The organism is Arthrobacter sp. A2-55, assembly GCF_025548615.1.
Classification (GTDB): domain Bacteria; phylum Actinomycetota; class Actinomycetes; order Actinomycetales; family Micrococcaceae; genus Specibacter; species Specibacter silviterrae.
On record NZ_JAJLOZ010000029.1, the window covers coordinates 1 to 50,990 of the forward strand.

Annotated in this window: 45 protein-coding genes and 1 tRNA gene; 17 read left to right on the top strand and 29 right to left on the bottom strand. The window is 65.7% G+C overall.

The window, feature by feature from the left end:
- Nucleotides 1–66: 66 nt before the first annotated feature.
- Nucleotides 67–1,353, top strand: coding sequence for an AI-2E family transporter (locus LPN03_RS09830; protein WP_410468576.1), 1,287 nt, complete (start codon nucleotides 67–69; stop codon nucleotides 1,351–1,353).
- Nucleotides 1,354–1,368: 15 nt separating this feature from the next.
- On the opposite strand, the gene LPN03_RS09835 is transcribed toward LPN03_RS09830, so the two are convergent.
- Nucleotides 1,369–2,160 (bottom strand): alpha/beta hydrolase, encoded by a 792-nt coding sequence (locus LPN03_RS09835; RefSeq protein ID WP_165180832.1) that lies wholly within the window; start codon nucleotides 2,158–2,160, stop codon nucleotides 1,369–1,371.
- Nucleotides 2,161–2,170: 10 nt separating this feature from the next.
- Complete coding sequence (locus LPN03_RS09840) at nucleotides 2,171–2,527, bottom strand: ATP/GTP-binding protein (RefSeq protein ID WP_262454120.1); 357 nt, start codon at nucleotides 2,525–2,527, stop codon at nucleotides 2,171–2,173.
- A 74-nt stretch (nucleotides 2,528–2,601) separates the two neighbouring features.
- Here LPN03_RS09840 and nucS point away from each other — a divergent pair, with 74 nt between their 5' ends.
- The 3 genes from nucS (at nucleotide 2,602) to LPN03_RS09855 (ending at nucleotide 4,897) form a co-directional block, all read left to right on the top strand.
- Nucleotides 2,602–3,297 (top strand): endonuclease NucS, encoded by a 696-nt coding sequence (gene nucS, locus LPN03_RS09845; RefSeq protein WP_262454121.1) that lies wholly within the window; start codon nucleotides 2,602–2,604, stop codon nucleotides 3,295–3,297.
- A gap of 35 nt (nucleotides 3,298–3,332) precedes the next feature.
- Nucleotides 3,333–4,577 (top strand): N-acetylglucosamine-6-phosphate deacetylase, encoded by a 1,245-nt coding sequence (locus LPN03_RS09850; protein ID WP_262454122.1) that lies wholly within the window; start codon nucleotides 3,333–3,335, stop codon nucleotides 4,575–4,577.
- Nucleotides 4,578–4,693: 116 nt separating this feature from the next.
- Nucleotides 4,694–4,897: a cold-shock protein gene (locus LPN03_RS09855; RefSeq protein ID WP_165180836.1), complete on the top strand. Its 204-nt coding sequence runs from the start codon at nucleotides 4,694–4,696 to the stop codon at nucleotides 4,895–4,897.
- Between the two features lie 92 nt (nucleotides 4,898–4,989).
- Here the strand turns inward: LPN03_RS09855 and LPN03_RS09860 are convergent, their stop codons facing one another.
- The 15 genes from LPN03_RS09860 to LPN03_RS09930 form a co-directional block, all read right to left on the bottom strand.
- The gene (locus LPN03_RS09860; RefSeq protein WP_262454123.1) at nucleotides 4,990–7,557 is read right to left on the bottom strand and encodes a DUF2156 domain-containing protein; all 2,568 of its coding nucleotides are present in this window, start codon (nucleotides 7,555–7,557) and stop codon (nucleotides 4,990–4,992) included.
- Nucleotides 7,554–8,933, bottom strand: a complete 1,380-nt coding sequence (locus LPN03_RS09865) for an alpha/beta hydrolase (RefSeq protein WP_262454124.1) — start codon at nucleotides 8,931–8,933, stop codon at nucleotides 7,554–7,556. Before LPN03_RS09865 ends, LPN03_RS09860 begins: the two co-directional genes overlap by 4 nt.
- Nucleotides 8,934–9,039: 106 nt before the next feature.
- Complete coding sequence (locus LPN03_RS09870; protein ID WP_165180839.1) at nucleotides 9,040–9,471, bottom strand: DUF2550 domain-containing protein; 432 nt, start codon at nucleotides 9,469–9,471, stop codon at nucleotides 9,040–9,042.
- 10 nt (nucleotides 9,472–9,481) lie between these two features.
- Nucleotides 9,482–9,772 carry a F0F1 ATP synthase subunit epsilon gene (locus LPN03_RS09875; protein WP_165180840.1) on the bottom strand — a complete coding sequence of 97 codons (291 nt, stop codon included), beginning with the start codon at nucleotides 9,770–9,772 and terminating at the stop codon, nucleotides 9,482–9,484.
- A gap of 2 nt (nucleotides 9,773–9,774) precedes the next feature.
- Nucleotides 9,775–11,229 carry a F0F1 ATP synthase subunit beta gene (gene atpD / locus LPN03_RS09880; RefSeq protein ID WP_165180841.1) on the bottom strand — a complete coding sequence of 485 codons (1,455 nt, stop codon included), beginning with the start codon at nucleotides 11,227–11,229 and terminating at the stop codon, nucleotides 9,775–9,777.
- A 94-nt stretch (nucleotides 11,230–11,323) separates the two neighbouring features.
- A complete protein-coding gene (locus tag LPN03_RS09885) occupies nucleotides 11,324–12,217 on the bottom strand; it encodes a F0F1 ATP synthase subunit gamma (RefSeq protein WP_165180842.1) in 894 nt (297 codons plus the stop codon).
- Nucleotides 12,218–12,288: 71 nt separating this feature from the next.
- Nucleotides 12,289–13,926 carry a F0F1 ATP synthase subunit alpha gene (gene atpA / locus LPN03_RS09890; RefSeq protein ID WP_165180843.1) on the bottom strand — a complete coding sequence of 546 codons (1,638 nt, stop codon included), beginning with the start codon at nucleotides 13,924–13,926 and terminating at the stop codon, nucleotides 12,289–12,291.
- Between the two features lie 117 nt (nucleotides 13,927–14,043).
- Nucleotides 14,044–14,886 (bottom strand): F0F1 ATP synthase subunit delta, encoded by an 843-nt coding sequence (locus LPN03_RS09895; protein ID WP_165180844.1) that lies wholly within the window; start codon nucleotides 14,884–14,886, stop codon nucleotides 14,044–14,046.
- Nucleotides 14,886–15,446, bottom strand: a complete 561-nt coding sequence (locus LPN03_RS09900; protein WP_165180845.1) for a F0F1 ATP synthase subunit B — start codon at nucleotides 15,444–15,446, stop codon at nucleotides 14,886–14,888. The genes LPN03_RS09895 and LPN03_RS09900 overlap by 1 nt, the downstream gene beginning before the upstream one ends.
- Nucleotides 15,447–15,494: 48 nt before the next feature.
- Nucleotides 15,495–15,713, bottom strand: coding sequence for an ATP synthase F0 subunit C (atpE, locus tag LPN03_RS09905; protein ID WP_113718645.1), 219 nt, complete (start codon nucleotides 15,711–15,713; stop codon nucleotides 15,495–15,497).
- Nucleotides 15,714–15,789: 76 nt separating this feature from the next.
- Nucleotides 15,790–16,584 (bottom strand): F0F1 ATP synthase subunit A, encoded by a 795-nt coding sequence (atpB, locus tag LPN03_RS09910; RefSeq protein ID WP_165180846.1) that lies wholly within the window; start codon nucleotides 16,582–16,584, stop codon nucleotides 15,790–15,792.
- 107 nt (nucleotides 16,585–16,691) lie between these two features.
- A complete protein-coding gene (locus tag LPN03_RS09915; RefSeq protein ID WP_240901683.1) occupies nucleotides 16,692–16,997 on the bottom strand; it encodes a hypothetical protein in 306 nt (101 codons plus the stop codon).
- On the bottom strand, nucleotides 16,994–17,491 hold the full coding sequence (locus LPN03_RS09920; protein WP_262454125.1) for a hypothetical protein: 498 nt from the start codon (nucleotides 17,489–17,491) through the stop codon (nucleotides 16,994–16,996). Before LPN03_RS09920 ends, LPN03_RS09915 begins: the two co-directional genes overlap by 4 nt.
- Before the next feature lie 122 nt (nucleotides 17,492–17,613).
- Nucleotides 17,614–18,687, bottom strand: a complete 1,074-nt coding sequence (locus tag LPN03_RS09925; RefSeq protein WP_262454126.1) for an MraY family glycosyltransferase — start codon at nucleotides 18,685–18,687, stop codon at nucleotides 17,614–17,616.
- A complete protein-coding gene (locus tag LPN03_RS09930; protein WP_165180847.1) occupies nucleotides 18,684–20,618 on the bottom strand; it encodes a polysaccharide biosynthesis protein in 1,935 nt (644 codons plus the stop codon). Before LPN03_RS09930 ends, LPN03_RS09925 begins: the two co-directional genes overlap by 4 nt.
- Nucleotides 20,619–20,765: 147 nt before the next feature.
- Between LPN03_RS09930 and LPN03_RS09935 the strand changes: the two genes are divergently transcribed.
- A complete protein-coding gene (locus LPN03_RS09935; protein ID WP_262454127.1) occupies nucleotides 20,766–21,665 on the top strand; it encodes a glycosyltransferase in 900 nt (299 codons plus the stop codon).
- Nucleotides 21,662–22,633 (top strand): glycosyltransferase, encoded by a 972-nt coding sequence (locus LPN03_RS09940; RefSeq protein WP_262454128.1) that lies wholly within the window; start codon nucleotides 21,662–21,664, stop codon nucleotides 22,631–22,633. The genes LPN03_RS09935 and LPN03_RS09940 overlap by 4 nt, the downstream gene beginning before the upstream one ends.
- A gap of 7 nt (nucleotides 22,634–22,640) precedes the next feature.
- On the opposite strand, the gene LPN03_RS09945 is transcribed toward LPN03_RS09940, so the two are convergent.
- The 10 genes from LPN03_RS09945 to LPN03_RS09990 all read right to left on the bottom strand — a co-directional run bounded on the left by LPN03_RS09945 (nucleotide 22,641) and on the right by LPN03_RS09990 (nucleotide 36,260).
- Nucleotides 22,641–23,522, bottom strand: coding sequence for an L-threonylcarbamoyladenylate synthase (locus tag LPN03_RS09945; RefSeq protein ID WP_262454129.1), 882 nt, complete (start codon nucleotides 23,520–23,522; stop codon nucleotides 22,641–22,643).
- Between the two features lie 56 nt (nucleotides 23,523–23,578).
- The gene (prmC, locus tag LPN03_RS09950; protein WP_165180851.1) at nucleotides 23,579–24,490 is read right to left on the bottom strand and encodes a peptide chain release factor N(5)-glutamine methyltransferase; all 912 of its coding nucleotides are present in this window, start codon (nucleotides 24,488–24,490) and stop codon (nucleotides 23,579–23,581) included.
- Entirely contained in the window at nucleotides 24,456–25,529 is a 1,074-nt protein-coding gene (prfA, locus tag LPN03_RS09955; protein ID WP_165180852.1) for a peptide chain release factor 1, read from the bottom strand. Before prfA ends, prmC begins: the two co-directional genes overlap by 35 nt.
- A gap of 125 nt (nucleotides 25,530–25,654) precedes the next feature.
- Nucleotides 25,655–27,889 carry a transcription termination factor Rho gene (gene rho / locus LPN03_RS09960; RefSeq protein WP_165180853.1) on the bottom strand — a complete coding sequence of 745 codons (2,235 nt, stop codon included), beginning with the start codon at nucleotides 27,887–27,889 and terminating at the stop codon, nucleotides 25,655–25,657.
- Between the two features lie 276 nt (nucleotides 27,890–28,165).
- A complete protein-coding gene (gene thrB / locus LPN03_RS09965; protein ID WP_262454132.1) occupies nucleotides 28,166–29,179 on the bottom strand; it encodes a homoserine kinase in 1,014 nt (337 codons plus the stop codon).
- 27 nt (nucleotides 29,180–29,206) lie between these two features.
- A complete protein-coding gene (gene thrC, locus LPN03_RS09970) occupies nucleotides 29,207–30,310 on the bottom strand; it encodes a threonine synthase (RefSeq protein ID WP_262454133.1) in 1,104 nt (367 codons plus the stop codon).
- The gene (locus tag LPN03_RS09975; RefSeq protein WP_165180856.1) at nucleotides 30,310–31,719 is read right to left on the bottom strand and encodes a homoserine dehydrogenase; all 1,410 of its coding nucleotides are present in this window, start codon (nucleotides 31,717–31,719) and stop codon (nucleotides 30,310–30,312) included. The genes thrC and LPN03_RS09975 overlap by 1 nt, the downstream gene beginning before the upstream one ends.
- Before the next feature lie 6 nt (nucleotides 31,720–31,725).
- Nucleotides 31,726–33,237, bottom strand: a complete 1,512-nt coding sequence (locus LPN03_RS09980) for a diaminopimelate decarboxylase family protein (RefSeq protein WP_262454134.1) — start codon at nucleotides 33,235–33,237, stop codon at nucleotides 31,726–31,728.
- Between the two features lie 3 nt (nucleotides 33,238–33,240).
- Nucleotides 33,241–34,893, bottom strand: a complete 1,653-nt coding sequence (gene argS, locus LPN03_RS09985) for an arginine--tRNA ligase (protein WP_165180858.1) — start codon at nucleotides 34,891–34,893, stop codon at nucleotides 33,241–33,243.
- A gap of 107 nt (nucleotides 34,894–35,000) precedes the next feature.
- Nucleotides 35,001–36,260: a CynX/NimT family MFS transporter gene (locus tag LPN03_RS09990; protein ID WP_262454135.1), complete on the bottom strand. Its 1,260-nt coding sequence runs from the start codon at nucleotides 36,258–36,260 to the stop codon at nucleotides 35,001–35,003.
- A 112-nt stretch (nucleotides 36,261–36,372) separates the two neighbouring features.
- On the opposite strand from LPN03_RS09990, the gene LPN03_RS09995 reads away from it, so the two are divergent.
- From LPN03_RS09995 to LPN03_RS10030, 8 genes are all read left to right on the top strand, one after another.
- Nucleotides 36,373–36,448 (top strand) — tRNA-Arg (locus tag LPN03_RS09995).
- Between the two features lie 191 nt (nucleotides 36,449–36,639).
- Complete coding sequence (locus tag LPN03_RS10000; protein WP_262454137.1) at nucleotides 36,640–38,013, top strand: GH1 family beta-glucosidase; 1,374 nt, start codon at nucleotides 36,640–36,642, stop codon at nucleotides 38,011–38,013.
- Nucleotides 38,014–38,120: 107 nt separating this feature from the next.
- Nucleotides 38,121–38,588, top strand: coding sequence for a carboxymuconolactone decarboxylase family protein (locus tag LPN03_RS10005; protein ID WP_262454138.1), 468 nt, complete (start codon nucleotides 38,121–38,123; stop codon nucleotides 38,586–38,588).
- On the top strand, nucleotides 38,585–39,349 hold the full coding sequence (locus tag LPN03_RS10010) for a class I SAM-dependent methyltransferase (protein ID WP_262454139.1): 765 nt from the start codon (nucleotides 38,585–38,587) through the stop codon (nucleotides 39,347–39,349). Before LPN03_RS10005 ends, LPN03_RS10010 begins: the two co-directional genes overlap by 4 nt.
- A complete protein-coding gene (locus tag LPN03_RS10015) occupies nucleotides 39,346–39,984 on the top strand; it encodes a class I SAM-dependent methyltransferase (RefSeq protein ID WP_262454140.1) in 639 nt (212 codons plus the stop codon). The genes LPN03_RS10010 and LPN03_RS10015 overlap by 4 nt, the downstream gene beginning before the upstream one ends.
- 89 nt (nucleotides 39,985–40,073) lie before the next feature.
- On the top strand, nucleotides 40,074–40,526 hold the full coding sequence (locus tag LPN03_RS10020; protein WP_262454141.1) for a MarR family winged helix-turn-helix transcriptional regulator: 453 nt from the start codon (nucleotides 40,074–40,076) through the stop codon (nucleotides 40,524–40,526).
- Between the two features lie 32 nt (nucleotides 40,527–40,558).
- Nucleotides 40,559–41,125, top strand: a complete 567-nt coding sequence (locus LPN03_RS10025; RefSeq protein WP_262454142.1) for an isochorismatase family protein — start codon at nucleotides 40,559–40,561, stop codon at nucleotides 41,123–41,125.
- Nucleotides 41,122–42,612 carry an MFS transporter gene (locus LPN03_RS10030; RefSeq protein ID WP_262454143.1) on the top strand — a complete coding sequence of 497 codons (1,491 nt, stop codon included), beginning with the start codon at nucleotides 41,122–41,124 and terminating at the stop codon, nucleotides 42,610–42,612. Before LPN03_RS10025 ends, LPN03_RS10030 begins: the two co-directional genes overlap by 4 nt.
- A 68-nt stretch (nucleotides 42,613–42,680) precedes the next feature.
- Here LPN03_RS10030 and LPN03_RS10035 read toward each other — a convergent pair whose 3' ends face one another.
- Together LPN03_RS10035 and LPN03_RS10040 are read right to left on the bottom strand one after the other, a co-directional pair.
- The gene (locus LPN03_RS10035) at nucleotides 42,681–44,519 is read right to left on the bottom strand and encodes an HNH endonuclease (RefSeq protein ID WP_262454144.1); all 1,839 of its coding nucleotides are present in this window, start codon (nucleotides 44,517–44,519) and stop codon (nucleotides 42,681–42,683) included.
- A gap of 459 nt (nucleotides 44,520–44,978) precedes the next feature.
- Nucleotides 44,979–45,482, bottom strand: a complete 504-nt coding sequence (locus LPN03_RS10040) for a GNAT family N-acetyltransferase (protein ID WP_165180868.1) — start codon at nucleotides 45,480–45,482, stop codon at nucleotides 44,979–44,981.
- A 110-nt stretch (nucleotides 45,483–45,592) separates the two neighbouring features.
- Here LPN03_RS10040 and LPN03_RS10045 point away from each other — a divergent pair, with 110 nt between their 5' ends.
- From LPN03_RS10045 to hrpA, 3 genes are all read left to right on the top strand, one after another.
- Nucleotides 45,593–46,579 (top strand): hypothetical protein, encoded by a 987-nt coding sequence (locus LPN03_RS10045; protein WP_262454145.1) that lies wholly within the window; start codon nucleotides 45,593–45,595, stop codon nucleotides 46,577–46,579.
- Entirely contained in the window at nucleotides 46,576–46,929 is a 354-nt protein-coding gene (locus tag LPN03_RS10050; RefSeq protein ID WP_165180870.1) for a GntR family transcriptional regulator, read from the top strand. The genes LPN03_RS10045 and LPN03_RS10050 overlap by 4 nt, the downstream gene beginning before the upstream one ends.
- A 63-nt stretch (nucleotides 46,930–46,992) precedes the next feature.
- Nucleotides 46,993–50,990, top strand: a 3,998-nt coding sequence (gene hrpA / locus LPN03_RS10055; RefSeq protein WP_262454146.1) for an ATP-dependent RNA helicase HrpA, incomplete at its 3' end; no start/stop codon positions are given.

The window sequence follows — 50,990 nt, forward strand, 5'->3', positions numbered from 1 at the left end:
GCGGGAAATAACGACGCCGGCCCCTCGGCCCAGGTGCCCCGGCCCGACGCAACTGGGGGGGAACCCGTGACGGCGGCCGCGGGCAGCGACAAGGCCGACAAGGCCGGCAAGGCACACGGTGCCGGCGCCCCAGGCGAAGCGGCCGCCGCACACCAGGCTGCGGGGGGCGTCCGCTCATGGGTGGTCAGGAAATTCACCCAGCCGCTCCCAGGCGCCCAGCCGCGCGTCCGCTTTGACCTGCCTTCCGAATCGGAGCCGCCGGCGCTTGGGGAAGCCGGCGCCCAGGAAGCGGCTGTGGGGGCGGCAAGCGCGGCAGGCATGTTCCGGCACCCCATTTACTTCGGCTTCATGGGCACCGTGGGCGTGGGCATTGCCTTGTTCCTCAACTACATCATGGCCAACACCTCCCAGCTCCTGCTGTGGATTGTCACTGCCATGTTCATCGCCCTGGGCCTTGACCCGGTGGTGCGCTGGCTGGAAAACCGCCGGGTGCCGCGGCCGCTGGGCATAGTGCTGGTGCTGGCGGCGCTGCTGGGCCTGGTGGCAATATTCTTCGCCACCCTCATTCCCACCATCGTGGAGCAGACCACCCAATTGGTGAACAAGGCCCCGGGGTGGATCACCGACTTCCTGAACTCGGATCTGTTCCGCACACTTGACGTCCAGTACCACGTCATCGACACCATCAACCAGCAGGTTGCCAAGTTCTTCCAGAACGCGCAGGCCGTGGGCGGAATCTTTGGCGGCGTGGTGGGCGTCGGCACCTCCATCGCCAACGGCCTGTTCGGCACCCTGATTGTGCTGGTCCTCAGCCTGTACTTCCTGGCGTCGCTGCCCTCCATGAAGAAGTGGGGCTACCGCCTGGCACCGCGCTCCAGGCGGGCCCGCGTGGAGGAACTGAGTGAGGAGATCACCCGGGGCGTGGGCAACTACGTGATCGGGCAGGTCTGCGTGGCAGTGCTCAACGCCACCTTCGCCTTCATTGTCATGAGCATCCTGCACGTCCCGTTCAGCGTCCTGCTGGCGTTTGTGGTGGCCCTGCTGGCGTTCATCCCGCTGGTGGGGGGCATGCTTGCCGCCGTGGTGGTCATTGCGGTCAGCCTGACGGGCGGCTGGCAGATGGCCCTCATTTACGCCATCTGCTACTTCGCCTACCTGCAGTTTGAGGCGTATTTCATCTCCCCGCGGATCATGGAAAAGGCCGTGGCCGTGCCGGGGGCCGTGGCCGTCATCTCCGTCATCGCCGGCGGCAGCCTCCTGGGCGTGTTGGGGGCCCTCATTGCCATTCCGACGGCGGCCGCCGTCATGCTGCTGGTCAAGGAAGTGTTCATCCTGCGCCAGGACAAGCACTGACACGTCCTGCGGGTGTCAGGCCGGGGGCGCCGCCACGGGGCCATTCCATTCCGTGGGCAGCTCCACCGGGCGCCCCAGCACAGTGGACGCAATCTCATTGAGGGCCCGTGCGGCATACTTCTCCCCCACCCACAAGTGCCGGGCGCCCTCCACGGGCACCAGGCGTGCCTGGGGAACCGCCATGAAGCGCTCGCGTGCCGCGTCCGGTCGCAGGTAGTCGTCCAGCTCCGGCACCAGCACGGCCAGCGGCTTCCCGGCAGCGGCCCACAAGGCGAGGTCCGCGTCGCCTGCGCGGTGCAGCGGCGGCGAAAGCAGCACGGCACCTTCCACCTGGCGGCCCACCGGGTCAAGTGCACCGTATTTCAGGGCCAGCTCCGTGCCAAAGGACCAGCCCACCAGCCATCGGTTCGGCAGCCCGCGGTCCACCGCAAACTGCACGGCGGCGGCCACATCGGCCCGCTCGCCCACGCCATCGCTGAAGGCGCCGTCACTCGTCCCCCGGGGGGAGGACGTGCCGCGTGTGTTGAAGCGCAGCACGGCAATCCCGGCGAGCGCAGGCAGCCGGTAGGAAGCCTTCTTGAACACATGGGAGTCCATGAATCCGCCGTGGGTGGGCAGGGGGTGCAGGGTGATCAGCGTCCCGCGGATGTCGCCGTCGGCCGGCAGTGCCAGCTCGCCGAGCAGGGTGAGGCCGTCCGCCGTCGTAAACTCAATGTTTTCCCTCACGGCCGGGAGAATGGTGGCCGCGCGGACGGGCACGGGGGCACCGGGGTCGGCAAAATCTAGCAGGGCTGGGTCAAAAACCATGGAGTCCAGCCTATCTGTACCAGTAGCTGCGCCCGCGCCAGCAGTTGCTGTGCCAGTGCCGGCGGTCTCGCAGCCCTGCCTCGGCACCGAACATATCGTCCTCCCGCCAGACCACCAGGTGGGGCGTGCCGGGCTGCACCGGGCGGTGGCAGCCCGGGCAGGTGTACACCTTTTGGGCGTTGCGGGCGGTAATGGTGCGCACGGCCCATTCCCCGTCCGGAGCCGATTCGCGCTGCGGAATGCCCAGGCGCGCGCGGTCCAGGTCCAGGTCTTCTTCGCCTGCTGCCCCGGGCCCGCCGGCCGCCTTCCCACCCGTCCTTCCGCCGTTGGCTGGCGTTCGGCGGCGGGGATGGTTTGAACGGGGCATGCAACCATTGTGCCGCAGGTGCCGGGCCCGGGGCCAAATCGGGGCGGACCGCCTCACCGGCTATTGTGGAAGGCGTGCGTTTAGTCATTGCCAAGTGCTCCGTCGACTATGTCGGCCGCCTCAAAGCCCATCTTCCCCTGGCCGTCCGGCTCCTGTTGGTCAAGGCGGACGGTTCCGTGCTGGTCCATTCCGACGGCGGCTCCTACAAGCCGCTGAACTGGATGAGCCCCCCGGCCACCCTGCGTACCGTGGCCGCCGCCGACAGCGAGCTGGAAGACGGCGTGCTGGAACAGTGGGTGGTCCAGTCCACCAAGCAGGATGACAAGCTGATCATCAACATCTATGAGCACATCCATGAGTCCACGCATGATCTGGGAACTGACCCCGGGCTTATCAAGGATGGAGTGGAAGCGGACCTGCAGCGCCTGCTGGCAGCCCAAATCGAACTGCTGGGCACCGGCTATACGCTGATCCGGCGCGAGTACTTCACGGCCATTGGCCCTGTGGACATCCTGGCCCGGGATGCCAAGGGCGCCACCGTGGCCATTGAGCTCAAGCGCCGCGGGGACATCGACGGGGTCGAGCAGCTGACGCGCTACCTGGAACTCCTCAACCGCGACCCCCTGCTCGCTCCCGTGCGGGGCGTCTTCGCCGCCCAGCAGATCAAGCCCCAGGCGAGGGTGCTTGCCGAGGACCGGGGGATTGAATGCAGGACCCTCGACTATGACGCAATGCGCGGAGTCGATGACAGCGCCTCGCGACTCTTCTAGGCCGCTGCCGCGCCGTCCTCGCTAGACTAAAGGGCATGACTTCCCCCCACGACGCGGCCGCTCCGGCTCCCGCCAAGAAACTCATCCACGGATCCATCGCGACGGATCGCGGCATCGTCCAGGACGGGCTGTTGGCCGTCTCCGGGGACAGAATTGTGTATGCCGGACGCGCCGACCACTTTGACGAACCGGGGTTCGAGGACGTTGACGCCGCCAACGTGATTTCCCTGCCTGCGGGCCACCATGTTCTCCCCGGGCTGGTGGATGTCCACAACCACGGCGGCAACGGCGGGGACTTCCCCAGTGGCGACGAATCCTCCGCCCGCAAGGCCATTGACTTCCTGCACCGTGCCGGCACCACCACCCTGCTGGCCAGCATGGTGACGGCGTCCCCGGAGGACCTGTTGGCCGGGATCGGCGTCCACGCCAAACTAACCGGCGAGGGACTGCTGGCCGGCATCCACCTGGAGGGGCCGTTCCTTTCCCATGCCCGCTGCGGGGCCCAAAACCCGGCCTTCCTGCTTGACCCCGACGTGGAACTCGCGGCTCGGCTGATCGAGGCGGGGCAGGGACACATCGCCACCATGACATATGCCCCGGAACTGCCGGGCGCCGACGAACTGGTGGATCTTCTCACCTCTCACGGCATCACCCCTTCCGTGGGCCACACCGCGTGCGACACCCGCACGGCCTGGGACTCCCTGGAACAGGCCCGAGAGGGCCTGGACTCCACCGGCTTCGACGGCACCTCGGGCCGCCCCACCGTCACCCACCTGTTCAACGGCATGCCACCCTTGCACCACCGCTCCCCGGGCCCCGTCGCGGCCTGCCTCCGGGCGGCGGCGGCAGGGCATGCCGCCGTCGAACTCGTCGCGGACAACACCCACCTGGACCCGGAGACCGTCAAAATGGTGTTTTCACTCGTGGGTGCCGGCAACATCCTGCTGGTCACCGACTCCATGGCCGCGGCGGGACTGGCCGACGGCCAGTACATGCTGGGGCCATCCCCCGTGACCGTCACGAAGGGCGTGGCCACGCTGGACGCCACGGGCTCCATTGCCGGAGGCACCGCCACCTTGCTGGACGTGGTGCGCCGCACCGTGCAGGCCGGGGTCAAGCTGCACGACGCCGTCCTGTCGGCCAGCGCCGTTCCAGCCGCCGTGCTGGGGCTCACCGACGAGGTGGGTGCCCTGCGCCGTGGGCTGCGGGCCGACGCCCTGGTGGTGGACTCCGAATTGGGGCTCAAGCGCGTGCTCCGGGCCGGATCCTGGCTGAACTAGCAGGCAGCTGTGCCCTTAATTATTGCGAAACGGCCGGTGCCTCGTTGACCTCCTTTGTGATGCATGCCATGCTGAGTGCTGTTCTTGCAAAGCAGCACGTTGATTGAGGAGAAACAATGGCACAGGGAACCGTCAAGTGGTTCAATGCTGAAAAGGGCTTCGGCTTCATCACCCCGGACAATGCCGACGGTGATGTGTTCGTCCACTACTCGGAAATCCAGGGCAACGGTTTCAAGTCCCTCGACGAAAACGCCCGGGTGGAATTTGAAATTGGCGAAGGAACCAAGGGCCCCCAGGCCACTGGCGTGACCACGCTCTAGATTCCCCTCTTCCGGCACAAAGAAGACCCCCGGCAGCGATGCCGGGGGTCTTCTTTGTGCCTTTGTCGTGGCGCCACTGCCCGGCAGGTGCCCTAGGCCTTTCGCAGCAGCCTGGCCAGCTGCCTGACGGAGACGTTGGGCATGTAGGCCTCCCCCACCGCACGGCCAATGGACGGCAGGGAAAGCGGGTCCTGGTACACCATGTAAAGGGTCCGGTGCCTGGGCTGGAAGCGCTTCTTGAAGTTCGCCAGCGACGCAAAGCCGTATACGGGTTCCAGGGTGCGGCCGACGAGGGCCAGGATGCGCGCCATCGAGGTGCCCTCCAGTGCGGCCAGGGGGTGCTGCGCAACAGCGGATGGGGAATGCCGCGAATCGGCGGGACCGGCAGGACCCGATTCCCCGCCCCGCGCCACCTGTTCCGAAACTTCGGCGTGTTCCGGTGCGGGTTCGGTGGACAGCGGCGTGCCCGACAGGGAAATGGTGGGCACCTGGCCCTTGAAGTGCAGCACGGCCTGGGCAATCAGGAATTCCATGACGCCGTTGAACGCATTAGTGTTGCGCCGCATGAAGTCCAGGGTCCACCCCTTCTCCACACCGCCTTCGTAAACCGGCAGCCAGCTGGTGATCCCGTGGATGCGGCCATCGCCGTCCACCGCCAGGCAGAGCTGGACGGCGTCGTCCTTGAGTTCCTCCACGCCACCGAGTGTGAAGCCCATTTCCGGCAGCGGCTTTTCCGAGACCCATTCCTCGGAAATTTCATGGATCTGGGTCCGCTGGCCGGTGCTCAGGGCCGAGTACCGGCTCCAGAGGGTGGTGATGCCCAGCTTGGCGGCCTTGTTCAGTGCAGTGCGGACGTTTTGCCATTCCTTGCCCTTGAATTCCATGCTGTCAACGTCCAGCAACGTTTCCGAGGCAACCTGTGCCCGCCTGAAGCCGCGCGCCTGAAGCACGTCCCACTGGCCGTCCGTGACGGAGTAAAAGCAGGGCACCAACGACTGCGCCGCACAGTAGTCCAGGAACTCCACGGCGGCGGAGTCAAACTCGCCGGGGTCCCCGAACGGCCCGCCCACCGTGACAGCCACACCGGCATGGGCCTGGTACGCGATGGCCGCCGTGCCCCGGGCGTTGAACCAGTAGTTGTTGCCGCGCCACTGCGACATCCAGGACAGCGAGTCCCCGCCGCGGCGCACCAGCTCCGCGGCCGCAGCCCTGTCCGCCGAGACGGCGCCGCGGGCCCGGCGGCTCAGGAACAGGCCAAACACACTGAGCACGCTCACCAGCCAAAACACGGCGCCGCCCATGCTGAACAGCAACGTTGAAAACAGGCCATGGGGGTACACGGAAGCACCATAGCCAAAGGGGAAAGGATACGGCAGCAGGATGCGCGGCAGCCCGGCCAGAAGCCCTACGAAGCCATACGGGCCGGATGCGTTCCCCTCCACGAACCACACGGCTGCGTACAGCACCACGAAGCCGCCAAGCAGCAGCGGCATCACCACAAATGTCCGTCGGCGCAGGACCGGGCTGGGGTCGATGTGGAAGTGACGCCGGAAAATGAGCAACAGCGCCGCAATCAGGAAGGGCACCAGCACCACGGGCAGCACTTCCCACAGAGTGGAGGAGATGCTCAGCACCCGGCGCCCGCGAAGCAGCGGCATGCCGAAGCCGGCAAAGAGCTGGAGGTAGATGGCGCTCATGACGCCAATGACCAGGTGCAGGTAGACGGCCACCCACAGCGCCATCCGGTTTCCGCGGCGCAGGCCTTCCGCACACGCCAGCAGCAACAGCATGGGCACCAGCGCCAGGAGGTGCCCTCCGGGTCCGAGGATCCCGGCACTGTGCATGATGTCGCTGCAGGCCTTGATGGCACTGCTGCAGCTGCCTTCAAGCTGCAGGGCCGACGGCACCGGGTTGACGATGATGTTCTGCAGCTTGGACAGCGGCCCCACAGGGACGTGTGCCAGGGCGGAAAAAAGCGGGCCCAGGGCGAAGACCGCCACCACGATGGCAAGGTTGGTGCGGACCTCTCGGCTGGTGGAGCGTGCCACCGGCATCGGGTGCCTTGCCGGAAGCACGGCCATGCCAATCACCAGGCCCACCAGGGCGCCCAGCAGCATGAACAGGTTCTGGGCGTGGCCCACATAGAGGAGCAGCATGAGCGCGGCCCCAAGGGTCAGCGCCCTGACCCGCCGCCGCCACAGCAGGCTGATCATCCGGCTGGCTGCCATCAGGGCGCCCACGCTGGCGGCGTAGGGTCCCAGGAGGGTCGCCGGGCGCATGTCGGCGAGCCATTCAAGGTCGAGCGCCGCACCCACCTCCACCACCAGGGTAAAGAGCACAACGGCGGCCAGTTGGGTTGCCCAGAAGATGACGACGGTACGCCAGGTCCCCAGCGTGATTTCGGCCAGGCCCAGCACGCCGACCAGTATGACGGCGGACAGCAGCAGTGCAACGGGGTGCACGGCAAGGAAGGCCGTGGTGGCGACGGTCCACCAGTCCCCGTGCCACACGTCACCGGCCTGGTAGCCGGTCCAGGCAATTTCCGCTGCCATTTGGTGGCGCCACATGGTCTCCGACGCCACAAGGACCACAATTGAACCTGCAAGCATTGCCAGCGCGAAGGGGGTGCGCCGGACCCAGCCCGCCAACGCTGCGATCACTGCAGGCCCAACTGGGTGCCCAGATAGGACAATGCGGAAGGCATGGCCTCGGTGACCATGATCCAGGAGTGCCCGCCGGGGAAGGTGGTGCGTTCCAGCTTCATCCCCGCCCTGGCACCCGCCCTTTCCAGCGCGACGGCGTAATTGGTGTAGCGGGCGTCCTGGGCACCGGTGGCCAGCCAGCCGTGGATTTCGGGGTAGCTGCGCTCGGACAACAAGGTCATGGGCACCACCGCGTTGAATGCTGCCGTGTTGCCGTGGAAGGCCCGCTCAACGGTGACAGCCCTGTTCGCTGTCAGGGCAGGTTCCAACTCGGATGAGATGGCGGCGAAGGTGGGGTAAACGAAGGGGTGGCGCGTCACCATCTGCATGGCACAGGTGCCGCCATAGGAAAAGCCTGCAATGGCCCAATGCTTGTGGTTGGTGTCAACGTTCAGCGTGGACGTGATCCAATTGGGCACGTCCACCGACATGTAGGTGTCCACCTTGCCGAGCGCCGAATTCATGCACATCGTGTTGGCTTCCTGCGCCCCGTTGGGATCGGGTATGACCACCACGGGCGCCAACCCCTTGTGGGCGCGGGCGAAGCTGTCGAGCGCCTGGCCCAGATGGCCGGCCTGCAGCCAGTCCCCCGGCGATCCCGGCTGTCCGGTCACCAGCACGAAGACGGGGAGAACGGGCGGGTTCTTCGTAAAGTAGGCCGGGGGGAGGTAGACGATCCCGTTGCGCGCGTAAAAACCGGACACCTTGCCGGGAATGGCCACAGAACGAAACTGGCCAGCGGTCACCATGGCCTTGGGCGGGATCCATGACTCCGCGGCTGGTTCCGTGCGATAGCGGACGATGTCCTTCTTTTGCAGGAAGTGCGGAATGCCCGTGGCCAACGCAGGCGAACCATGGACCAGGCTTCCAACGGTTGGAAACTCGCCAAAGTACGCATTGATCTCGACCGCGCTGGCAAACACGATCGCCAGCGTCGCCGCAACGGCGACCAGGCGGCGTGGCGTGGAGGTCGTGGACCCACGGGATGCGCCGCCGTCGTGCTGGCCAAGGCGCGCTCCACCATTCCCCCGAATCAGCCTTTGCAACCCGAGAAGCGCCGTGGCAAGCCCAAGCACCAGGCCCCACAACGCGAAGCCCACACAGATGATGACAGTGGCCGGCAGGTCCTCAGGCCACCAGTACCAGGCATAAATGACCGCCCAGCCCAGGGCCGTGGCTGCAGCCGCGCTCAACACGCCAGTGATGGCGCAGAACAGCCACCAGCGCCGTGAGCGGCGGATCAGCAGGAACGCGAGGGCAAGTACACCCAGCCCCAAGGCAACTGCGGGAATAACGCCGGTCGCCAGGCTCTGTGCGTAAATCCACTTCAACACGTCATCACTTGCCCTTATCAACAAATCCCGCAGTTTTCGACGGGCAACAACGCAATTTTATCCATGGCCGCTGAGAGGAAACTGAAAGAATGTTATGTGCAGGCCGTTAGCGCCACGTCCCAATCCCCACCACGGGCCCGGCTTCCAGCCAGGAGGAAAGCCCCGCATAGGCGCCAAACTTCATGGCGAGCAGCACCTGCTCGCCATGGTATTCCAAGGTCACAATCACCACATCGGGCGGCACCCGGGTGACCTCCGCCTCGGTGGGTTGGCGGCGTCCCACCAGGACAATGGAGCTGCGCGTCATCCGAAGGTGCGGGAGGGGGCTTAACGAAAGAAGCCGGAACCATTCAAGCTCCGACTCCTGATAACGGCAAACCCCCATCTGCCAGCGGTGTGATGCCGAGCAAATGGAGGCATCCACCGTGCCCAGGGCACGCCGCAGTTGAAAGCGGCGCACCCCGAGCAGGCACAGTGCAATGACGACCAGCAGGAATAAGGCTGCCAGGACGATGAACGGGATGCCGGGTTCGTTCATCAATTGCTAGCTAGCGGGTCCCTGCGTTTGACGCTGCGCCGTCTTGCAACTGCGCATTGTCGGCAACGATGACCACCCGGTCCTTGTCAACCGAGAAGAAGCCGCCGTCCACGGTGACTGCCATGCGGCTGCCGTTGACGGGCTCAATGGCCAGTTCGCCCTCGGCCAGGATCGCCAACAGGGGCGAGTGTCCCGGGAGGATGCCGATCTCGCCGTCGGAGGTGCGCGCCTTGACCATCTTCGCCGCACCGGCCCACACGTGGTGGTCCGCCGCTACGATTTCAACTTCCAGTTCCGCCATGGTTACTTGGTCGATTCCTGGATCTTGGCCCACTGGCGTTCGACGTCGGTCATGTCACCGACATTGAAGAACGCCTGCTCGGCGATGTGGTCGACGTCGCCGTCGCAGATCGCCGTGAAGCCTTCGATGGTGTCCTTGATGGAAACCGTGGAACCCTCGACGCCGGTGAACTGCTTGGCGGTGTAGGTGTTCTGCGAGAGGAACTGCTGGATGCGGCGGGCACGGGCCACAACGATCTTGTCCTCTTCGGAGAGCTCGTCGACACCAAGGATGGCGATGATGTCCTGGAGTTCCTTGTTCTTCTGCAGGATCTGCTTCACGCGCACTGCGGTGTCGTAATGCGCCTGGCCGATGTACTGCGGATCAAGGATGCGCGAGGTGGACGTCAGCGGATCAACGGCCGGGTACAGGCCACGTGAAGCAATCTCACGGGAGAGCTCGGTGGTGGCGTCCAGGTGGGCGAACGTCGTTGCCGGGGCCGGGTCGGTGTAGTCGTCAGCAGGGACATAAATGGCCTGCATGGACGTGATCGAGTGGCCCTTGGTCGAAGTGATGCGCTCCTGCAGGAGGCCCATTTCGTCGGCAAGGTTGGGCTGGTAGCCCACGGCGGAGGGCATGCGGCCCAGCAGCGTGGAAACTTCCGAACCGGCCTGCGTGAAGCGGAAGATGTTGTCGATGAAGAGCAGCACGTCCTGGTTCTGCACATCGCGGAAGTATTCCGCCATGGTCAGCGCGGAGAGCGCCACGCGAAGGCGCGTTCCCGGCGGCTCATCCATCTGGCCAAATACCAGTGCGGTGTCCTTGAGAACACCGGCCTCTTCCATTTCAACCCAGAGGTCGTTGCCCTCACGGGTGCGCTCGCCAACGCCGGCGAACACCGAGGTGCCACCGAAGTTGCGGGCAACACGGGTGATCATTTCCTGGATCAGCACGGTCTTGCCAACGCCGGCGCCGCCGAACAGGCCGATCTTTCCACCCTGGATGTAGGGGGTCAGGAGGTCTATGACCTTGATGCCGGTCTCGAGCATCTGCGTGGAGCCCTCGAGGGTGGCAAAGGCGGGGGCCTTGCGGTGGATGGGCCAGCGCTCGGTGGTGGTCAGCTCCGACTCCGCAATGTCCAGGGGCTTGCCCAGGACGTTGAAGATGTGGCCCTTGACGCCGTCGCCAACGGGGACCGAGATCGGGGCGCCGGTGTCCGTCACAGACGTGCCGCGGACAAGTCCGTCAGTGGCCTGCAGGGAGATGGCGCGAACCAGGTTGTCACCGAGGTGCAACGCGGTCTCGAACGTGATGGTGCGCGTCTCGCCGGCGAGCGTGAGCTCGGCTTCGAGTGCGTTGTAGATGCCGGGGATGGATCCCGCGGGGAATTCGACGTCAACGACGGGGCCAATGACGCGGGCAATGCGTCCAACGGCGCCAGCCTTGGCGGCTACCTGCTCTGTAGTAGTGGCAGTCATCTCTCTCACTTCAATCAGTAGATGGCGTGGTGATAAGTCTAACGGGGATCAGGAACCGTGCCGGCGGGGGGCCGGCACCGGAACGTGGCGTGGGCTAGGACGCGCTCAGCGCGTCTGCACCTGCCACAATCTCGGACAGTTCCTGGGTGATTTCGGCCTGGCGGGCCGTATTGCGCAGTCGTGTGTACTTCTTGATCAAGTCCGAAGCGTTGTCGCCTGCGGACTTCATGGCCCGCTGGCGTGCTGCAAGTTCACTTGCGGCAGCCTGGAGGAGCGCGTTGAAAATGCGGGATTCGATGTACCGCGGCAGCAGCGTGTCCAGCACCTGCGCCGGCTCGGGCTCGAATTCGTACAACGGAAGAAGGTCAGACTCACTTGTTGCCTGCTCCTCCACCACTTCAAGCGGCAGAAGGCGGACAACCTGCGGAACCTGCACGACCATCGACTGGAAGCGTGTAGACACGATGTGGATTTCATCCACGCCGCCCTTTTCGTATTCCGTGGCGAATGCTTCAAGGACTGCCTTGGCAATGTCCTTGGCGGTGCCAAACTCGGGGGCATCCGTGCCACCGGTCCAGACTCGCGCATAGCTGCGGTCACGGAAGTCGAAGTACGCCTGTGCCTTGCGGCCGACCAGGAAGTAGGAAACTTCCTTGCCTTCCGAGCCCAGGAGCTCGGCAAGCTGCTCGGCCTGCTTGAGGACACTGGCGGAATAGGAACCCGCAAGGCCTCGGTCGGAGGCAACAATGACCACGGCGGCCCGGCGGACCTGCTCCGGTGTTGTCACCAACGGGTGGTCGATGACACTCTGCGATGCCACAGCAGAAACGGCACGGGTAATGGCGTTCGAGTAGGGCAAGGATGCCGCCACACGGGTGCGCGCCTTACCGATGCGCGAGGTGGCGATCAGTTCCATCGCCTTGAAGATTTTGCGCATCGAGGTGGTCGATGCGATCTTCTGGCGGTAGACCCGGATCTGGGCTCCCATACTTTTCCTTTCCTAAATTCGACGATGGCCGGTCCTGCCGGGGCGTGCCCGGCAGGACCAACCGACGCAGGTCAGCGCTTCTGCTTGACGATCTTCTCTTGGTCGACGTCAGAGCCGGCCAGGGCGTCATGCTCTTCGTGCCCGGCATCCACCAGCTTGCTGCCGCCGACACCGAAGAAGCCTGCCTTGAAGCCCGTGATGGCGGTCTTGAGCGCATCAACGGTTTCATCGGCCATGACGTTGGTCTGGGCGAGAGTGGTCAGGATGGACGTGCCGTGGCGCAGGTGTTCCAGGAATTCCTTCTCAAAGCGCGAGACATCCTGGACCGGGACATCATCAAGGTAGCCGTTGGTGCCGGCCCAGATGGAGACAACCTGGTCTTCCACCGGGAACGGTGCGTACTGGCCCTGCTTGAGGAGTTCCATGAGGCGGGCACCGCGGGTCAGCTGCTGCTTGGAAGCGGCGTCCAGGTCCGAGGCAAACATGGCAAACGCCTGCATGTCGCGGTACTGGGCCAATTCCAGCTTCAACGTACCGGAAACCTTCTTCATCGACTTCACCTGCGCGGCACCGCCGACACGGGAGACGGAAACGCCGACGTCGACAGCGGGACGCTGGTTGGCGTTGAAGAGGTCCGACTGGAGGAAGATCTGGCCATCGGTAATGGAGATCACGTTCGTCGGAATGTAGGCGGAAACGTCGTTTGCCTTCGTTTCGATAATCGGCAGGCCGGTCATCGAGCCGGCACCGAGCTCATCGGAGAGCTTGGCACAACGCTCCAGCAGGCGGGAGTGCAGGTAGAACACGTCGCCCGGGTATGCCTCGCGGCCCGGCGGGCGGCGCAGCAGCAGGGACACTGCACGGTAGGCCTCGGCCTGCTTGGACAGGTCGTCGAAGACCACCAGGACGTGCTTGCCCTGGTACATCCAGTGCTGGCCAATGGCGGAACCGGCGTACGGTGCCAGGTACTTGAAGCCTGCGGGGTCGGAGGCCGGGGACGCCACGATGGTGGTGTACTCCAGCGCGCCGTGGTCTTCCAGGGTCTGGCGGACGGCGGCGATGGTGGACGCCTTCTGGCCGATGGCGACGTAGACGCAGCGGACCTGCTTGGTCTCGTCCTTGGAAGCCCAGTTGGCCTTCTGGTTGATGATCGTGTCAACAGCCAGTGCGGTCTTGCCCGTCTGGCGGTCACCAATGATCAGCTGGCGCTGGCCGCGGCCGATCGGGATCATGGCGTCGATGGCCTTCAGGCCAGTCTGCATGGGCTCGTGGACGCTCTTGCGCTCCGTCACGCCGGGCGCCTGAAGTTCCAGGGCACGGGTGGTCTCGGCAACAATGTCGCCCAGGTCGTCGATGGGGGCACCCAGCGGGTCCACCACGCGGCCCAGGAAGGCGTCGCCCACGGGGACGGACAGGATCTCACCGGTGCGGTGAACCTCCTGGCCTTCTTCAATGCCGGTGAAGTCACCAAGGATGATGACACCGATCTCGCGGACGTCAAGGTTCTGGGCCAGGCCCAGGGTGCCGTCTTCGAAGCGAAGCAGCTCATTGGCCATAACGGAGGGAAGTCCCTCCACACGGGCAATGCCATCGCCGGCAGTGGTAACCCGGCCAACCTCGACGCGTTCGGCGTTGCCCGGTTCGTAGGACGCCGCGAAGTCATTCAACGCACTACGGACGTCGTCGGCGTTGATGGTCAATTCGGCCATCTGCAGTCCCTGCTCTCCTATTTCGCGATCACCGCAAATTGGCGATGACCTAGCTTTCGCACCATTCCCGACCTGTGTGGGCGGGCGGTTTGGTTTCTTACTGATAATGCTTTGTGGCTATCCAGCCAGCTGGCGGCGCAATTCGCCCAGCCGGGCCATGACCGAGGCATCCACGACCTCGTCACCCACCCGGACACGTACTCCGCCGATGAGGGCGGGGTCAACGCGGACGTTGATGTTCAGTTCACGCCCATAAAGGGAGTTGAGCCCTCGCTGCAGCCGGGCAAGCTGTCCATCCTGCATCGGGCGGCTGACCGTGACTTCGGCAATCCAGCGCTGCTGGCGTGCCGCTGCCAAGTTGGCAAAACGCTCGATGAGCTTGACTGTCTTGAGTCCGCGCGGATTGACAACAGCCTGGCGGATCAAGGCCTGGGCTTCGCCGCTTGCGCCGGGAACCAGTTTGATCGCCAAGTCCAACTTGGCGGACTCGCTTGCCTGCGGCTCCACCAAGGCGCGCTGCACCTCGTGGCTGGAATCAACGGCCTGGGAAAAGGAGAACAGTTCGCTCTCCAGCGATGCCAGGCCGCCAAGGCCGGAAACGGAGTTGCCGGAACTTGCAGACGTGTTCCGATTTTCTGCAACGGCAATGACCACTGTTGCGGCCACGGTCTCGAGTGCATCGCCAAGGTCACGTGCATCGCTCCAGCGCGCTGCAGCCAAACGGCCAACTATCGCTTCTGCTTCCGCAGAAACCTTGCCCTTAACCAGTGAGGAAACCAGTGCGGACTTTTCAGCGCCCGTGCGGGACGGGTCAGTGAGCGAGCGGCGCAAGCCGGCCGAGCTGTCCAGAACCGCAAGGATGGAAAAAAGCTCCTGAGCCAACGACAGCGACGCCGTGGGAAGCGAGGCTTCCAACTGGCCCAATGCTGTGGTCAGCGATTCGCTCGATACACCTGCCATTACTTCGCTGCACCTTCGCTCTGCTTGTCCAGCTCAGCCAGGAAACGGTCCACGACACGGCTGGCGCGGGCGTCGTCGTCCAGCGACTCGCCCACAATGCGACCGGCCAGCGTGGTGGCCAGCGAACCGACCTCGGAACGGAGCGAGACAACAGCGGCCTGGCGTTCGGCGGCAATGGCCGTCTGCGCCTGTTCCGTGATGCGCGCAGACTCGGAAGCGGCCTTCTCCTTCAGGTCTGCCAGGATCTGGGCACCTTCGGCGCGGGCTTCCTCACGGATGCGGTTTGCTTCCGTACGTGCTTCAACCAGCTGCTGCTTGTACTCACCGAGTGCAGCCGAGGCCTCGGCCTGGGCCTTCTCAGCCTTCGCAATGCCGCCTTCAATGGCTTCAGTGCGGTCGGCGTAGGTCTTCTCAAACATCGGGACAACGAACTTGACCACGATGAACATGAGAATGGCGAAGCCGACAGCCACAACCAGTACTTCAGACCAGCTGACAGCCAGCGGGCTGGGCGCAGCATCCGCCGCATTGGCGGAGGCTAAAACCATGAGGTTATTCATATTTCACCCGTCCTTTTCTACTCGTATGTTGAAGGTTCGTAATTCTCTTTACTTGAGAACGAACGCAAACACGAGGCCGAGGATGGCGAGTGCTTCGGTCAGCGCCAGGCCCAGGAAGGCGAGGGGCTGGAGCACGCGCTGTGCTTCCGGCTGGCGTGCAACGCCGTTGATGTAGGCGGCGAAGACCAGGCCCACGCCAATGGCACCACCAATCGCAGACAGACCGTAACCGATGAGGTTCAGCGAGCCGTTGATATTTCCCGTCATTGTGTTTCCTTTCAAGATGCCCGAAGGCAGGTTGTTTGGTTCAAGTTATCCCCCGCGGGGAATTCTTTTGGTGTGTTTAGTGGCTGTCCGCGTGGACAGCACCTTCAATGTAAATTGCTGTCAGCAGGACAAAGACATAGGCCTGGAGGACCATGATCAGGGCCTCAAGCATGTACATGGCCGTGGCACCGGCCAGGATCAGGATGGAAGTGCCCTTCAGCAGCCAGCTCTCCTGTGCGATCAGGAACTCAATGCCCGAACCGGCAATCAGGACAATCAGGTGCCCGGCCAGCATGGTCGCAAACAGACGCAGGCTGTGCGTCATGGGGCGGACCACGAAGTTCGAGATGATTTCGATCGGCACCACGAGCGGCAGGATGTACCACGGAACGCCGGAGGGAACCACGGCCAGCTTGAAGTAGCGGATGCCGTTGACCTTCACGCCAACGCCGATCCAGACCACGTACACCAGCAGCGCAAGCACGTAGGCGCCCGAGACGTGGGAGAAGCTGGGGAGCTGGATGAACGGGATGGTGCCGTAAAGGTTGTTCAGCAGGATGAAGAAGAACAGCGAGAACAGCAGCGGCACGTACTTCTTGTAGTCCTTGGCACCGATGACGTCCTTGCCAACGGAGTTGCGCACAAAGCCATAGGCCATCTCGCCCACGAATTGCAGCCTGCCGGGAACCAGCTGGCCCTTGCGGGCTGCCGCTACGAAGAACCAGGCGATGATCACAACGGAAAGCAGCACCAGCGCCATCTGCTTGGTGAATTCAAACCCGCCGATCGTGAAGAACGGGGTCAAGTGGGTTTCGACGCTGGGCGGGGTAAAGCTTCCACCATCTTGGGCGGGGAGCATAAGCGCGATCAACGCGTTTCCTCTCTGCAGAGTCCATAATTGGGCTGGATTTCGGGGACCGGGGAACACATTGCCCCGAAGCCCCCAACGTTATTGAAAAAATGTGATATCACTGATGCTCAGTCCCTTTGCCGCCGGCTGCGTTTGGTGTTCCCATCCGCTTTCTTCGACCCGGTCGGTCCAAAGCGGCGGGCAAAGGACAGGTAGAAACCGCCGGCGAGTCCTGTGAATGCCCCGGCCAGAACAATCCAATGCGTTCTGAGCAAAATATCCAGAACCCACCCTATCAAACTCCAGACAACAATTCCGCCAATAATGTAGCTAAAGACGATCATCCCGGAATTGTAGCCGCCGTTGTTGTTGGCATTTTTGGGGTTGCCTGAAGCGGCCGAATACCGATCTTCCGGACCCGGGCCGGTGCTCATTTGGTGTCCCCGGCGGAGCCTGTCGAATCCTGCGGTTCAGCAGGGTCGTTGTAGAGCAGCAGGCGCTGCCTGCTGAAGGTGACCACCTCGGTGGCCTGCCACAACACAACCACCACGACGCCGGCCGCAGCGAACCATGGACCGTTCAGCCAGGTGGGGGTGCCCAGGGTGAAGAGTATGACGGCGAAGCCCACCACCTTGACCAGGTAGGTCACCATGAAGACGCCGATGGCCCCCGACGGGTTTTTCCGGCCGTAAATGTGGCCAACCAGCAGGCTGAGGCCGAAGAATACGACCACCACGGCGGAGCCAAAGGCCACACTGCCCACTCCCGCCCAGCCGCTGACCACCAGTGCCGCAACGGCCAGTGCGGCCGTCGCTGCGGAGGCTATCAGCAGGCATTTCTTGAGAATGTTCAGCCAGGGGGTCGCTGAAGGGCCGGAGGCCGGAAACGGCTCCTGTGCAGCACCGTTCAAGGCACCTTTGTCCTTCAATAGAATCTCCATCATGAGGGGCGCGTTCGGATTGAAAGCCACGGGAGCGCCACGGCGAGAACCGCCAAGGATAATTCTACATGAGATAGAACTGCACGCCGACAGGAACCATCCACGGAACGCTACTCCCCCGCTACCCCGCCGGCCGCGCCGTTGCCCGGCCCATGGGCTGCCTTGTGGCGGAAGTACCGCTGGAACAGGGTGGGTGTGCGCAGGTACAGCAGCACCACGGCAAGGCAGAGCGCGGTGGCACTGATCTGCATGGCGCTGTTTCCCTGCGCGGCAATGATGCCAAGGACACTGACCACCACGGTGGCCGTGCTGACCACCGCCGTGGCCTGCAGGTGGCCCAGACCCACAATGTTCAGCCGCTGGTAGACGTGCTGGCGGTGCGAGGCGTACCACCGCTCCCCCGCCAGCAGGCGCCGCAGGAAGGTCACAAAGGTGTCCACGAGGTAGATGAGCACCGGCGAGAATATGTATTCCACGGGGACTTTGGCCAGGAAGGCCGCCATGGCCGTGACCGAGATGGAAGCCCCCAGCAGGTAGCTGCCGACGTCGCCCATGAATACCTTCCGCCGCCCCAGGTTCCACGGCAGGAAGCCGGCAAAGGCGGCCGCAATCGCCACACCGGCAAAAACCAGCCAGTCATGGCCGGTGACCACGCCGGCGTATGCGTAGAAGCCACCAACCAGCAGTCCGTGCATGCCGGAAATGCCGTTGATGCCGTCCATGAAGTTGGAAACGTTGATATAGGCGGCCACCGCAATGGCGCCGGCCGGGATCCACCACATCTGCTGGGCGCCCGGGTCGATGACGGCCACGGCGCCCGTGGCCACGGCTCCCACGGCCAGCTGCAACCCGGCCCTGAGTGCAATGGGCAGGCCCCTGATGTCCTCCACCCAGCCAATGGCGGCGGCAGCCACGGCAACCAGCAGAACCACCACCAGCGTTGCCTGCGCCTGGCCGGCAGCCACACGGCCTTGCGGCAGGAAGATCGCGGTAAGCAGGCCTGCGGACAGGGCCACCGCCGTCGTAATTCCCATGCCTCGGATGGTGGGCGTCTGGTGCGAGGACCTGGCGTTGGGTACGTCAAGGACGCCTGCACGGACCAGGAGGGGCCGGGCCGCCAGGGGCAGGACCAGTGCCAGCACCAGTGCCACGGCACCAACCGTGAGCGCAGCGCCGGGCATCATCGCGCTTCCGCCGCTATGTCGCCGTCGGACTCGTCAATGCTGGGCAGCTCCGGGCCGGACTCGTCGCGGCAGCGCTGCAGCCACAGTTCCAGGCTCAGCTCGGCGGGGTCCAGGGGGCGTGCGTGCGTGTGTGAAATCTTCGGGTGGCCGTCAGGGTCCTTGATTTCGTCGTCGCCCGTGAGCTGTTCGTGGAGCTTCTCGGAGGGGCGAAGGCCGGTGATCTTGATCTCAACCTTTTTGCCCGACATGGCGATCATGCGCTCGGCCACGTCCATGATGCGCACGGGATCGCCCATGTCCAGAATCAGCACGTCGCCGCCGTGGCCGATGGCGCCGGCCTGGATGACCAGCTGGCATGCCTCCGGGATGGTCATGAAGAAGCGGGTGACGTCCGGGTGGGTGACCGTGACGGGGCCGCCATTGTTGATCTGGTCGGTGAACAGCGGGAGCATGGAGCCGCGGCTGCCGATGACATTGCCAAAACGGACGGAAACGTAGCGCTTGCCCGTTTCGCCCGCCATCCAGGACGTGATCTTCTCCGCCGCGCGCTTGGAGTGCCCCAGGGCCGTGGTTGGGCTCGCCGCCTTGTCGGTGGAGACATTGACAAAGGTCTCCACGCCCACGCTGCGGGCTGCGGCCAGCACGTTGAGGGAGCCCAGCACATTGGTCTGCCAGCCTTCCTTGGGGAACATCTGCAGCAGCGGCGCGTGCTTGAGTGCGGCCGCATGGAACACCACCTCTGGGCGGCGCCTGGCAAATATGCCCATGAGCGTCTCGGCGTCGCGGATGTCAGCCAGCACGGTGGTGTCGTCATTGAGCAGGCCGTGGCCCAGGATGGAAAACTGCGTGTGTTGCAGGCCTGTTTCGTCGCGGTCCAGCATGATCAGCTCGGCCGGGTCGAAACCGTGCAGCTGGCGGCAGAGCTCGGAGCCGATGGAGCCGCCTGCACCCGTGACCAGGACGCGCTTGCCGGTGACGTAGCTGGCGATCTGTTCCACCTTGATGTCCACCGGGCGGCGGCCGATCAAGTCTTCCACGTCAATTTCGCGGAAGTCGGTGAGGCCGCCCTTGTTGTCCCGGTTGGTGTCGGGAGTGAGCATTTCCTGCAGAGGGGGCAGCACCAGGACCTTGATGCCCAGGCCGGAGACACTGTCCGAGATCTCCCGGATGCGTTTGGCCTCCAGGTGTGCGATGGCCAGCACCACCACCGTGGACTTGGTGCGGCGGATAATTTCCGGCAGTTCGTCCCCGCGCCCCAGCACGCCCACCGAGCTCAGCCGCAGGTGCTTCTTGGTGGTGTCGTCATCGATGAGCCCCACGGGCACGTACGGGGATTCCGGGTCCTGGATCATGCGCGTCACGAGGGAGTTGCCCAGGAACCCGGCTCCGTAGATGAGGGTCTTTTGGGCCTGCTCCCCAAACGTGGGCTTACCCTCTACGTAAAGGCGCTTGAGGTAGCGGACGGCCGCCATCAGCAGGGCGGCAAACGGGAAGGCAATGGCGCTGACGGAGCGGGCAATGTGGATTTCCTGGACGGTCAGGAACAGGAACACGCTGGTCACTGCGGCCACAATCAAGGTGGCGGCAATGAGCACCCTCGCCTCCTGGATGCTGCCGAAGGTGTAGCGCCCCCGGTAAAGGGCCAGCGACCAGCCCGCAATGAGCTGGGTGGCAATGGCCACGCCGATCAGCAGGACCAGGCCGCCCACGTTGATGAGCCGGACGTCCAGCTCATACCGCAGCAGGACGGCCAGCAGCAGTGCCACGGTCCAGGCCAGTGAGTCCAGGATGCCTTGGGCCCACAGCCACAGTGGCGGCTTTCCCTCGCCGCCTGCCGGTGTGGTGCCGGAGTGGCCTCTTGCCGAGTTGCTCGTCGTGTTCAACGTGATTCGTAGTCCGTTTTCTGCCCGGTGGTGTGTGGCATTGTGCATGGCGCGCGCTGTGCGGCCAGCGACTCAACAGTCCAATAGGTGGGGCTGTACTAAAGTGGAAGCTATTAAAGATAGTAATCGCTCCGCCGAATACCCAAGCGTTTAGCCGTGCCGCGCCGTGCCCTGTGCGGCCGAGAGGAACCCATCTTGCAAGATACCGTGGCCGTTGCCGCGCTCACCTTTGACCGGCCGGACGACGTCCGTACCTTGCTGGGGGCCTTGTCGCAGCAAACCCACGCCCTGCACGCCATTGCCCTGGTGGATGCCGGGACTTCGCCGGTGGCGGACATTGCCGCCGCATCGGGCGTCCCCGTGGACTATGTGAGGTCCCTGGCCAACCTGGGCGGAGCCGGCGGATTTTCGCTGGCGATCCTCAAGGCGATTGCTTCCGGCGCCGAGTGGGTCTGGATTATGGACGACGACGCCCATCCCGAGGACCCCAATTGCCTGGCCACACTCCTCGAAGCCGCCAAAAGCCGCGGCCAGGACGTGGTGGTACCCCTCATCGTGGCCCCGGGCGAACCCCGCAAGCTGTCCTTTCCCTTCCGTCTCGACGGGCACCTGACCCATGAGCGTTCCGTGGTGGAACCGCTGGGCTTCATTGCCGACGTCGGACAGTTTTTCAACGGCGCCCTGATCCGCACCGATGTGTTCTTCAAGGTGGGGCTGCCGGACCTGCGCCTTTTCATTCGGGGCGACGAAGTCGATTTCATGCTGCGGCTGCGGCAGGCGAAGGTCAAGTTCGGCACCGTCACGTCCGTTGCCCTGACCCACCCGGCGGGCTGGGGCGAAGTGCAGGAGGTCATGGGCGACCGCTTTCACGTGCTGGTCCCGGAGACCCCGTTCAAACGCTTTTACTACTACCGCAACCGCGGCTACCTCACCCGCAGGCACCGCCGCCTGCGCTCCTTTGTCGCCGACGCCGTCGGCTACCCCCTCTTTTTCCTCAGGGACGGCGACTTCAAGGGTCTGGCCAAATGGGCTTCGGCCTATGGTGCGGGCCTGCGGGGAGCAAAATTCGGGCCGGTCAAGGACCAAAAGTTTTGAGCGGCAACCGGCGGGAGAACTTTTACATCGTCATCACCACGTTCAACCGGCAGGACTACCTGGCACAGTTGTTCGACTCCATTGCGGCGCTTGACCCGGCGCCCGACGGCGTAGTGGTGGTGGACAATGCCAGCACGGACGGCACGGCCGCCGTCATCGACAAGGCCGCCGCACAGCTGGCTGCGCTCGGCTCCCCCATTCCGCTGGTGGTGCACCGCCTCGCCGAAAACGCCGGAGGCGCCGGCGGCTTTTCAGCAGGCGTGGACCGCGCCCTGGCAGAGGGTGCCCAGTGGCTGTGGCTGATGGACGACGACGTCACCACGGTTCCCGGGGCCATCGCCGCCTTTGGTCCGTGGATGGACAAATACGACGCGATGGTGGGCCGGCGCTACAACGCCGCCGGGCAGCCATTTTTCTGGCAGCACAATTTCAGCGATTTCCTCGGGTTCCCGCTTCCCGTTCCGGGGGACGTGTTCAAAAATTCAAATGAATTCGCCACCAATGTGGGCTGCTTCGAAGGCATGCTGCTGCACGCCGACGCCGTGGCGGAGGTTGGCCTGCCCGATCCGCGCTTCTTCCTGAACTGGGATGACGCCATCTACGGTTGGCTCATTTCGCTCCAGCGCCCCGTGATGTACGTCAATGCCTTTGTACTGCAGAAAACCCGCGAACAGCGCACCATTGACCTGGGCATCAGGCACCTCAATGATTCCTCCGACCTGAGCCGCTTTTACATGATGCGCAACCGGGGGCTGGTGGCCCAGTACCTGCGCGCGAAGGGGAGGTACAACCCGGCGGGCTTTGCGTTGGGCACAGCGCTGACGGCCGGCAAGGAGCTGCTGCGCCTGGCCGCCGTCGAGAAAACCCTGCGTGGCAGCGGCAAGCTGCTCAAGGGCTGGCGCGAATCCCGGCGCATCATGGCTGATGCAGCCTGGCAGCCCATGCCCCCATCGGACCGGACCCGCTAGGGCAGGCTCAGGGCTGGCTTTCCGCGGGTGCCGACTGGTCCTTGGCGGCGGGTTCAGGCTCCGCCACCGCAGTCTCCGGCTCCGCGACGCGGGTCTCGGCAGGCTCCGCCGTCTCCGGCTCCGCCACGCGGGTCTCGGCAGGCTCCGCCGTCTCCGGCTCCGCGACGGGGGTCTCCGCAGGCTCCGCCGTCTCCGGCTCCGCCGCCGGTTCCCACATCTCCGGCTCAGGGTCGTTGCCCAGGGCGCTGGGGACCATGCGCTGGATGGCCGCCAGGCTGATGGCGCCCTCGCGCACCACCCGCAGGCGCAGGCCCGTGGCGTCTACAATGGTGGACGGCACGGGCTCCGTGCCCTCAAGCGGACGGAAGCCGCCCTCCAGGTAGACCTCCACCGACTCGGCCAGCTGTTCGCGGGCTTCCGACGCCGTTTGCGCAGCCGGCTGGCCCGTGCGGTTGGCGCTGGAGACCGCCAACGGCCCCGTGGCGGTCAGCAGGTCAAGGGCAAGCTGGTCGTCCGGCACGCGCAGTGCCACGGTGCCAACGGTCTCGCCCAGGTCCCAGGTGAGTGAGGGCTGGGCGTGGAAGATGATGGTCAACGGGCCGGGCCAGTACTTCTCGGCCAGCTTCCGGGCGTCGTCCGGAATGTCCGTGGCCAGCCCTTCCATGGTCCCGATGCGTGGGATCAACACTGGCGGGGGCATGTTGCGGCCCCGCCCCTTTGCTGCCAGCAGGGTGGCCACGGCCTGCGGCGAGAAGGCGTCAGCCGCAATGCCGTACACCGTGTCGGTGGGCATGACGATGACCTGCTTGGCGGCAATGGCCTTCTGCGCATGGGCCAGGCCCTCGACGCGCTGGTCATCGTTGGTGCAGTTATAGGAAGTGGTAGTCACGGCTTCATTCTTTCATCACGTCGTCATTGTTTCCTTACACTTTGCGGCGATTGGCCTTAGCGCCGTAGGCCGCTCGTGGCACGGTCCCTGCCCGTCAAGTCCTGGTGGGTGGTGACGGCTTCCCAATGGCCGCCCTCCTTGAACAGGGCCGCCATCTGCTCCGCCTGGACTTCGGCGTGCTCCATGACGAAGTACCCGCCCGGCCGGAGCAGCCTTGCCGCTGCGGCAATGGCTGCCGTGGGCATCTCCAGGCCGTCCGCTCCCCCGCCGTACAGGGCCATGTGCGGGTCATGCAGGCGCACCTCGACCTCCCGGGGGATGGCCCCGGCCGGGATGTAGGGCGGGTTGGAGACCACCACGTCCACGGTCCCGTCGAGTTCCGGAAAGGCAGTGCGCAGGTCCCCATGGACCAGTTCGACGCCGGTGCCCGCCAGGTTCCCTGCCGCCCACGGGTAGGCCTCATCGCTCAATTCGACGGCGTATACACGGCATCCAGGCACTTCGGCCGCGAGCGAGCCGGCTATGGCTCCGGAGCCCGTGCCGAGGTCGACGGCGGTGCTGATGCACTCTTTCCGCCCCTGTGTGAGCTTGAGCAGCACGTCAACGGCCAGCTGGACCACTGACTCGGTTTCTGGCCGGGGCACGAACACGCCCTTGCCGACCCGCAGTTCCAGGTGGCGGAAATATGCCACACCCGTAATGTGCTGGAGCGGTTCGCGTGCGGCCCGGCGGTGCACCAGTTCTGCATAGCCTGCGGGCGCCCCGGCCGTGCCAAAGAGCATGGCCGCCAGTTCCCCGCGCCCCACGCCGAGCAGGTGGGCGGCCAGCAGCTGTGCATCCACCGCGGGCGACGGAACGCCCGCGGCCGCAAGCTCCGCCGTCGCACTTTTAACGGCGTCAGCCAGCGAAAGGCGCGCGCCGTCCGGGGAGTTGCTACTCACCCAGCGCGTCCAGGCGGTGCTGTTCATCCATTTCGATGGCGGACTGCACCACAGCTTCCAGGTCCCCGTTCATGACCTGGTCGAGGTTGTACGCCTTGTAGCCCGTGCGGTGGTCCGCGATCCGGTTTTCCGGGTAGTTGTAGGTCCTGATCCGCTCCGAACGGTCCATGGTGCGGATCTGGGACTTGCGCACGGCCGAGTTTTCGGCGTCGATGATGGCCTGCTGGTGCGCCAGGATGCGCGCCCTCAGCACGCGCATGCCGGCTTCGCGGTTTTGCAGCTGAGACTTCTCATTTTGCATGGCAACCACGATGCCCGTGGGCAGGTGGGTGATGCGGACGGCGGAGTCGGTGGTGTTCACGGACTGGCCGCCGGGACCGGAGGACCGGTAGACATCGATCTTGAGGTCGTTCGGACTGATGTCCACCTCTTCCGGCTCATCGACCTCCGGCAGCACCAGCACGCCGGCGGCCGATGTGTGGATGCGTCCCTGCGATTCCGTGGCCGGCACGCGTTGCACGCGGTGCACACCGCCCTCAAACTTCAGGCGCGCAAACACGCCCTCGGCCGGGTCGTTGGATCGGCCCTTCACGGCAATGGAAATGTCCTTGTAGCCGCCCAGGTCGGATTCCGTGGCGGAGATGATTTCCGTCTTCCAGCCCCTGTGCTCGGCGTAGCGCGTGTACATGCGGACCAGGTCCGCGGCAAACAGTGCTGCCTCGTCGCCGCCTTCACCGGCCTTCACTTCCAGGATCACGTCACGGGCGTCGTCCGGGTCGCGCGGGATCAGCAGGCGGCGCAGCTTTTCCTGCGCTGCCGCCAGCTGGCCCTCGAGCACCGGGACTTCCGCCGCAAATTCCGGGTCTTCGGACGCCATTTCCCGGGCCGCCTCAAGATCGTCCGTCAGCGTCTCAACCTGGTGGTAGCCCTCCACGACTCCGCTCAGCTCCGCATACCGGCGCCCCAGCTTCCGGGCCAGTGACTGGTCGGCATGCACGGCGGGGTCACTGAGCCGCATCTGCAACTCGGCGTGTTCATCCAGTAAGCCGTGGATGGATTCAAACATTTCAAAACCTCTCTCGACGTATGTCAAGTCTAATTACTTCTGCCGGCCGGCCGCGCCGCGCCCACCGGGGCAACGCGAAGGGGCGGGACCGGACATGTTTGTCCGGTCCCGCCCCATGTGCTGCGCTACTTGTCGTGCTCGGCCTTGGACCCCAGGGTGGTCTTTTGGATCTGCATGAGGAACTCGACGTTGGACTGCGTCTCACGGATCTTGGAGGTGAGCAGTTCCAGAGACTGCTGCATTTCCAGGCCGGAGAGGACGCGGCGCAGGCGCCACATGATCTTGACCTCTTCAGGCGAGAGCAGGTTCTCCTCGCGGCGGGTGCCCGAGGCGTTGACGTCCACGGCGGGGAAGATGCGCTTGTCAGCCAGCTGGCGGGACAGGCGGAGCTCCATGTTGCCGGTGCCCTTGAATTCCTCGAAGATGACCTCGTCAGCCTTGGAACCGGTTTCCACCAGGGCCGTGGCCAGGATGGTCAGCGAACCGCCGTTTTCAATGTTGCGGGCGGCACCGAAGAAACGCTTCGGCGGGTAGAGGGCTGCGGAGTCCACACCACCGGAGAGGATGCGCCCGGAAGACGGTGCGGAGTTGTTGTAGGCGCGGCCCAGGCGGGTCATGGAGTCCAGCAGGACCACCACGTCCATGCCCATTTCCACGAGGCGCTTGGCGCGTTCGATGGACAGTTCGGCAACCTGGGTGTGGTCGTCGGCGGGGCGGTCGAAGGTGGAGGCAATGACCTCGCCCTTGACGGTGCGCTGCATGTCGGTAACTTCTTCGGGACGCTCGTCCACCAGGACCATCATGAGGTGCACCTCAGGATTGTTGGTGGTGATGGCGTTCGCGATGGACTGCAGGATGAGCGTCTTTCCGGCCTTCGGCGGGGAGACGATCAGGCCGCGCTGGCCCTTCCCGATCGGGGCGACCAGGTCAATGACGCGGGGGCCGATCTTCTTCGGGTCCGTCTCCAGGCGCAGGCGCTCGGACGGGTACAGCGGCACCAGCTTGGAGAACTCCACCCGGTTCTTCAGGTCATCAGGGTTCTTGCCGTTGACACTGGTGACGCGCACCAGGGCGTTGAACTTCTGGCGGGCGCTTTGGGCCTGGCTGCGGTCCTCCCCTTCGCGGGGGGCGCGGATGGCACCGACGACGGCGTCGCCCTTGCGCAGGTTGTACTTCTTGACCTGCGAGAGGGACACGTAAACGTCGTTGGAGCCGGGCAGGTAGCCGGAAGTGCGGACAAAGGCGTAGTTGTCCAGCACGTCCAGGATGCCTGCCACGGGCAGCAGCACGTCGTCCTCGGTGACCTCGGAATCGTCAAAGTCCGGGCCCGCGCTGCGGCCCCGACGGCGTTCGTTGCGGTCACGGAAACGGTCGTTGCGGTCGTTGCGGTTGTTGTTGCCGCGGTCGTTGCGATCGTTGCGATCGTTGGAGTCGTTGGCGTTGCGGTCGCGGCGGTTCCGGCGGTTGCGGTTGTTGCGGCTGCCGTCTTCGTCGTCATTGCGTTCGCTGTTGTTGGCCGCGGCGGTGTTGCGGTCGTTGCTGCGCTCATTGGGGTTGCGCTGGTTGCCGCGTTCATTGCCATTGCGCTGGTTCCGGTTGTTGCGGCCGGCGCGGTCGTGGCGCTCGGACTGCTCACCGTTGCCGGCGTGATCCTCGGCAGCGTGTTCGCCCTGGCCGGATGTGCCGGCGTCGGCGTTGCCTCCCTGGCCGGCGGCCTTTTCGGCGGACGCTTCAGCGGGGGCCGCCGATTCGGCGGCGGCGTCACGGCCGCCACCCTGGGCGCGGCGGTTGCGGGTGCGCGGCTGGCGGCGGTTGTCGCCGTCGTTCTCGGAGGGCTCGACGGCGGTGGGAGCGGCTGCGGGAGCCGTTTCCACGGGGGCCGTCGCAACGGCCTCTGCCGGCGTGCCGGTGGTGATGATGCCGTCGCTGCTGGCGGCGCGCCGGGAACCGCGGCGGCCGCGGGCCGGGCGCTCCTCAGCCGGGGCAGCAGTGGTGTCGGCGGGTGCCTCGGCGGGAGCTGCGGTGGCTGCGCCACCCGTCGCACGCGTTGCGCGGCGGGCAGGCGCCTTGGCCTCGGTCGCTGCGGACTCGGTGGAGGCGGTGTCTACGGGTGCTTCCTTGGCGCTGCGTGCCGGGCGCTCGGCCACGGACGAGCCGCGCTGGTGCGCGGAAATGGCGGCCACAAGGTCGCCCTTTCGCATCCTGGACCCGCCGGTAATGCCCAGCTGGCCCGCCAGCGTCTGAAGCTGGGCCAGCTTCAATCCTGCCAGGCCGGCGGACTTCGCCGTTCCTGCGGATTTTGAAGTGTCATCCAACTCAGCTGCCTGGGTGCCGGCGGCTGAAGTTATGGTTTCTGTCACGAAGGATCCTTCCCCCTCGATGGCGGACCCTGAAAAGGCCGCGATGATTAGTGTCAGCCCCTCCGCCGCTGCCGCACTGGCAGGGACGCAGGATGTCAGCTGAGGTTCCAGTTCACGCCGGCAGCTTTTTTGCGGCGGAATTGGTGGTTCATCCCTGAATCGATGTGTAAACAAAATCAATTCTTGAATTGACGCGGCGGCTGCCGGATGTCGATTCGTCCAACCACCGTCCCAGACGGGGCGGTTCAGTGAAGGGATGGCATCAAGTCTGGGTGCTTACGAACCCGGATGCACTTCCACTTTAGCACCCTCGAGGTCAACAGACAGACGTAAAACGCGCCACGACACGCCCGCGCCGCCCGCTTTCTCCCCCGGCGTGCCTTTTCCGGCGCTGCGGGACTCGATGGACTGCACCACGGCGAGGGCTTCCGCCTCCCCGTTGGCCAGTGCCATGACAGTGGGCCCGGCGCCGGAAATGAACGCCGCATGCCCCGCTGCACGCAGTTCGGCCACGAGTGCCGCGCTTTCGGGCATGGCTTCGGTCCGGTAGTCCTGGTGTAGGTAGTCGCGGGTGCCTGCCGTGAGCAGTTCCGGGGCGTCCTTCAGCGCGTGGACAAGAAGCGCCGTGCGGCCGCTGTTTGCCGCGGCGTCGGCATGGGGCACCGTGGCCGGCAGCAGCCGCCGGGCCAGCTCCGTCTTGACCTCGTAGTCCGGAATGGCCACCACCGGCACCACCTCCGGCGACGGCGTGACCTTGGTTGAGAAGTACACCTCCCCTTCCCGCCAGGAAATGGCGACGGCGCCAAAAATGGCCGGTGCCACGTTGTCCGGGTGGCCCTCCATTTCCGAGGCAAGCTGGAGCACCCACTGGGTGTCCTGGCGGTCGGGTGCGTCCACCAGCGCGTTGGCTGCGGTGATGGCAGCGACGATGGCGGAGGCCGAGGATCCCAGGCCCCGGCCGTGGGGCAGCACATTGCGGGCCGTGATGCGCAGCCCCGGGCGGCGGTAGCCCAGGCGGGCAAAAGCCAGGTCCATGGCCTGGACAACCAGGTGCGAGGAATCGCGGGGCAGCTCCTCGACGCCCTCCCCGCGCAGGTCAAATTCCAGCACCCCGCCGGGCAGTGTGCCAACGCTGAGCGTGTCATACAGCGACACCGCCAGGCCCAGGGAGTCAAAGCCCGGGCCCAGGTTGGCACTGGTGCCGGGCACCTGCACCGTCGCCGTCAGGCCCGTGGCCGCGGACTTAAGTGCAGTGCCGCCAGGGGCCTCGGCGGGAAGGGGGATGGTCATGGGGAGGCCTGTCATGAAGATGCGGGACTAGTCTGCCAGGCCGAGTGCGTTGGCAACGGTGACCACGTCAAACGGCACGGACGTGGGCTCGACGGTGCTGCCGTCGGCGTTCTTCAGGGCCCAGTTCGGGTCCTTGAGGCCGTGGCCGGTCACCGTGATGACAATGGTCTTGCCTGTGGGGACCTCCCCTGCCGCGTGCTTCTTGATGATGCCGGCAACGCCGGCCGCGGAGGCCGGCTCCACGAAGACGCCTTCCTTGGCGGAGAGCCAGCGGTGGGCGGCCAGGATTTCCTCATCGGTCACGGAGTCAATGAGCCCGCCGGATTCGTCGCGGGCGGCAATGGCCAGGTCCCAGGAGGCGGGGTTGCCGATGCGGATGGCGGTGGCAATGGTGTCCGGTTCCAGGATGGGGTGCCCTGCCACGAAGGGAGCAGCACCGGCGGCCTGGAAGCCCCACATGACGGGGGTGTGGGTGGAGACCGGCGCCAAGGTGCCGGCCGTGGCGGATTCGTAGGGGGCCGCGTATTCCTTGTAGCCCTTCCAGTATGCGCTGATGTTGCCGGCATTGCCGACGGGCAGCACGTGGTAGTCCGGGGCGTCGCCCAGTGCGTCCACCACCTCAAAGGCGCCGGTTTTCTGGCCCTCGATGCGCGCGGGGTTGACGGAGTTGACCAGGAACACCGGGTAGGAGTCGGCCAGCTTGCGGGCCACTTCCAGGCAGTTGTCGAAGTTGCCGTCAACCTGCAGGAGGGTGGCGCCGTGGGCCACGGCCTGGCTCAGCTTGCCCATGGAGATTTTGCCTTCCGGCACCAATACCGCACACGTCAGGCCCGCCTGCTTGGCGTAGGCCGCTGCGGAGGCGGAGGTGTTGCCGGTGGATGCGCAGACCACGGCCTTGGCGCCGGCAGCGACGGCCGCCGTCATGGCCATGGTCATGCCACGGTCCTTGAAGCTGCCGGTGGGGTTCATGCCCTCCACCTTCAGGTACACCTTGGATCCGGTCAGCTCGGACAGGTGCTGGGCGAACACCAGCGGCGTGCCGCCCTCCCCCAGGGTGATGATCCTTGTTTCCGCCGTTACGGGCAAACGCTCTGCATATTCACGGACTACCCCGCGCCACTGATGAGCCATCAGACTCCCTCCACCCTCAACACACTTGTTATGGAATTAATGATGTCCAGGCCGCTGATGGCCTGCACTGTCGCTGCCAGGGCAGCCTCGCTGGCGCGGTGCGTGACGATGCGCAGCTCGGCCAAGCCGGGAGCGCCGTCGTCGTCGGCACCGCGTTCGCGGTGCACGGTTTGCCGCATGGTCTCGATTGAGACCCCGTTCTCGGCAAAAAGTGCAGAAATCTTGGCCAGCACGCCCGGCTGGTCCGCTGCGTCCAGGCCAATGTAGTACTGGGTGGTCACGGCGTCGATCCCCAGCACCGGCAGCACCCCGGCAGTGGTTTCGGTCCGTCCTGGACCGCCCAACACCATGCGCCGCGCAGCTGAAACCACGTCCCCCATGACGGCGGACGCAGTGGGGGTTCCGCCGGCGCCACGGCCATAGAACATGAGTTCGCCGGCGGATTCGGCCTCGACGAACACGGCGTTGAAGGCGCCGTGGACAGCGGCGAGGGGGTGGCTGCGCGGAATGAGGGTGGGGTGGACCCGGACGCTGACGCCATAGCCGGATTCACCGGCGTCGCCCTGGCGGGCCTCGCCTGCGGCACCCTTGTCCGCGGCGGGCAGCGGCAGCTTCTCGGCAATGGCCAGCAGCTTGATGACAAAGCCGGCGTCCTTCGCGGCCGCGATGTCAGATGCGGTCACGGAGGTGATCCCCTGGCAATGCACGTCCTCAAGGGCAAAACGCGTGTGGAAGGAAAGCGAGGCCAGGATGGCACCCTTCGCTGCGGCGTCATGGCCCTCGATGTCCGCCGTCGGGTCCGCCTCGGCATAGCCCAGTCGGGTGGCCTCGGCCAGGGCGTCCGCAAATTGGGCGCCCGTGGTGTCCATCTGGTCGAGGATGAAGTTGGTGGTGCCGTTGACAATGCCCATGACCCGGGTGACCTTGTCCCCGGCCAGCGAGTCACGGATGGGGCGCAGGATGGGGATGGCACCGGCCACGGCCGCCTCGTAGGAGAGCTGGACACCGGCGGCGTCGGCCTTCTCGTACAGGCTGGGGCCGTCCACGGCCAGCAGGGCCTTGTTGCCGGTGACCACCGTGGCGCCGTGCTCTATGGCCTCCAGGATCAGGGTCTTGGCCGGTTCCAGCCCGCCCATGAGTTCAATCACGACGTCGGCGCCGCGCACCAGGGCGGAGGCGTCAGTGGTGAATAGTTCGCGGGGCAGGTCCACCTCGCGGGGCGCGTCGATAGTTCGCACGGCGATGCCCACCAGCTCCAGCCGGGCACCCGTGCGGGCCGCCAGGACGTCGGCATCCTCCAGGAGGATGCGGGCCACCTGGGCGCCCACATTTCCGGCGCCCAGCAGGGCCACCTTGAGGGTCTTGGTGTCGGCGGGCGCGGCTGCGCCCGTGGTGTTGCGCTCGGTCAATGGTCTCTAGGCCCCTAAGTCGCGTGCCAGCAAATCGTCTTCTGTTTCGCCCCGCACAATGAGGCGTGCGGCGCCGTCCCGGACGGCCACAACGGGCGGACGGGGCGCATAGTTGTAGTTGCTGGCCAGTGCCCAGCAGTACGCGCCCGTTCCGGGAACTGCCAGCAGATCCCCGGCCGCCACGTCATTGGGCAGATATACATCTCTAACAACAATGTCACCACTCTCGCAATGTTTGCCCACCACTCGGGACAAAGCGGGGGCCTGTTGCGAGGAGCGGCTGGCCAAAACGGCCGAATAATCCGCGTCGTAGAGCACCGGGCGGGCGTTGTCGCTCATGCCGCCGTCCACCGACACATAGCGTCGTGGAGCCGTCACGCCGTCCGCGCCGTCCACTTCGACCTGCACCGTTTTCAGCGTGCCTGTCTCGTAGAGCGTGAAGGTGGAGGTGCCCACGATGGCGCGGCCGGGCTCAATGGAGATCCGCGGGGCGGACATGTCCAGCTCGGCACACGTTTCGCGGACGACGGCGGCCAGCGCCTGTGCGATCTCCGCAGCCGGGCGTGGTGTGTCCACCGCGGTGTACGCGATGCCGTAGCCGCCGCCCAGGTCCAACTCGGGCAGTGCCACGCCGTACGCCTGCCGGATCCGGTGCGTAAACGCGAGCAGCTTCCGGGCCGCAATCTCAAAGCCCTCGGCTTCGAAGATCTGTGAGCCGATGTGCGCGTGAAATCCCAGGAAGTTGATGCTTGCCGACTCGGCGGCCAGCTTGGCGGCAGCTTCCGCGGCGCTCATGCCGGGGGCTTCCCCATCAGGGCCCACGCCCTCCGGGGTACCCGGGCGAGCTTGCGAGTCCGGGGAGGGGGCGGGGATGAAGGACAAGCCAAACTTTTGGTCCTCATGCGCCGTGGCAATGGATTCGTGCGTGTGGGCGTGTACGCCGGGCGTCAGGCGGAGCATGACGTTGGCCGTGGCCCCCCTTGCGGCGGCCAGTCCGGCAACGCGGCGCAGTTCGTGCAGGCTGTCCACCACGATGCGGCCCAGCCCCAGGTCCAGGGCCCGGTTGATCTCCGCGTCGGACTTGTTGTTGCCGTGCAGGCTCAGCTTGTCCCCGGACAGCCCGGCGCGGGTGGCCACGGCCAGTTCCCCGCCGGAGCAGGTGTCCAGGCGCAGCCCTTCCGAATCCACCCAGCGGGCCACTTCGGTGCACAGGAAAGACTTCCCTGCATAGTAGACGTCCACGCCGCCGCAAATGTCCGTAAAGGCTGCATCAAAGGAGTCCTTGAAGGTGCGCGCCCGGGACCGGAAGTCGGCCTCGCTCATGACGTACAGGGGCGTGCCAAACTGTTCCTTGAGCTCGCCCACGGACACCCCGCTGATGGTGACGTCCCCGCCCGGGCCGCGTTCGACGTCGTGCGCCCACATGGAGGGCAGCAGCCCGTTGACGTCTCCGGGGGCCGGCAGCCAGTCGGGGGCAAGCTCTGCGCCGGCAATGTTGGTGCGGGCTGTGTTGGACATGTATTACATCCGTTCCGGGGCCGAGACGCCCAGCAGGGACAACCCGTTGGCCAGGACCTGGCCCACGGCGTCGTTGAGCCACAGGCGGGTGCGGTTGACGTCGGTGATGGCTTCCTCGCCCATGGGCGTGACACGGCAGGCGTCGTACCAGCGGTGGTAGGCGCCGGCAATGACCTCCAGGTGGCGGGCCACTCGGTGGGGTTCGCGGAAGGCGGCAGCCTGGGTGAGGACGCCCGGGTACTGGCCCAGCACGGCCAGCAGCTCGGACTCCGTGGCGTGGGTCAGGGCAGCGGCGTCAAAAACCGTGCGCTCCACACCGGCGGCGGCGGCGTTGCGGCCCACGGCGCGGGTGCGGGCGTGGGCGTACTGGACGTAGAACACCGGGTTCTCGTTCGACTTCTTGGTCAGTACGTCCAGATCAATGTCGATGTTGGAGTCGGAGGAGAAACGGGCCAGGGAGTAGCGTGCAGCATCCGTGCCCACGATTTCCACCAGGTCCTCCAGGGTGACCACGGTGCCGGCGCGCTTGGACATGCGCAGGGGGACGCCGTCCTTGACCAGGTTCACCATCTGGCCGATGAGCACCTCAACGCGGTCGGCGTCGTCGCCCATGGCTGCCGCGGCGGCCTTCAGGCGGGCCACGTAGCCGTGGTGGTCGGCGCCGAGCATGTAGATGCACAGGTCAAAGCCGCGGTCGCGCTTGTTCTTGAAATAGGCGATGTCCCCGGCGATGTAGGCGGCATGGCCGTCGCTCTTGATGACCACGCGGTCCTTGTCGTCGCCGTAGTCGGTGGAGTTCAGCCACCACGCGCCGTCCTTGAGGTACATGTTGCCGGAGCCTTTGAGCTGCTCAAGGAGCTTTTCCACTGCGCCGTCCTCAAACAGCGAGTTTTCGTGGAAGTAGACGTCAAAGTCAACGCCGAACTCGTGCAGGGATTTGCGGATGGAGGCGAACATGAGTTCCACGCCCCGGGCACGGAACTCTTCCTGGGGGTCTTCGCTTTCCAGAATGGCGGGGTTGCCCGCGGTGACTTCCTTCGCGATGTCCTCGATGTAGGCTCCGCCGTAGCCGTCCTCCGGGGCGGGCTCGCCCTTGGCACTGGCCAGCAGGGAGCGGGCAAACCTGTCGATTTGGTTGCCGTGGTCGTTGAAGTAGTACTCGCGGGTGACGTCGGCGCCCTGCGACTGAAAGATGCGGGCCAGGGAATCGCCCACGGCTGCCCAGCGGGTGCCGCCGAGGTGGATGGGGCCCGTGGGGTTGGCCGAGACAAATTCAAGGTTGATCCTGGTCCCGGCCATCTGGGTGTTGCTGCCGTAGCTTTCGCCGGCTTCGACGATGGCCTTGGCGAGCTCGCCAGCTGCGGCGGCGTCAACCGTGATGTTCAGGAAGCCGGGGCCGGCAATGTCCACCTTGGACACACCGGGGATCTGGGCCAGCCTGTTTTGGAGCAGCTCGGCCACCTTGCGCGGGGGAACCCCGGCCGGCTTGGCCAGTTGCAGGGCAATGCTGGTGGCCCAGTCGCCGTGTTCGCGGCTCTTGGGCCGCTCGACCCGCACTTCCGCGGGCACCGCTTCGGCGGGCACAGCGAGTTCACCGGAGGCGACGGCGTCTTTGAGGCAGGTGGTAATGGCGGCAGAAAGTTCTTCAGGGGTCACGGTTCCAAGTGTACGGTTCAGCCGGCGCGCCGCCCCAATCCGCGGCCGCAGTGCCCAGCATGTGGCTGTGGCCCGGGCTGCCCTGCCGGATGCACGACGCCGCTCACTCACCTGGCGAAGTCGTCCTCCAACATTTTGGGCCGGCAGATGATCCAGGCCCCCGCGCCAAGCAGGATGAGGGTGGCGAAGAGGAATAGGAATGGCGCGGTCCAGGAACCCGTCCACTGGCGCAGCAGCCCAAAGAACAGCGGTCCCACGCAGGCCAGCGTGTAGCCCATGCCCTGCCCGAATCCGGACAGGGCGCCCGCACCGAGCTGTGTCCGGGTGCGGTGGTTGATCAGCAGCAGGGCGAGGGGAAAGGTGCCCGGGCCCAGTCCGGCAAAGGACACCCACAGCCAGGTGCCGTGGGCCGGCGACAACAGCAGGCCCAGGTAGCCTGCCACGAACAAGCCCAGCATCACCAGCACCACGGGGAAGGGGTTGCGCATTTTGGCTGCCACGAGTGGAATGAGCAGGCTCAGGGGCAGGCCGAGAGCGGCAAACAAGGCCAGCATGGAACCCGCCTGCCCACGGTTCAATCCGGCCTGGATCAGGATCTCCGGCAGCCACGCAAAGAGCGCATAGGTGTTCAGCGAGGTGCAGCCGAACATGAGGGTGAGCCCCCAAGCGGTGGGCGACTTCCACAGGTTCATGGCCGGCACGGCCTGTTCTTCCGGCACCTTGCGTGAATGGACAATCAACTGCGCCGTCCCGGCCGCAGCGGCAGGCGCGGTGGGCACCTGGGCGGTGCCCGGCGTCGTCCGCGTGGAAAAAACGGCCAGGAACCATGGGACCAGGGCAATGAAGCTGACGCCGGCCCAGGAGGACAGCGAAAACTGCCAGTCGGTGGCGTCGGCCAGCGGTACCGAAAACTGGGCCGGAAGTGCCGTGCCCAGGGAAAGTGAGGTGACGTAGAGGGCCGTCATGAGGCCGACCTTGGTGGGGAAGTGTTTCTTCACCAGCGGCGGCAAAAGCACGTTGCCGGCCCCGAGCCCGCCGAAGGCCACTACGGAAAGGACCAGGAACAGCGGCGTGTTGGGCACAAATACGCGGGCGACTTGGCCCACGATCCCGGTCGCAATGGACAGGACGATGAGCCGTTCCAGCGACGCCCAGCGGATCACGTACGGCGTCAGGAAGCCAAACAGGCCAAAGGCCGCGGTGGGAAGCATCCCCAGGATGCCGATGGTGGCCGTGTTCATGGGGAGGTCGCGGTTGATGGTGGAAATCAGGGGCGGGACCACGGTGACTGCGCCGCGCAAGGTCAGTGCCGTGAGGATGATGCCGGCCCCGAAGAGCCAGGCCGACTGCGGAAGTTTCCTCACCATGTGTTCACCATTGTCACAACGTTACCCGGCGGATGGCGGAAGCCGGTTTTACATTGGGTGCCCGGCACCTGCTAAGCTCTTTCTCGTTCCCTTTGGCAGCCACGGTTGCCTGGCCCTCGTAGCTCAGGGGATAGAGCGGTTGCCTCCGGAGCAACAGGCCGTAGGTTCGAATCCTATCGAGGGCACCAGTGAAAACCCCGTCAATTCAATGAATTGGCGGGGTTTTTTCGTCTCTTGCCGCCAGCCTTCCGGGCGGAACTGTCCCGCCACATGCGGCGTGCCAAGAGTGCGGACTGTGTTATCCGGCTTGGGTCCGGGCCCTTGACATCGGCCCGCCCGCCCGTGAAACTCAGGACCACGGCTCCGATGAAAGGTCTCCATGGACAAGTCCGCGACCCCCCGCTTCCCGCCCGGTTTTGTGTGGGGCGTTTCCACGGCCGCCTACCAGGTTGAGGGGGCAGTGGGCGAAGGCGGCAGGGGCCAGTCCAGCTGGGATGCCTTTGCGGCCGAGCCCGGGCGAATCCGGGGCGGGGACACTGCCGAGGTGGCCTGCGACCACTACCACCGCTACCCGGAAGACATTGCCCTCATGGCGGACCTGGGCGTTGATGCCTACCGCTTCAGCTTTTCCTGGCCCCGCGTCCAGCCCGGCGGCTCGGGACCCGTGAATGCCGAGGGCCTTGCCTTTTACGACCGGCTGGTGGACGGACTGCTCGCAGCGGGCATCGCCCCCACGCCCACCTTGTTTCACTGGGACACGCCGCTGGAACTGGAACGGGCCGGCGGCTGGTTGAACAGGGACACTGCCGAACGCTTCGCCGAGTACGCGGGGTTGCTCGGTTCCCACTTCTCTGACCGCATTCCCCGCTGGATGACCCTCAATGAACCTGTTTCGCTGACGATGCTCGGTTACGGGGCAGGCATCCACGCGCCCGGACTGGAACTCGGCTTCGACGCCCTTCCGGCGGCGCACCACCTGCTGCTGGCCCACGGCCTCGGCGTCCAGTCACTGCGCGCCGCAGGGGCCGGCAGCATTGGCATCGCCAACAACCACGGTGCCACCTGGCCTGCCAGCCAGGCGGTTGAGGACCTGGAGGCCGCGGCCCTCTACGACAATCTCGCCAACTGGATATTCGCCGACCCCATCCTCACAGGCGCCTACCCCGACGTCCTGGCACCGTATCTTCCTGGCGTGGCCGACGCCGACCTCGCCACCATCGCAACGCCCATTGATTGGTATGGCATCAACTCCTACAACCCCACCGTGGTGGGCGCACCGGCTGCCGGCACGGGCGGGCTGATTGACGGGCACGCCGTGGACGCATCGCTGCCGTTCTCGCTGCGGGACTCGGAAGGCTACCCCCGCACGGACTTCGGCTGGCCCATTGTCCCGGAGGCATTTACGGAAATGTTGCTGGGGTTCAAGGCCCGGTACGGCAGCAAGCTGCCTCCCATCTACATCACCGAAAACGGCGCCGCCTTCAATGACGGGCCCGGCGCGGATGGCCGGGTGCACGACCAGCGGCGCATCGACTACACCGCCGCCCACCTCCGGGCACTGCGCGCCGCCATGGACGGCGGGGTGGACATTCGCGGCTACTTCCACTGGTCGCTCCTGGACAACTTTGAATGGGCCGCCGGCTATTCACAGCGCTTTGGGCTAGTTCATGTGGACTATGGCACGCAACGGCGCACGCCCAAGGACTCCTTCCATTGGTACAGAGGGGTGATTGGCGAATCCAAGTCCGGCTGAGGACTGCGTGCCGGGTTGCGTCACGTTTGTGCCGGGTGGAAGCTGGAAAAGACGGCACAGTGAGCCGCTGTACGAATGACACAAAATCTAAGCAGAAAGCAAGGGACATGTCCACGCAGCGCATGAACATCCAGGAAATCGACCCCAAGGCCTACCAGCCCATGTATGCGATGGAAAAGTACATTCATGGCGGCACCCTTGGCGAGGACCTGCTGGCACTCGTCAAGATCCGGGCATCGCAACTCAATGGCTGCGCCTACTGCCTGGACATGCACGGGCGCGAAGCTCGCAACGCCGGCGTGGACAACCGGCGCCTGGACGTGCTGGCCGGCTGGCACGAAGCCCCGGAACTCTACTCGGAGCGCGAACGCGCGGCATTGGCGCTGACGGAAGCCGTGACCCTGATCAGCAATGGCGGTGTTACGGACTCCACCTGGAGCCAGGTCAAGTCTGCCTTTGACGACGCCGAAGTCCCGGTCCTTCTCATGGCCATCTCGGCCATCAATGTTTGGAACCGGCTGGCGGTCTCCACCCACCAGAAGCTGCCCCTGCCCGCTGAACTCGCCGGTCCATGAGCCCGGCCCTGCGCGACCAGGCCCGGTACAACCTGGCCCGGCCGCCCTGGCCGGTGGCGACAGTTTCCTGGCTTCTCGGTTCCCCGGATCCAGCCACTCCCCTTCGAGTTCTTGACCTTGGGTCGGGGACCGGAAGCGGCGCAAGGACCGCAGCCTGCCTGGGACACACGGTTCTCGCCGTCGACCCCTCCGCCGACATGCTGGCGGCCCTGGACCAGTCCAACCGGAAGTTGCCGGCGCACGTTGGCGCCCGAATCACGACAGCCAGGGGAACTGCAGAAAACCTTCCCGCCGCGGACGGAAGCATTGACGCAATCCTTTGCCTGCAATCGTGGCAGTGGGTGTCCGTTACGGAGGCCGCGGGTGAATGCCTCCGGGTACTGGCGCCGGGAGGCAGCCTGGCGATGGCATGGCACACCTGGGACCGCTCGGTTCCGTGGGTGTGTGAGCTTGCTGACATTGTCGGGCACACGGCCGCGCCGCCGCCCCACGGCACCACGCTTCCCCATGGCGTGTCCGGCCTGGGCAAATTTGAGCAGCGCAATTTCCACGTGGCATTCCAGCTCACCCTCGACCAGTTCGTGGAGCTGGCCGACTCCTGGAGCTACGTCCACCAGCGGCCCGACCGGGCCGCGGTGCTGGAACGGGTCCGGGCTTTGGGCCGAAACCAGGTGGGCCCAACCGGCACACTGGAGTTTCCGCACGTCACTGAGTGTTACCGGGCCGTCACACACTCCCGACAGGAATGGAGCAACCCGTGAACCGGCAATTTGACGAGTCCTATTGGGACAAGCGCTACGGCAGCCACGGAAACATCTGGAGCGGGGAGCCGAATCCCCAGTTGGTGGCAGAGGCTTCGCCGCTGCCACCGGGTTCGGCCTTGGACGTGGGATGCGGCGAAGGGGCCGACGCCGTCTGGCTGGCCGGGCGGGGCTGGCGCGTGACGGGCGTGGACATATCCAGTGTGGCCCTTGAGCGGGCTGCAGCACACGCCGCGGGCATGGCGCTGGCCGGTTCCGTCACCTGGGAGCACCACGACCTGTTGCTGTGGACTCCCCCGGCCGCGTCCTTCGGGCTGGTGTCGGCGCAGTTCATGCACCTGCCCCAGGCCGAGCGCGAAGAAATTTTTACCCGCCTCGCCGCCGCCGTTGCACCCGGGGGCACCTTGCTGCTGGTGGGTCATTCGCCGTCGGACGAAGATTCCGGGGCACGCCGGCCGCATGGGGCCGACTTGTTCTTCACCGCTGCGGAAGTGGCGGCGGCACTGGACCCCAACCTATGGGAGGTGCCCGTGGCCGAAACCCGGGCCAGAAGCGACTCCGGCCACGGCGGCTGGCACGGCGGCGAAAATGTCACGGTCCATGATGAAGTGCTGCTCGCCGTGCGCAGTGGCTGACAGCTGCAGGGTTCAGCGACGACTGGCACCGGTCAATAATATATGAAGGAAACTGCACAGTTTCCCTTAATATAATTTATGCTTGAGGCATGAGCGAACATCTTGGTGACACCGCGGCCGCCCAAACGTCGGCGGTGGCCACCGAGCTGCGCGTGGTGGTGGGGAAACTGCGGCGGCGCATGAATTCGGGCCGAGTCTTCGGCGATTTCACGCCATCACAAATCGCGGCGCTGGCCCGGCTGGAGTCCGGAGGTCCCGCCACGGTGTCCACACTGGCCCGGGCCGAGGGCGTCCGCCCGCAGTCGATGGGCGCCAAGGTCGCAGCTCTCGAAGCCGCCGGGCTGGTCAGCGGCGCACCGGACCCGAACGACGGGCGGGCCACCATCTGGTCCCTGACCGAATCTGCCCGGGAGACGGTCAGGGAAGCCCGCGCGGCAAAGGACGACTGGCTGTTCCGGGCCATTCGGGCCACGCTCTCCGCCGACGAACAGGACCAACTGGCGGCCGGAGTCGCCCTGCTCACGCGGCTCGCCGACTCATAGTCCCGACAATTCCAAGCCCCCAGGAGAATCCCGTGACACTGACAACCCTTGACCCGCAGACGGCCCTCGTCGTCGTCGACCTGCAAAACGGTGTCGCCGCCCTGCCCGCGGCACATCCAATGGACACCGTTGTGAAGAACGCGGCGGCGCTCGCCGACGCGTTCCGCAGCCACCATCTGCCCGTAGTCCTGGTCACTGTTTCAGGTGGCGCACCGGGCAGGACGGAACAGGCGCCGCGAAGCATTGGCTCGCTGCCGCCTGGTTGGGCGGATCTCATCCCCGAACTCAAGCAGCAGCCAGGCGACCACACCGTCGTAAAAAAGACGTGGGGAGCGTTCACGAACACCGACCTGGCGGACCACCTGGAGCGGTTGGGCGTCACGCAGGTGGTGGTTTTGGGCGTGGCAACCAGCGTGGGCGTCGAATCAACGGCCCGGCAGGCACACGAGCACGGCCTCAACGTCGCCCTCGCCGTCGACGCCATGACGGACATGAATGCCGACGCCCACGAAAACAGCGTGGCCCGAATTTTCCCGCGGCTGGGCGAAACTGGAACCGCCGGCGACATCATCAAGCTCCTGGCCGCCACACGGGCATGACAAGCAGTGCCGCAGTGCCATCCGCGGCGCACCGCGAACCTTCCGAATGGCGGTTCCTGACTCCGTTGCTGCTGGGGTCGACACTCAACCCCATCAACAGCAGCATGATCGCCACGGGACTTGTTGGCATCGGCGTGGACTTTCACACCGGACCGGGCACCACAGCCAGCCTGATCTCCGTGTTGTACCTGTGCAGCGCGGTCATGCAACCCACCATGGGCAAGCTGTCCACACTTTTTGGGCCGCGGCGCGTGTTCCTGGCAGGAATCGTGATTCTGCTGGCTGCGGGGGTGGTCGGTGCTGCGGCGCCCGCATTTGGCTTCCTGCTCCTCTCGCGTGCGATGATCGGCATTGGCACGTCGGCGGCCTATCCGACTGCGATGGCACTGGTCCGCAAGCGGGCAGACTCAAGGGGCGCCGGGGTGCCGGGACGCGTGCTGGGCAACTTTTCCATTGCATCCCAGATCACCATGGTCTTTGGCCTGCCCCTCGGCGGCATCCTCGTCGGCACTTTCGGCTGGCGCGCCTTGTTCCTGGTCAACGTCCCGCTGGCACTGGTCACATTTGTGCTGACTCTTGTGGGTGTGGCCAAGGATGATCCTGGCCCGCGCCGTGACCTGAAAGGACTGGTTTCCGCCGTCGACCTTCCAGGCATCGCCCTGTTCGCCGGAGCCACCACGTCCCTGCTGGTATTTCTCGCAGACCTCGGGAAGCCGCAATGGTGGCTGGCCGCAGTAGCCGCCGTTCTGGGCGCTGCACTGGTACTTTGGGAACGGACGGCCGGCCAGCCCCTGATTGATGTCCGAATGCTTGCGGCCAACCGCCCACTGCAACGCACATACCTGCGCCAGCTGCTGGTGGGCCTGGGCATTTACACTGCCCTTTACGGAACCAGCCAATGGATGGAACAGGGCGCCGGGCTTGTCCCGTCCACCGTGGGACTCATCCTGCTCCCGCTGTCGGGACTGAGTATTGTCATAGCCAGGGTGGTTTCCATCAAGGGCTGGGTGCGCACTCCCCTCGTCCTCGCCGGCATCGCTTTGGTGCTGACTGCTGCCGTGATGCTGTTGATCACCCATCATTCCAGCGTTCCCATACTCATCGGCATGTCGCTGCTTTTCGGCTTCAGCAATGGTTTTAGCGGATTTGCCAACCAGGCCGCACTTTACGTGCAAGCGCCGGCCGGCGACATTGCGGTAGCCTCCGGACTGTACCGGACCTTCGCCTACATCGGGGCTATATTTTCGGCGAGCCTGATCGGCATCACCTTTGGCCCTGCCGCCACAGACGCCGGCTTCCACACCCTGGGCTGGGTGATTGGCGGCATCGGTGCCGCGGTACTTTTGCTGGCTGCTGCGGACCGGGCCATTCCCAAAATGGCCAATGCCGAAACCCCCTCTTCTCCGGGCCCATCCGGTGCAACAAACCCGCCGCCGGGCCGCACTTCGCGTGCAGCCCACGGGCCTTCGGCAGATCCCATTCCGTAGCGAGCTTGGGCCATTGGGACAAGTGGTGGCGCCAGCTGCACGCCGGCGCCTGTGACCGGAGACGCTGTTCAGGGCGGGTCCGGCGGTTCGCCGGATGGGGGTGGGCTACCGAGGAGCCCCGGCCCACCGGGCAGCATCGGGGCGATTGCCGTATATCTACGCCCGGCTGGGGTGGTAAAGGTGGTGCGCGGGACGACGGGCCCGCCTTTGACGACTTCGGCGCTCCAGCCCGGCGCTTCCTTGGACTTGTTGCACGACGCGCAGAGTCCCTGTCCGTTGGCTATGGTGGTGGTGCCGCCGGAGGCCCAGGATTTGATGTGGTCATATTCTCGGATCGGCGCGTCGCAGTACGGCGTGGCGCAACGCTGATATTGCAGGCGCAGGAATTCCTTCATGCCCTCCGGGAAGAACCGCGCACGCGAACCCATCGCAAGCAATGCCCCCGTTTCGGGGTGTGTGTAGAGGCGCCGAACCCAAACCTGCGCGGCGGCCGGCTGGCCGGGACCGGAACTGTGACTGGAGTTGGAACCGGCCCCGGGGCTGGTACCAGACCCGGGGCTGGGACCGGAACCCAGGACCATGGAGCGCGCTTCCGGCGCAGGAATGGGGTCATGGCCGGTGAGGACCGCGGGGTCATTCGCACCATCGAAAAGGGACCTGTCCGTCATGACAAGCTCCAGCATGATGCCTGGTTCGGTAATTGTGGTGCACCGTCCTCCCGTGGAATCCAACAACGCACCCCCAACCATCGCGCCGCCGTCATTGGCAGAATCGCCGACGGCACCAACGGGCCCGGTTCCATGGGCCCGGCCAGCGGCCGACCCTGGGGCGACCACGCGTGCCGCACCGGAGACTTCCGTGGCCGGACCCCTGTGGTCTCCCGCAGCTCCTGCGCCTTCGTCACACGGCTGGTGTTGGAGCAGGCGGTGGGTGAGTGCATCCGCCATGAGCTGGCCGACGCCCCGTTGATCCCCAGCCGCACGGGCGGAGTCAGCGACCTGGGTGAGGGTCTTGAGGACTGCAACACCGTGCCTGAGGGGAATAAGGGCGCTGAGGAGGGTCATTCCGTCAGCGGCCGGCCGCAGGGTGACGTGCCGGTCGGTGACGGCCTTCCCCCTGCGCTTGGTAAATACCTCTGGTTCGAGCAGATAGGCGGCGTTGCGGGCCGCGGCCGCAAGTTCCTTGGTACCCATGGCAGCGAACTTCTCAAGGTCCGAGGCCAAGGCACGGTCAACGTCGGCCCGGTGTTCCGAGCTCAGGAACACTGTCTCGGTTGCCATGATCTGGGTCCGGTATTCCCCCACTGCACCAGAGGCAAGGGCGTTGAGGGTGTGCGGCATTTCCCGCACGAGTACAGCGGCGAGTTCAGCAAGTTGGCGGCCGCGGTGGGCCGATTCGCCCCGGGCCAGGCCGATCTGCAGGCCCACTCCCTTGCCAAGTTTGTCCTTGACCATCCCAGCTTTTGCCTGAGCCAGGCGCTGCTGCGCGGCAAACACGGCCTGGGCCTTGGCCTGCACTCCCGTCAGCGCATTCTTGGCCGTTTCCAACTGCTCGATCAGATCGACCAGCCCTGCGGCATCGACGCCGTCGACAAGGTCGGAACAGCATTCATCACTGTCACGAAAGGGGTCTTCCAGGGCCAGGGCGACTCCTGCGGCCTTGGCGGCAAACGCAGTGGCCTTGGTTGCTGCCGCCGTCGCAGCGGAGGCGCGCCGCGCCAATCCATCCAGGGCTGCCGCGGAGCGGCCTTCACGCACCGCGGTTCCGACGCGGGCCGCTGCCTCGCTGGCACGGGCTTCCGATCTGTCGGCAAGTTCACGAGCCAAGGCAGCATCCAGCTGTGCCAGGAGTGCCGGATCGAGGAAGTCGGCACACTTTCCGACCAGCCCTTTCGCAATTGACGTCAATTCGGACGCTTGGACCATCAGCCGGGCCCGGTTGCCCAAGCCCTCACCGCGGTACGCCTGGCTGCTGGCGGCAGGAACGGGAAATGGGGCCGCAGGCCCGCCGGCCACAGGTCTGCCGGGCACAGGCCTGCCGGGCGCGGGCGCGGCGCCGACAGGCGTTGGGCCGCTCCCCTGCCACTCCGGTGCCGCCATTCAAATTCACCCGCCTTTTCCCGGTCAGTCCACCCTCAGCGGAATCGCGGGGCCTTCATGTGGCCCCAATGTCCCGCGTGCTGCCTTCCCTTGCTGCTTCAAGCGTAGGAAATATCTGAACCCAGCGGATCTCCAAGGGGGCCATTCCGGCAAATCTGTGGATCTCAAGCAAGCCAGCCCCCGCTGTGGAGGGAGGAAAGCGGCACTGGTGGCCGTAGCGCACCAAAATCAGCCCACTGTGGACCGCGCCTGCCGGCGGCGCAAAACTTAAAAGATCAACTTGAACCCGGCGTGGGAATGCGAAAAGCCCAGCCGTTCGTAGAAGCGGTGGGCGTCGTGCCTGGCCAGGTCCGAGGTCAGCTGGACAAGCGCCGCGCCCCGCCGTCGAGCCTCATCAACGGCCCACAGAATCATGGCCGAGCCAAGCCCGTTGCCCCGCAATCCCCCATCCACCCGGACGGCCTCAATCTGCAGCCGCAGTGCACCCCCACGGGCAAGGCCGGGCAGGAAGGTGAGCTGCATGGTTGCCACGACGGCACCATCGGCGTCGTCCACCACGCACAGCAGGTGGGCCGGGTCGGCATTGATTGCCCGGAACGCGGCCACGTAGGGCGCCCGCCGGTCCGGGGCTGCCGAATCGACTGCAGACCGCAGCTGGTCCCGGGCCATCAGCCCAACGATGGCGCCGACGTCGGACTCCGCCGCCCGCCGCAGCCGGAATGTGCGGCCTGCGAGCGCGAACTCTGCCAATATCTTGATCTCCTGGTTCATGGCCCCATCCTTTCAGGTCCACGCAGCGGCGGCCGGAGCACGGTGTATCAAACAATTGACACACGCAGCATTCCTGTGTATCAATTGTCTAATACACGAAGGAAGTTTCCATGAGCCACCTGCTTGTCCTGTTCCTCTCATCCGCCCTGGCAGTTTTGGTCATCTCCTCCGCAGCGCGTTGGATATCCAGCAAAAGGCCGGCACGGTCCATCCCGGCCGGCTCCGGCCCTGCGTCGAAGTCAAGCGAGAACCGGGCCATGCTCTTTGCCCAGCTTCGGGCCCTCGCATCCATCGCATTTGCCGTGGTCCTGTTCCTCGCCTTGCTCCGCGCATCCATTGCCTTCACCGGCCAGGTGGGTCTCCCCCTGGCTCTGACGGCGGGGTTGTCGGCGAGCGGAGGCCTGCTGCTGTACTCCTCGCTTCCGGCGCCAATGCCCCCACGGACCGGAGCGGCTAACGCCAGTCTGGTGCCCCGGAAGCCGTGGTCCTTTGGCCCGCGCCGGTCATTCCTGGTCCCCGCGGCCATCGCCGTTTGCTACGTTGGCCTGCTCGTTGCCACCGGGCTGACTTCATCCCCGGACGAACTGGGCCGGTACCGCCTTATTCGCCTGGCCGACGGCGCCCACAGCACGTCGGCCGGTCCCTACCCGGGCTGGTTCTACAGTGTGCCGCTCATGCTGGTCACAGTGGCCCTGGCCGGTTCGGCATGTCTGGCCCTGCGCAGAATCTCCTCCACACCGTCGCTGCCGGATCCCCGCATGGCTGCATTGGACATGCGGTGGCGGGAAATCTCCACCCGGGTGGTGGTCCGGCTGGGGACGGGGGCCCTGCTTGGCTACGCCGGCGGCACGGCGCTGCTGGCCGGACAGGCAGTGGCCGGCGCCGCGGCAAACTTCAACCAGTCCGGCCACGGCCCGCTCCAGCCCCTCTTCGCGGTGGGCTTTGCGGTTGCCGTTGCCGGGCCTGTGCTGGTCGTGGCGGGGGCCTTCCTGATATTCCTCGCCGCAAAGGCTGCCTTCACCATCCGCTCCTCCGCACGCCACGCACTGGCAAAACCGGCTGACCAGGCGCCAACAAGCCAGGGAGCAGGGGCGTGATCACCCTTGACGAGGCCAGCCCCATTCCCCCGTTTGAGCAAATCAGGGAGCAAATCGGCGACCTCATCCGCGCCGGTGAGCTGGGTCCCGGCCAGCGCTTGCCGTCCATCCGCCAACTGGCGGGCGACCTCCGCGTTGCGGCCGGCACCGTGGCGCGCGCATACTCCGAACTGGAGACGGCCGGGCTGATCCAGACCAGCCGGGCCACGGGGGCCAGGGTTCGCGACGGGCAGGGGCTGGCCGGGGACATGCGGCGGGCCGCCATGCAGTTCGTGGCAACCGCCCAGGGAAATTCACTCTCCCTTGAGGACGCCCTGGGCGCCATCCGTTCGCAATGGCGCCAGGAGTAACGCCACACGGCCTCAACCCGCCCGGCAGGCCAACTCCGATAACGGCATAAACTGGGTGGCACCATGACTTTCACTATCACCTACCCCGCCGCGCTTCCGGTCTCGGAACGCCGCGACGACCTCATGGCCGCCATTGCCGCCAACCAGGTCACCATCATCGCCGGCGAAACCGGTTCGGGAAAGACCACCCAGATCCCCAAAATGTGCGTGGAGCTTGGCCTGGCCGAGAAGGGCCTGATCGGCCACACGCAGCCGCGCCGCCTTGCCGCGCGCACCGTGGCGGAGCGCATCGCCAGCGAACTCGACGTCAAGATCGGCGAGGAGGTGGGCTTCCAGGTCCGCTTCACCGGCCACGTGGGCCCGCAGACCAAGATCAAGCTCATGACCGACGGCATCCTGCTCGCCGAAATCCAGCGTGACAAGCTGCTGCGGAAATACTCCGTCATCATCATCGACGAGGCCCACGAACGTTCCCTGAACATCGACTTCATCCTCGGCTACCTGCGCCAAATCCTGCCCAAGCGCCCGGATCTAAAGGTCATCATCACCTCGGCCACGATCGACCCGGAGCGCTTCGCCGCCCACTTCGCCTCCCCCGAGGGCCCCGCCCCCATCATGGAGGTCTCAGGGCGCACCTTCCCCGTCGAGATCCGATACCGCCCGCTGTCCGGGCCCGCCAACGGCTCCGAAGAGGACATGGACGACGACGGCGAAGCCGGCTTGGGTGCCGTCCGGAACCGACACGGCGGGAACCGGGAAGACGGCGGCAACAGTGAGGAGGACCGCGACCCGCTCGATGCCGTGTGCGACGCCGTGGATGAATTGTCCAAGGAGGCCCCCGGGGACATCCTGATCTTCTTCTCCGGCGAGCGCGAGATCCGGGACGCCGCGGACGCACTGCACGGCCGTGTTAAAACAAACCCACGCCTGCGCAATGCCGAAATCCTGCCGCTTTTCGCCCGGTTGTCGCTGGCCGAGCAGCACGCCGTGTTCACCCCCGGCTCGCGGCGGCGGATTGTGCTGGCCACCAACGTGGCGGAAACGTCCCTGACTGTCCCCGGCATCAAGTACGTCATCGATCCGGGCACGGCCCGCATTTCCCGCTATTCACACCGGACCAAGGTGCAGCGCCTGCCCATTGAGCGGGTCTCGCAGGCCTCGGCGAACCAGCGCTCGGGGCGTTGCGGCCGCGTTTCGGACGGGATTTGCATCCGCCTGTATTCGGAAGAAGACTTCAACGCCCGCAGCGAGTTCACCGACCCGGAAATCCTGCGCACCAACCTGGCCGCCGTCATCCTGCAAATGACGGCGATGGGCGTGGCCCGGGGCCCCAAGGACGTGGAGCAGTTCCCTTTCGTCCAGCCGCCGGACTCCCGGGCCATCACCGACGGGATCACGCTGCTGCGCGAACTCGGCGCCGTGAACGCCCAAGGCGCGATCACCGCCGTCGGACGCCAACTCTCGCAGCTCCCGGTGGACCCGCGGCTGGGACGGATGATCGTGGAAGCCGCGAAGCGCGGCGTGGCCGCGGAGGTCATGGTCCTCGCCGCTGCCCTGACCATCCAGGACCCCCGCGAGCGCCCCACGGACAAGCAGCAGCTGGCGCAGGAAAAGCACAGGCGCTTCCAGGACGAAAACTCTGATTTCACCGGCTTCCTTAACTTGTGGCGCTACATAAGGGAGAAGCAGAACGAGCTGTCCTCGAGTGCGTTCCGGCGCCTGTGCAAGGCCGAGTTCATCAACTACCTGCGCGTGCGTGAATGGCAGGATTTGTTCACCCAACTCAAGCAAATGGGCAAGTCGCTGGACATCAAGGTGTCCGGCAATGACATTGACCCGGTGGCCAACCACGACGCCATCCACATGTCGCTGCTGACCGGGCTGCTGAGCCACATCGGCCTGTACGACCAGCGCAAGCGCGAATACGCCGGCGCGCGCGGCACCAAGTTCATGGTGTTCCCGGGCTCGGCGCTGTTCAAGAAGTCGCCGGACTGGGTCATGGCGGCCGAGCTCGTGGAAACCTCCCGCCTGTGGGCGCGCGTGGCCGCCAAGTTCGACCCGCTCTGGGCCGAACAGGTGGCCCCTGAGCTGGTCAAGCGCACGTACAGTGAGCCCCACTGGTCCAAGAAAATGGGCTCGGTCATGGCACACGAAAAGGTCACCCTGTACGGGGTGCCGATCGTGCCGGACCGGCGCATCCACTATGGCCGCATTGACCCGGAACTCAGCCGGGAGCTGTTCATCCGCCATGCCCTGGTCGAGGGCGACTGGCACACCAACCACAAGTTCTTCCACCGCAACCAGGCCCTGCTGGCCGAGGTGGAGGAGCTGGAAACCCGCATGCGCCGCCGCGACCTGCGCGTGGACGACGAGGCGCTGTTTGAGTTCTACGACGGGCGCGTGGGCGGCGAGGTTGTCTCGGAACGGCACTTCGACAAGTGGTGGAAGGATGCGCGGCACCAAAACCCTGCCCTCCTGGACTTTGACGCGCACGTGGTCATGGTCGAGGAGCCTTCGCTGGATGAGGCCGCCTTCCCGAAGACCTGGACCGAGGGCGAGTTTGAGCTGCCCCTGTCCTACGAATTCCATCCCACCGCGCCGGGTGCCGCCCCGAACCCATCCGACGGCGTGACCGTCCAGGTGCCGCTGCTGTTCCTGAACCAGTTGCATGAGGCGCCGTTCCGGTGGCAGATTCCGGGACTGCGGGCGGAGCTGGTCACCGCGCTGATCAAGTCGCTGCCCAAGGCCGTGCGCAAAAACTTCATCCCCGCCCCGGACGTGGGGCGGCAGGCTGCCGCGGCCCTGGCCGCGGACTTTGACCCGGCCGCGGACCTGCTGGAGCCGTCCTTGGAGCTGGCGCTGCGCCGGATCAAGGGGCACATCATCCCGCCCGGATCGTGGAACTGGGACGCCGTGCCGTCGCACTTGAGAATGACGTTCTCCGTGGTGGACAAGAATGCCCGGATATTGGAGGAGGGCCAGAATCTCTCCGACCTCCAGGCCAAGCTGGCCGGGGCCACCCGCCGCGCCATTGCCGAATCACTCGGCGCCACACCCAAAACCACCCAGGCCGGGCGGGCGCCGCTGGCTGCACCCGCAGCCGGATCGAATGGCAAGGGCAGGCCAGCGCCCGCCAACGGAACCCCGGCGGCAGGCAGGGCAACAGCGGGAGGCGCGTCCCCGGCGTCGAACATCCCGGGCAACTCCGCCGACGCCGCAGGCATCCAGGAACGCTCAGGCATCACCGGCTGGGATTTGGGCTCGCTGCCGCGCGAGGTCAAACGGCTCGTGGGCGGGCACACCGTCACGGGCTACCCGGCGCTCGTGGACGAGGGCGCCACGGCCGGGATCCGCGTGTTCCAGCGCCAAGACGTGGCGGATTTGGCCATGCGCGCAGGCGTCATCCGGCTGCTGGCGCTGCGGGTGCCGTCGCCGGACCGGTACGTGCTGGACCACCTGAGCAACACCGAGAAGCTCACGTTCAGCCAAAACCCGCACGGCTCCGTCACCGAGCTGATTGCCGACTGCACCCTCGCCACGATTGACAAGCTCACGCCGGCCGCGCTGCCCTGGAACCAAAAGGACTTTGACGCGCTGTACGAAACCGTGCGCGCCGAGCTCATCGACACGGTGTTCTCGGTGACGGCCGTGGTGGAAAAGGTGCTGGCGTCGAAGCTGCGCATCGACAAGGCGCTTCGTTCCACCAGCAGCCTGCCGCTGATCAGCGCCCTGAACGACATCAAGCAGCAGCTGGACCTGCTGGTGTATCCCGGCTTTGTGGCGAAAACGGGATTTGCCCAGCTCAGCCAGCTGCCGCGGTACCTGGCTGCCATTGAACGCCGGCTGGAGAAGCTGCCCTCCAACGTGGCGCGGGACGGGCAGTCGATGGCCGCCGTGCAGCGGCTGGAGGACGAGTACGACGACGCCATGGCGGCGCTGCTGCCGGGCCAGCGGTCCACGGCGGGGCTGGAGCATGTGCGCTGGATGATTGAGGAACTGCGGGTCAGCCTGTTCGCGGTGGAGCTGGGGACGGCCTATTCGGTGTCGGAAAAGCGCATCCG

Bases quoted from the DNA above. Each gene is read 5' to 3' on its own strand.
- LPN03_RS09915 (WP_240901683.1), bottom strand. From the start codon at position 16,997: ATGAGCACCGGCCCGGGTCCGGAAGATCGGTATTCGGCCGCTTCAGGC.
- atpE (WP_113718645.1), bottom strand. From the start codon at position 15,713: ATGACGGGAAATATCAACGGCTCGCTGAACCTCATCGGTTACGGTCTG.
- LPN03_RS09855 (WP_165180836.1), top strand. From the start codon at position 4,694: ATGGCACAGGGAACCGTCAAGTGGTTCAATGCTGAAAAGGGCTTCGGC.
- LPN03_RS09900 (WP_165180845.1), bottom strand. From the start codon at position 15,446: ATGAATAACCTCATGGTTTTAGCCTCCGCCAATGCGGCGGATGCTGCG.
- prmC (WP_165180851.1), bottom strand. From the start codon at position 24,490: ATGAACAGCACCGCCTGGACGCGCTGGGTGAGTAGCAACTCCCCGGAC.
- atpD (WP_165180841.1), bottom strand. From the start codon at position 11,229: ATGACTGCCACTACTACAGAGCAGGTAGCCGCCAAGGCTGGCGCCGTT.
- LPN03_RS10030 (WP_262454143.1), top strand. From the start codon at position 41,122: ATGACAAGCAGTGCCGCAGTGCCATCCGCGGCGCACCGCGAACCTTCC.
- LPN03_RS09835 (WP_165180832.1), bottom strand. From the start codon at position 2,160: ATGGTTTTTGACCCAGCCCTGCTAGATTTTGCCGACCCCGGTGCCCCC.
- LPN03_RS09870 (WP_165180839.1), bottom strand. From the start codon at position 9,471: ATGAACGAACCCGGCATCCCGTTCATCGTCCTGGCAGCCTTATTCCTG.
- LPN03_RS09875 (WP_165180840.1), bottom strand. From the start codon at position 9,772: ATGGCGGAACTGGAAGTTGAAATCGTAGCGGCGGACCACCACGTGTGG.
- LPN03_RS09990 (WP_262454135.1), bottom strand. From the start codon at position 36,260: ATGGTGAGGAAACTTCCGCAGTCGGCCTGGCTCTTCGGGGCCGGCATC.
- LPN03_RS09850 (WP_262454122.1), top strand. From the start codon at position 3,333: ATGACTTCCCCCCACGACGCGGCCGCTCCGGCTCCCGCCAAGAAACTC.
- prfA (WP_165180852.1), bottom strand. From the start codon at position 25,529: ATGTTTGAATCCATCCACGGCTTACTGGATGAACACGCCGAGTTGCAG.
- LPN03_RS09925 (WP_262454126.1), bottom strand. From the start codon at position 18,687: ATGATGCCCGGCGCTGCGCTCACGGTTGGTGCCGTGGCACTGGTGCTG.
- LPN03_RS09885 (WP_165180842.1), bottom strand. From the start codon at position 12,217: ATGGGAGCCCAGATCCGGGTCTACCGCCAGAAGATCGCATCGACCACC.
- LPN03_RS10045 (WP_262454145.1), top strand. From the start codon at position 45,593: ATGAGCCACCTGCTTGTCCTGTTCCTCTCATCCGCCCTGGCAGTTTTG.
- thrC (WP_262454133.1), bottom strand. From the start codon at position 30,310: ATGGCTCATCAGTGGCGCGGGGTAGTCCGTGAATATGCAGAGCGTTTG.
- LPN03_RS10040 (WP_165180868.1), bottom strand. From the start codon at position 45,482: ATGAACCAGGAGATCAAGATATTGGCAGAGTTCGCGCTCGCAGGCCGC.
- thrB (WP_262454132.1), bottom strand. From the start codon at position 29,179: ATGACCATCCCCCTTCCCGCCGAGGCCCCTGGCGGCACTGCACTTAAG.
- atpA (WP_165180843.1), bottom strand. From the start codon at position 13,926: ATGGCCGAATTGACCATCAACGCCGACGACGTCCGTAGTGCGTTGAAT.
- LPN03_RS10010 (WP_262454139.1), top strand. From the start codon at position 38,585: ATGAGCCCGGCCCTGCGCGACCAGGCCCGGTACAACCTGGCCCGGCCG.
- LPN03_RS10005 (WP_262454138.1), top strand. From the start codon at position 38,121: ATGTCCACGCAGCGCATGAACATCCAGGAAATCGACCCCAAGGCCTAC.
- LPN03_RS09930 (WP_165180847.1), bottom strand. From the start codon at position 20,618: ATGCACAATGCCACACACCACCGGGCAGAAAACGGACTACGAATCACG.
- LPN03_RS09895 (WP_165180844.1), bottom strand. From the start codon at position 14,886: ATGGCAGGTGTATCGAGCGAATCGCTGACCACAGCATTGGGCCAGTTG.
- LPN03_RS09840 (WP_262454120.1), bottom strand. From the start codon at position 2,527: ATGCCCCGTTCAAACCATCCCCGCCGCCGAACGCCAGCCAACGGCGGA.
- LPN03_RS09980 (WP_262454134.1), bottom strand. From the start codon at position 33,237: ATGTCCAACACAGCCCGCACCAACATTGCCGGCGCAGAGCTTGCCCCC.
- LPN03_RS10020 (WP_262454141.1), top strand. From the start codon at position 40,074: ATGAGCGAACATCTTGGTGACACCGCGGCCGCCCAAACGTCGGCGGTG.
- LPN03_RS10000 (WP_262454137.1), top strand. From the start codon at position 36,640: ATGGACAAGTCCGCGACCCCCCGCTTCCCGCCCGGTTTTGTGTGGGGC.